Raw genomic sequence first — 57,671 nt, forward strand, 5'->3', positions numbered from 1 at the left:
AACTGTATTATAAAGATTTTGATGACAATGGCTCAGTAGACCCCATCCTGACATTCTACATACAGGGCAAAAGCTATCCCTACGTAACACGGGATGAACTGCAGGAGCAGGTAAGTATGATGCGCACACGGTTCACAGACTATAAGAGCTATGCAGACGCAACGCTCCAGGATATTTTTACACCCGCGGAGCTTTCCGGGGCAGGCCGCCTAACTGCCAATTACCTGCAGACAGCGTACTTTGAAAGTAGTGCAAACGGCAGGTTCGTAGAAAGGAAGCTGCCAATGGAGGTGCAGTATTCCCCGGTGTATGCCATTGCCTCTTTAGACTATAACAAAGATGGCCACAAGGACGTACTGCTGGGCGGCAACATCAGCCAGGCCCGGCTTCGCTTTGGCAAGTACGACGCCAACTACGGCATGCTGTTACAAGGCAACGGTAAAGGCGGGTTTACCTATATTCCGCAGGTAAAATCTGGTTTCAAGGTAAATGGAGACGTGCGGAGCATTCTGCAGGTAAATAACACCGTGCTGTTTGGCCTTAACCAGCAGAAAATAAAGGCTTACAAGACCAAATAGCCACGGGAATAATACCAAATTTCATAAAGCTTATTCCAAAAGATGATAACACTTCACTTGTATAATCAGCAGCCAATACCAGTGACAGGTTATTTGGGTCTTCAGAATCATGGAAATCAGGACACCGTCTATTTCAGGGAAATCAACTTTATGCCTCTTAAAAAATGAAGTTTGACGTAGCAGTGGTGGCGGATCTATGCCTGGATATCGTTTTCGCGGGAGATGTAACGCCAATTTATGGCCAGGTAGAACAGTTTGTGGAGGACTACCAGGTGGAGTTAGGCGGATCGGCGGCTATTTTTGCCTCACAACTCACCAAACTTGGAGGCCGGGTGGGAATGCTCGGAACAGTTGGGACTGACCCTTTCGGAAATCTTTTACTGCAACGTCTTCAAGAGCTCGGGATTTCTACTGAATACATTCAGCCATCCCCCCTTTTCAAGACTTCTGTGGGGCTGGGATTAGCTAGAGGCAAAGACAGGGCCATGCTGACGTATAAAGGCAGTTTAAACGATGTCACGGCAGAGCGCCTTCGGGATTCAGGTCTTCTGGAAAAATCCGGTCACCTTCACATAGCGAGCTATTTCCTGCTGGAGCAGTTACAGTCATACTGGCTGGAAGAACTAAAGTTAATGAAGCAAACCGGAATAACCGTTTCTCTGGACACGAACTGGGCTCCAAAAGAGAATTGGGGAGCAGTACACGGGGTGCTGGAATTTGTTGATGTGTTTATTCCTAACGAAGAGGAAGCGCTTCGGATATCCGGCAAAACGAACGTAGAAGAAGCAGGAGCCTGGCTCAGTCGCTTTGGCTGCTTAGTAGTCATAAAGCGGGGCGAAAGCGGGGCCATGGTGTTTAAGGGAGATGCTGTACTGGAATACCAGGTACCCGGCTCCCTGCTTAAGGGGCTGACAATTGCGGACACCACTGGTGCCGGTGACAATTTTGATGCTGGATTTATCTACGCCTGGTTACAGCACGCCTCGCTGGACGAATGTGTGGAGTTGGCCATGCGCTGTGGGACGGGTAGCTTATCCGCCATGGGAGGAATTGCGGCGCAGTTGACCCAGACAAAGAAGCAACTATGGAATAGGTTATCAGTTGAAGCTTGGGAGGTGCTGTGGAAACGGATTTTGATGCTATTGTAATCGGTTCAGGAATATCGCAAGGGTGGGCTGCCGAGGAAATGTGCGAAGCAGGACTAAAGACACTGGTACTGGAGCGGGGCTCGGGGCCGGGATATAAAGCACATCAAAGATTAACCTACGGCAACGGTGCATCCCTGGGAGTTCAGGCACAGGGGCAGGATGACCAAGACTTCATTGAGGAAAATCCCATTGTCTCGAAAGCAGCCGGTTTTGGTGAGGACACTGATCCATGTTGCACGCTTGTATGAAAAGTCACTTCAGCATTGCATGATTCAGTCATTGCACAGCAAGCCGCTTATGGTTTAACACTGGGAGTGCGGGACATTATGAGTTACAGAAAATCATTCTGCTGATTTCGGGAGACAAAAAGGAGAGGGTTAGGGAAGAGCTGCTTTTGGCAAAATAACAACCGCATTGCCTGCTTCCCTGCTTTGGCTGCATAGGAATGTGGAATGCTTAACCGATGCAACAGAGTTCACATAACACTCTCTAAAGACTTGCGCGGAATGCCTGGTTTGAAAATAGTAACAGGTGAGCCTTCCTGTTCTATCATATAATAGAAGATATGGATGGTATCATCCGCAGGCAAGTCATGATGGCTTTGCGCTGGTTGGCATCTACAGGCTATACCCAAATAAAACAGGGTTGACAAAGCTTAAAATAAGTATTTACTCACTTTGTTTGTGTCTATTAGACACATTATTTGGGATATTATCTACCCTTTTAGTAACTTTTTAGATAAGTAAGTGATTGATTCGTCATTTTTTTTGCTAATTATTTTTTTTTCTTTCAGAGAAGACTTACATTTAATCAACCAACTGAATTACCAGCGAAAGCTGCGTTTAAAGATTATCTTCAGGAAGAAGGGTAATAAAAGATCAGTTATACTCAAAGTCAAATAAGTGTAATGGCTTAGTTTGATTTAACTAACTCTAAGATAATCCATATTTTATCTACTGCATGTATATAAACTACTTATATATAACACCAGGTGTATGGCATCTGCAATAGATGGTACTAAAGACTTTTCATTTCATATAGAATGCCCATATCCCTAAACCTTTGGAGGGAAGGCATCCTGACGGACTTTTTGAAATTTGCATCAAAACAATGAGTTGCTGTACTCATCTGTGAGGTAGCACTTTATATTTATGTATATAATTTTCTTTAAAATCAGCTAACTGGTTTGAAACACAGTTGATTAGTCGGCGCTGCAAAACAAATTGATGGCGAGGCGCTAACAGAGGCGAACATTCTTATTAGTAGTATATTCTTTCACTTAATAAATAGAATCTTATGCAACACTATGTACTCAGAGAGGTCAGATACTTGCTCGTATTTCCTCTCTTCTTTCTCTCTGTTGTTGTAGCGTATGCACAGGGTGCTACGGTACAGGGAAAGGTGACCGACGATAGCGGTGTAGCCCTTCCTGGCGTAACGGTACTGTTAAAAGGCAGTACAACAGCTGCACCAACCGGTGCAGATGGTACTTATACTATAAACGTACCGGATGGCAACGGAACGCTAATCTTCTCTTTCATAGGCTTCGCTCCCCAGGAAGTGCCGATTAATAACCGCTCCACTGTGAACGTACAATTAAAAACGGATGCTAAAGCACTCGAAGAAGTAGTGGTTGTAGGCTACGGTACACAGAAAAAAGCTACTTTAACCGGTTCCGTAACAGCAGTTCAGGGGGAGGAAGTAACTAAAAGCCCTGCTCTGAATGTAACTAATAACCTGGCCGGACGCCTGCCGGGCTTAACTGCTGTAGGTTCAAGCGGTGAGCCAGGGTATGATGGCTCAAGGCTCCGAATCAGGGGTTTGAACTCATTTGGAAGTACAGAGCCTTTGATTGTGGTAGATGGCGTTCCGGGTCGTAACCTGGACAGGCTTGATCCCAATACAATTCAAAGTATCTCGGTGCTAAAAGATGCTTCTGCGGCCATATATGGTGCACAGGCAGCAAACGGCGTTATACTTGTTACTACTAAAAGAGGAACTGTTGGCAAGCCTACTGTTACTGCTTCCTTTAACCAGGGCTATGGCCGCCCAACCAGGCTGCCAGACATGGCAGACGCAGCGGAGTATGCTACGCTACTGAATGAAATTGATGCCTATGCCGGCAATCCTGCGCGTTTCACGCCGGAGGATATTCAGATGTTCGGAGATGGTTCAGATCCATGGGGCCACCCGAACACCAACTGGTTTGAGGAAGTTCTGAAGCCATGGTCCGGGCAAAGCCAGGGAAACGTGTCTGTGTCCGGTGGTAGCGACAACATGCGCTACTATGTGGCACTTACCACCAGAACACAGGACGGTTTTTACTATGACAGTGGCACCAAGTATAACCAGTATGATTTCCGCTCTAACCTGGACGGTAACATCTCCAAGAACATCAGCATCGGAGTAGATCTTTCAGGCCGCCTGGAAGACCGTAACTTCCCGACCCGCGGTGCCGGCAGCATTTTCAGAATGGTGATGCGCGGTAAGCCGAACATGACAGCCTACTGGCCTGATGGTACTCCCGGGCCGGATATAGAGTATGGTGATAACCCAGTGGTGGTTAGCACGCAGGCAACAGGTTACAACAGGGACAAGCGCTACGTGGTTAACTCCAACTTCAGGCTGAATGTGGAAATTCCATGGATAGAGGGATTGTCTGTTACCGGTAATGCCGCCATAGACAAAGGCTTTTACTTCAATAAGGTGTGGCAGACGCCGTGGTACCTGTATTCATGGGATGGTGTTACACGGGATGCAGACGGCCAGCCTGTACTCGTGCAAGGTAAAAAAGGATTTGACAGCCCTGCCCTAAGCCAGTCGACGGAGGAAAACCAGCGGATATTGCTGAATGGTCTCTTAAAGTACGAAAGAACTTTCCTGAATGACCATTCTGTCAATTTCCTTGCGGGGGTAGAAAGAATCACAGGCGGTTTTGACCGGTTTAGTGCCTACCGCCGTAATTTCACCTCTTCTACCCTCGACCAGATGTTTGCCGGCGCAACAGACCAGTTTCTTACGAACAATGGTTCTGGCAGTGTTAATGCCCGTTTAAATTATTTTGGAAGGGTAAACTATGGCTTCAAGAACAAGTACCTGGCTGAGTTTGTATGGCGCTATCAAGGTTCTTATATCTTTGAGAAGTCAGAGCGCTTTGGTTTCTTCCCGGGTGTTTCTTTAGGGTATGTCGTATCAGAGGAGAACTTCTGGAAAGACAATATCGGAGCTATCGATTTCTTCAAGCTAAGGGCCTCATGGGGTCAGACTGGATGGGATGAGGTGTTTCTTCCGGGCAGAGGGTTAGCAGAATATGCTTATCTAACAACGTATGGTTTAGGAGGTGCAGGTTCAGCATTCGTAACAAATGGCGGCGCTACCTTGAATCCAACCATATATGAAACAGGGGTTCCAAATAGAAATACAACCTGGGAAAAAGCCATACAGCGAAACATAGGTTTTGATATGGAGTTGCTGAACAACCACCTGTCTGTTACATTCGATTACTTCGACAACCTGCGATCTGATATTCTGTGGCAAAGAAATGCTTCTATTCCTGCATCAACTGGTATGTCTCTGCCTCCGGAAAACATCGGAGAATCCGGAAACAGGGGGTTTGATTTTGGAGTGACTTACAACAACACAGTAGGCAATGATTTTACCTATGAAGTAGGGTTTAACGGAGGTTATGCCAAAAACAGAATTATTTTCTGGGACGAAACCCCTGGCAGACCTGAATACCAGGTTACAACCGGCCGGCCTATCCCTACAAACCCGAATAACGCAGACAACGACCTGTTTTACCAAGCAATAGGCATCTTTGCCGACCAGGCAGCTATAGACGCTTATCCGCATTGGTCAGGTGCACGTCCGGGCGATATCATCTTTGAAGATGTAAATGGAGACGGTATAATTGATGCCAATGACCGTGTAAGGAACGACAAGAGCAATATCCCTAGGCTGACAGGCGGTATCACCACACGCCTGGGATACAAGGGCTTTGATCTCTCTATGCTGATTCAGGGTGCCGCGGGTGCAGTAAACTATATCAGCACAGAATCCGGTGAAATCGGAAACTTCCTGCAGAGCTTCTATGATAACCGCTGGACAGAGCAAAACCCAAATGCCTCTGGTCCGCGCGCGTTTAACCGAAGCAACGAGTATTGGGTGGGCCAGCGAAACACCTACTGGCTGCGCAAGACAGACTATGTTCGCCTAAAGAACATCGAAATAGGCTACAGCTTGCCGGAGTTCACTCAGCGTTGGGGCATACAGAAAATGAGAGTGTATGTAAATGCCTTTAACTTTCTGACATACAGCCCAGACTATAAAGACTTCGACCCGGAACTGGGTTCAGGATCCGGTCAGGGCTATCCTTTGCAAAAAATTGTGAATGGTGGTTTATCAGTTACCTTTTAAGCAGTAATCATGAAAAAAAGAATATATCCCATCCTTATAGCTTTAGCGTTGGCAGGAACAACCTCCTGCGACAAAGACATGCTGGAACTGACGCCATTGGATAAGTACTCTGATGCGGCTGTTTGGCAGGACCCGGCGCTGGTGGAGACCTTTGTAAACAACATCTACTTAGGTATTCCAAGTCCTTTCCATACCATTATGCTGGCCAACCTCGTAGATGAGGCCCATTTTAATGCTGACTGGGAAACAGGTAACATGACCAAGAGCCAGATTACACCAAGTTACCTGGGTGTATTCGATGATGGCTTCTGGGTTTCGCACCAGCGGTACATGACTTGGAACGGTACTTACAAGAATATCCGGGCATGTAATCTGTTCCTGGAGAAGATAGAAACTGTTCCCTTTAATAGCCAGGCGGAAAAAGACAGGCTGATTGGTGAAGTCACGTTTTTGAGGGCTTACTTTTACCACCGGTTAGCTTCTCTGTATGGCGGGGTGCCTATCATCACCAATACGTATACCCTCACCGATGACTTTACTGCTCCCCGCAACACGTATGAGGAGCTTATCACATTCATCTCACAGGAGTTGGATAAGGCAGCCGAACTGTTGCCTGCCTCAGGTGATAAAGCACGGGCCACAAAGGGAGCTGCTCTTGCTCTGAAGTCGAGGGTATTGTTGTATGCTGCCAGCGACCTGCATAACAGCAACGCATCCTGGGCCGGAGGTTATGCACACCCCGAGTTAGTAGGCTACACAAGTGGAGACCAGCAGGCCCAGTGGCAGGCAGCCAAAGCCGCTGCCAAGGCTGTGATGGACCTGAACATGTACAGCCTGTTTGGGGAAGCAAACCCAACAAGTGCAGACGCTGCAACGGCGAATTATGCTAATATCTTCCTCAACAACGGTAATTCGGAGGATATCTTCCTTCAGTTTAACGACAACCTGCGCAATTCTAACTGGGATGCTCCAAACCCTGGCTTGTTCACTGGTCCTAACGGATGGCACAACTGGGGGGAGAGTGCTCCCATAGGCCAGCTCGTGGATAGCTACGAGATGAGTGACGGAACAAAGTTTGACTGGAGCAACCCGGCACATAAAGCGAACCCTTATGAAAACCGCGATCCTCGTTTTTATGCCAGCATACTTTATGAAGGAGCACTATGGCGCCCAAGACCGGCAGATGTTATAGGTTCTGACCCACTTGGAATTGTGCAGGTTGGTTCCTACACAAGACCGGATGGCACTGTTATACCAGGACTTGACACAAGGAAAGGCCCTATTGAAGATTGGAACGGCTCTTATACCGGTTATTACCTCCGTAAATTTATTGACCCGAAGGTTGATCACCAGTATATCAAGCAAACGCTGCCGTTCCGCCGGTTCAGGTATGCAGAGATCCTGCTAAATTACGCAGAGGCCTGTATCAACCTTGGCGAGTATGAGGAAGCCCTTACTTATATCAATCAGATACGAGCAAGGTCTGGAATGCCTCCTGTAACTGAAACCGGAGAGGCCCTGATGGAGCGCTACAGAAATGAACGTTACATTGAATTGGCATATGAAGAGCATCGATTCTTTGATGTTCGCCGTTGGATGATTGCTCCTCAGGCTTATGAAGATGCCGAAGGAGTAAACGTGACAGGTAAACTGAATGCAGAAGGTTCAATTATTAGCCGCACGTTCGCCCCAATTGTGATACAGGACAGAGAGTGGAACCCTAGATTTTACTTCCTGCCAATTGAACTGGATGAGATGAACAGAAATGATAAGCTGGTTCAGAACCCGCTGTATTGATTCTAATCTAAATAAGACAAGAGGGCTGCCGGTGAAGGCGGTTCTCTTGCCCGTTTTATGTCAGAATTATTCAAGAGAAGAACGGCAAAATTGCTTTAGGAGTAGCCGCAGCGCTTTTCTGTTTTTAGTTCTGTTTTCTCTTGTGTATTAGTGCATAATTAACAATATTTAATGTATATAAAACACAAAAAGGCTACATCATTCAGGGATGGTATGGGTAGCAATGTGCTGTAGAATAGCATGGTCACAAAATATAGGCAGTATTTTCTGTTGCCCTTTGCCTGAACAGATGAGCTGTAAAAGCCACCGGCAGGCACAGCAAAACCTTGAATCATAAACTTTACCGATGAAAAGAAATATTTTTCCAGTAGCCTTACTGATGAGTGTGCTGGCAACATCGTCCTGCAACAACCCGCAGCAGGTTCCTACTGCCCAGCAGGCGCAAACCAAAACAGATCAGCCTGAAACCACCCGTGAGCAGCGGGATGAGTTATATAGCAAATTAACAGAAGAGGAGAGAAGACTCCCTGAAAATGCAGTGTTAGGATTGGAAGCTGCGGAAGGACTGGAAGTAACCCTGTTTGCCTCTGAGCCCATGATGGGCAACCCCACTAATATTGATGTTGATGCGAAAGGACGGGTGTGGGTAGCTGAGGCTTACAATTACCGTCCGGAGCTTAACCCAACCAACCCACAGCGGGGAGAAGGAGACCGCATCCTGATTCTGGAAGACCTCAACAACGATGGCCGCGCCGATACTGCCAAGGTATTCTACCAGGGCAAAGACATTGACGCCGCTCTTGGTGTAGCCGTGTTGGGCAATAAGGTAATCGTGTCCAGCAGCCCGAACGTGTTTATGTTTACAGACACTAACGGGGATGATGTGGCTGACAAGAAAGAGGTGCTTTACTCAGGCTTAGGCGGAGTGCAGCACGACCACGCCATCCACTCATTTACTTTTGGCCCGGACGGTAAACTATACTTCAATTTCGGTAATGAAGGCGGGCAGATAATGGACGCCAATGGCAAGCCTATCACAGACAAAGACGGTAAAGTAGTAAACAACACCGGTAAGCCGTACCGCCAGGGAATGATTTTCCGGGTGAACCCGGACGGAACAGAGTTTGAGGTGCTGGCTCACAACTTCCGGAACAACTACGAGGCAGCTGTGGACTCCTACGGTACGCTGTGGCAGTCAGACAACGATGATGACGGAAATCAGGGCGTACGCATCAACTATGTGATGGAGTTCGGTAACTATGGCTATACCGACGAGATGACGGGTGCCGGTTGGCGGGCTCACCGCACAAACAAAGAAAAGGAAATACCGCTACAGCACTGGCACCAGAACGACCCTGGTTCTATTCCGAACCTGCTGCAGACAGGTGCCGGATCTCCTACAGGCATGGTGGTGTACGAGGGTAATTTACTCCCGGAAGTATACCGTAACCAGATGATTCATACAGACGCTGGCCCGAACACGGTCAGATCATATCCGGTAACAAATGACGGAGCTGGATATAAAGCTGAGATTGTGCCGCTGGTAGATGGCGTACGGGATCAGTGGTTCCGGCCGTCTGATCTGAGTGTGGCGCCCGATGGCTCTATCTATGTGTCTGACTGGTATGATCCAGGTGTGGGCGGCCACCAGATGGCGGATATGAACAGAGGCCGTATTTACAGGATTGCCCCTCCTGGAGCACCTTACAGAACGCCCAAACTGGACCTGAGTTCACCAAAGGGAGCCGTAGAGGCGCTGCAAAACCCTAACCTCGCCACGCGTTACCTGGCCTGGGACAAGCTCCATAACTGGGGAACAAAAGCAGAGCCTGCGCTGCAGAAGCTGTGGAAGTCAGAAGACGAGCGCATGAGGGCAAGAGCCCTGTGGCTGCTGGCGAAGATTGATGGCAGGAGCGATAAGTACATTCAGGAGGCGCTTCAGGATAAGAACCCAGACATCCGTATTACCGGTCTCCGCATTGCCCGTCAGGAAGCAGATAACATTATCCCTTACGTGAAGCAGCTTGTAAAAGACCCGAGCCCGCAGGTGCGCCGGGAAGCTGCCATTGCGCTTCGGCACAACAAGTCGGCGGAGGCGCCTGCCCTTTGGGTGGAACTGGCACAGCAGTATGATGGCCAGGACCGCTGGTACCTGGAAGCGCTGGGCATTGGGGCTGACGAGCAGTGGGACAAGTTCTTCCCGGCTTACCAGGCGAAAGTAGGTAACCAGATGACTGGCAAAGCCACCCAGGATATTGTCTGGCGTTCCAGAACCGGTCTTGCGCTGCCGTACCTTTCCCGGTACATCACAGATGCTGGCACCTCATCAGCAGACAGGGCAAGATATTTCAGGGCTTTCGATTTTATCGATGATCCCTCAAAAGAGCAAACATTGTTAGCTTTGCTCGATGATCAGGGGCAGCATAAAGCTGAAGTATCAAAGCTGGCGCTGAATCACCTGAGCCCATCCAGTATAGAAAAATCACCGAAAGCAAAGGCCGTATTAGACCGGACTTTGGCGGAGCTAAAAGGAACGCAGGAGTATGTGGACCTTGTCCGCCGCTATAAACTGAAAAACCAGAATGAGGCACTCCTGCAGATGGCACTGGCAAACCCGGATAACAACCTTGGGGTGGAGTCTGCCAGGTTGCTTCTTAACTCAGAGGGAAGCAGCCTGTTAAAGAAGACTATCAACAGTAAAAACCAGGCTGATGCCTCGGCTGTGCTAAGGGCATTGAGCCGCGTGGGCAACAAGGAGTCTATGGACCTGATTCAGTCTGTTGTAATGGACAAGTCAGCAGATATGGCCATTCGCAAAGTAGCTGTGAAATCGCTTGGTACAGGCTGGAGCGGGGAAGAGCGACTGATGAATGTGGTCCGTGACGGTAAGCTTCCGAAGGAACTGGAGCCGGCAGCGTCGATAGCTTTGGCCGGCGCCATGCGCACAGGTATACGCGATGAAGCGCTGAAGTACCTGAAAGTAGCCAGTGCAACCGGGGGTAAGCCGCTGCCACCTATCAGTGAGCTGGCCATGCGGCCGGGTTCTGCCGTTAAAGGCAAGCAGGTGTTCCTGCAAACCTGTGGGGTATGCCACCAGGTGGGGGATGAAGGCGCTAATTTTGGCCCTGCCCTGACCCAGATTGGAAGCAAACTCACCAAAGACGCATTGTACGTCTCCATTCTTCATCCAGATGCGGGTATCAGTTTTGGCTTTGAGGGATTCGTTTTCAAAATGAAAGATGGAAGCGAAGTGGCCGGCATCATCGCCAGCGAAACAGAGGATGAAGTAGAGTTAGCTTTCCCCGGCGGCATGAAGAGCAGCCTGGATAAAACAAAGATCGCTTCGAGAAAGCAGATGGAGAACTCCATCATGCCTTCTAACCTGCAGCAGGCTATGTCGGAGCAGGAGCTTGTGGACCTGGTAGAATATTTGTACTCCCTTAAAAAGCCAACGGCAAAACTATAAGAGTAGGGAATGCCCAATACCTGAAACAGGAATAAAGAATTTAAAAATCAAGGAAACCATCGAAATGAAAAACCAATATACACGGCGCAATGTGCTGAAGAACATGGCAGGAGGAGCTGCAGTGCTTACCTCTGCTATGTTGCTGCCGGAACCACTACGGGCTGCCGAATTGAAAGAAATAAAACTGAAGGGCAAGATAAAGCACTCCGTTTGCAAATGGACCTTTAACGACATGCCGCTGGAGGAGCTGTGCAAAGCCGCCAAGGGATTAGGCTTGTCCTCTATAGAACTGCTGGGGCCCGATGACTGGCCCACGCTAAAGAAACACGGCTTGACCTGCGCGATGGCCTGGGGGGCGGAGAAAGGACTGACAGATGGTTTTAATGAACCAAAGTACCATGACGAACTGGTGGCCCGTTACGAGGCGATGATCCCAAAAGTGGCTGCGGCTGGTCTTGACAATCTTATCTGTTTTTCTGGAAACCGCAACGGTATGAGTGATGAGCAGGGGATGCAAAACTGTGCCAAAGGACTTAAGCGCCTGATGCCTACGGCAGAAAAGCATAAGGTCACGCTGTCGATGGAGTTGCTCAACAGCAAGATAGACCACAAAGACTACATGTGCGATCATACTAAATGGGGTGTTGAACTGGCTAAAATGATAGATTCGGATCGCTTTAAGCTGCTCTACGATATCTACCACATGCAGATTATGGAAGGAGACGTAATCCGTACGATCAAGGAATACCATCCTTACATATCGCACTACCATACAGCGGGTGTACCCGGCCGCCACGAGATAGACAACACGCAGGAGCTGTATTATCCGGCTATTATGCGGGCAATTGCGGATACAGGCTTCAAGGGCTATGTGGGGCAGGAGTTTATTCCGGTGTCTAAGAACCCACTTGCTTCACTGAGGGAAAGTATTGTTATCTGTGATGTGTAAGCTTTCAAGGGCGATACATCTGTGTGAGTTTTTCTGAATCTAAAAGCGATATATCCTGCAGTAGCATCAAATCGGTTTGCTTGCTGCTGCATCACTAACACAAGTCATATGAGAAAAAGAGATTTTTTGAAAAGCAGTCTTCTGGGTGCCGTAGCCCTTACAAGTGGAACATCAGCCTTCGCCGGAAGCTCTTTTTCTGAGAAGCAAGCAGGCAAAACTTTCAACCTGAAATATGCGCCCCACTTTGGCATGTTCAAAGAAGTAGCTGGCGAGGACCTGATAAAGCAGCTCAGGTTCATGCGGGAGCAGGGTTTCATGGCACTTGAAGATAATGGGATGATGGGCCGCCCGGTAAATGTTCAGGAGCAAATAGGAAAGGAGCTTACCCGTCTGGGTATGACTATGGGCGTGTTTGTGGTTGACAAAGGCGGTAACTCCCAGAATACGCTGGCGGCAGGAAAGCAGGAGCACGTGGATATATTTCTGAACGGTTGTAAGCGGGCCGTTGATGTAGCCAAACGAGTAAATGCGAAATGGGTAACAGTAGTGCCCGGTGACTTTGAGCGGAACCTGCCCATCGGGGTACAAACTGCCAATGTAATTGAGGCCCTGCGAAAAGGAGCAGAGATTTTTGAGCCACATGGCATTGTGATGGTGCTGGAGCCACTCAGCGATTCGCCAAACCTCTTCCTGCGCCACTCAGATCAGACCTACATGATCTGTAAAGCAGTAAACAGCCCTTCCTGTAAGCTTTTGTTTGATATCTACCATATGCAGAAGAACGAGGGGCACATTATCCACAACATGAACCAAACCTGGGATGAGATAGCCTATATTCAGATAGGAGATAACCCAGGAAGAAAAGAACCTACAACTGGGGAAATTAACTATAAAAATGTGTTCAAGCACATTTATGAAAAAGGCTATAGAGGTGTTATGGGTATGGAGCACGGCAACGCAGGAAAGGGCAAAGAAGGTGAATTAGCCGTGATAAAAGCCTACAGAGAGGTGGATAACTTTCTGCCGGCATAGCCTCGCCCAAGGTTTTTTAAGCAGGTTTAGCTTTATATTCGGAACGGATAAGAAGATTTTGTAGAGAATCTCTTATCCGTTTATTTTTTATGTAATAGGAGAAGTTAACTCTCTGGTTTCTTCAGGTGAACATGACTGAGCTGACCTTGTAGCGGCTTATCCAGCGACTCATTGTCTACCTTTGACGTTTATGGTACGTACGCTTCACTCCCGCGGGTAGGCGTTTTCCCGTTCAGTACTGTGTAAGGACGATGCTTCTCGGCCCAGAGAGCACAGTGTAGAACAATGAAACTAAAGGCTTGATGTCGCTAGATAAGCAGCAGCTACGCCAGCTTAGACAAAACAATCTGCGCCAGTTTCCAAATTAACTCACCTCATCAACTTATAAAACCCTGCTGTTGCGGTATCAGCTACTGTGTTGTCTGCCTTCCGGAATATAAAGTAAGCCTCCAGCCCTTTCTTACGGTTAGCAAAGTGCAGCCCCTTCTCCAGCCCCATTCCCATCAGCGCATTGTCGAAAGCATCGGCTGTCATGGCGTCTTCAGCCCATACCGTTACACTTATCAGTTCATTATCTAGGGGGTAGCCAGTTTTGGGATTTATCAGGTGAGAAAACTTCTTGGAGCCGCTTTGGTAGAACTTCCTGTAGTTGCCGGAGGAGGTGACAGCTCCTTTTTCCAGAGTAATAACTTTTTGGATGGGATAGGCATCATCGGGGTTACCTTCAACTGGTCCCTCAATTCCTATAGCCATGGGCCTACCACCTGGTTTTCGGCCCTTCACCCGTATCTCACCGCCCAACTCTACCAGATAGTTACTGATGCCTTTCTTGTCCAGGAAGCCTGCCAGCACATCTACGCTGTAGCCCTGCGCTATACCGTTCACATCTATTCGTGCACAGGGAATTTGCTTCTTTAAGTGGTCTTTGCGAAGTTTAATTTTACCTGCTCCCACACATTTCAGCAAAGCCTGAACGGAGGCTGAATCAGGGAGAGCCGAAACAGGTTCTGCCCCGAAACCCCAGGCCTGCACCAGGGGCTGAACAGTTATGTCAAAAGCGCCATCAGTTTTACGTGAAACTTTCAGTGCCTCTTTTACAACCTTTTGCAAGTGCTTATCCACTCTTAATCCGGTTGTGGAATTGTTGAACTGGCTGATGAGGGAGTAAGGTTTGTAAATAGAAAGGGAGGAATCGAGCTGCGCCAGGAGGGATGTTACCTGTGCCTTCGTAATAGTGCTGTCTTCGGCGTAATAGGTTATCTGGTAACTTGTTCCCTGGGCAAAGCCCCTGATATTGAATTGTTTTAACTCTGATGGCCTGGAAATGAAAAAAAGAGAAGAGAGCAGGCACAGTAACAATAATCGCATAAGTCAAAGTAAGTAATAGCGCAAATGTATTTGAAACCTGCTACAGTACCTTGCGCACCATAAAAACAAAAGAGATTGTCCCATTAACCCGACCGAAATGCCTGCGTCAGCAGCGGTGGTCTCTGGAACAATCTCTTTAATTCTGAATCAGTATTTTACTAAATCACTTTAGTCACGCCTGGCATTGGAACAGGGTAGAAACCGTTTGCGTCCGGCAGAACCTTTGGCTTAGCGTCCCATGCATAGGTATCCGGCATCAGGTTTACGTTAGAATTTAAAGCTTCATCCCACTTAATCTCCTGTCCGGAGTAGGTGGCGTAACGGCCTAAGAGCGAAGTCATGGTACTCAAGGCGGAACGCTCTGCATCTGCAAACTTGTACTGACCGGCGTCTATAGCGGCAAATAGCTCATCATGCTCGACCTGGTATGGGTTAGGGTCGTTTTTACCGGCATGGTCGTATATCACGTTTCCTTTATAATCCCACAGCTTTCCATCGTTGTTGGCAGAAAGGTATACTTTGCCTTTTGTGCCCTGGAAGCTTTCATCTACCCGGTTTTTGGTGCCTTCGTAGTGGCGGCACTGGCTCTGAATTACGGAGCCATCGGCATATATGAACTCTACCGTATGGTTGTCGAAGATTTCACCGTACTCCTTGCCTGTTCGCTGGTAGCGGCTACCTGTTCCCTGTGCTGATACCGGGTAGCTGTTCTTTACCCAGTTGGCCACATCTATGTTGTGCACATGCTGCTCAGTAATATGGTCGCCGCAAAGCCAGTTGAAGTAGTACCAGTTACGCATCTGGTATTCCATTTCGGTCTGGTTGGCCTCACGTGGGCGTACCCACACACCGCCACTGTTCCAGTATACCTGTCCGGACACAACATCACCTATGGCGCCATCCTCAATGCGCTTGATTGTTTCGCGATAGTTCGTCTGGTAACGGCGCTGTAAGCCTACTACCACATTCAGTTTCTTTTTCTTAGCTTCCTCAGCAGCAGCCAGCACTTTGCGTATACCCGGAGAGTCTGTGGCGACAGGCTTTTCCATGAACACATGCTTGTTCTGTTTTACAGCCTCTTCGAAATGAATCGGTCTGAAACCTGGAGGGGTTGCCAGCAGCACCACATCAGCTTCGGCTATAGCCTTTTTGTACCCGTCAAACCCTACAAAGCGCTTATTTTCAGGCACGTTTACTTTCGCTTTTCCATATTTGCCAAATAGGCTTTTATAGCTATTGTCCAAGCGGTCCTGGAAGGCATCGGCCATAGCTACTAGTTTTACATCATGCTTCGTTTCCAAAGCCTGGAAGGCTGCTCCTGTTCCTCTGCCGCCGCAGCCAACCAGCGCAATTTTGATAGTGCCTTTTCCTGCTGCATAGGCGCCTGCTAAAGGAAGGCTGCTCAATACTGCTCCGCCAGCAAGTATGGCAGAGGCCTTCAGGAAGTCTCTTCGCTTGTTTGCATCGAATTCGTTCATGCTGTTTTTAATTTATGGATTAGCGTATATATATATTAATAGTCAGGGGTAGGTTCCTGGTTGTAGTAAGCCTCTATTTCCGCTTTTGAGGGCGGATTTACCGGCCGCACGAGCCGTAGGCCGACAAAGGGCGCTTCCGGAAACCACCAGTTGCTTTTAGGTATCTGTGGGTCAATTCTTTTCCAGTTCGGGTCTGAACCCTCCCTGTTGGCGGAGCGTAATGCTACGGGTTCATCTTCAAAGGACCCTCCTCTTACCACATGAGGGTATAAATTAACTGGAGTAGCAACAGGGTTTGCTGTGGCCTTGCTCTTAAACTTTTTATAATAGTCCGGTATATACTGGTCCATGGTCCATTCGGCCACATTGCCGTGCATGTCATACAGGCCCCAGGCATTAGGCTTTTTGCTTCCGACAGGGTGTGTTTCTTTGTTGCTGTTTTCCTGGTGCCATGCGTATTCTCCTGCAGCAGCTGCATCATCGCCGAAAGAATAGGCAGTTTTTGAACCTGCCCTGCTGGCGTATTCCCATTCTGCTTCAGTCGGCAGCCGGTAGAAAACACCTGTTCTGGCATACAGCCACTTACAGAACTGGATGGCGGAATACTGCGTCATGCCAACGGCCGGATGATTTTCCTTGCCCATACCAAAGGTCATATCTAGGTAAGGCTTTGTAGGGCGTGCCACAGCATCTACCTCTGCACTTACAGTACCATTGCTTTGTGTAACTTCATAGTCTTTGTAAACGAATGGCTCGAAGATATCCCAGGTTACCTCATACTTGCCCATCCAGAACGGGTCGACCTTCACCGGATGCTGCGGGCCTTCGTCTTCTTCTCTTCCTTTTTCACTGGCCGGGCTCCCCATCAGGAATTCGCCCCCGGGGATAGCCACCATGTCAAACTTTAATTTAGTACCGGGGATTTCCTGGGTGTAGGGCTCGCCGCTACGCTGCTGGGAGTGTGCGAGGTTGGGTGTAAGAGTGAAATATGTGACTCCGGCTAAGAGGAGGGAAAAAGATAGTTTCGGGAAATTCATGCAAGTGTTATGGTTTCTATTACACTGTTTTGATGGTCCTGCAAACCTCGCCGCGCTGCTGCGGCATCTGCTTTTCTCCGTTTGTAACGCGCTCACCTTCCAGAAAAGTTTCGTCAGTTGTGAAGTTGTTACTGCCTGTATTACTGTTGTTTAAGAGAATATTTCTCTGGAATGGCTCCAGAAACCCTCTCTGGCAACAGATTCGCAGGATTCATCAAAAATGATAATTCATATAATTTTATTATAAATGATTAAATAAGCAAGTAAGTACTCAATATTATTTGTGAATGTGACAGTTATAGTCCTGATATTGGCAGTGATATACCTTGAGAAGAAACAGAAATGGGAAAAGCACTTAACCTTATTCTAATGTAATCATTACACAGCTTTGGCAAACTCTTCTCCATAAACAAAGCCACCTGAAACAGCGGACTATATAACACTATATAAATAGAGGAGGTGCCTCATCTGTAACAGATTCGAAGCACCTCCTCTTTCAATTCATTCAATCAGCCTAAATAACTATAAGCCGTTCATTACCATCAGCTATCTTCCTCTAAAGTAGAAAGGAAGCTCACCAAATCCCTTATCTCCCTCTTCGTTAGGAGATACTGCATGTTCGGCATACTGGAAGCAGCGTTGGTTCTCTTCGCAATGTCACTTTTCTTGATAACGGTTTCAGGCTGCCCGCCTACCTTAACTGATACGCTGCTCTCATTTTCCCCCTGGAGTATACCACTTACTGTCTGTCCATTCTTCAGCTCTAAGGTCACTACACCAAAGCCAGGAGCCAGGCGTGCGCTTGGGTTGATCAGGGCCTCGAGTAACTGAGGGCGGGTAAGCTTTTTCGAGATACCATTCAAACGAGGACCAGCGTTGCCGCCTAAGTCGTCGTAAGAGTGGCACCTGATACACTGCGCCGTCTGATGGCTGAAGAATATTCTTCTGCCCCGGTTTGGATCCCCTCCATGCAGACTGCCTTCAAAAGAGGCCGCTGAGGCATTGGGAGATTGCTTCGAACTGATGTCTTTATGCCTCGTGATCAATTTTGGTGAACGGGTACTGGCAACAGCCTCTGCTAATTCCAGATGAATTTCTGCAGGAAGTTTTCCATTGGCATACTGCGTCAGGAGCTTATCGAAAACAGGTTGTGTATGTTCCACTGGTAATTCTCCGAGCGTCATAAGAGCAGCCTGCTTTTCTTCAGGGGTTCTTTTTTCTATTACATCAGAGAGTAACTTCACCATGAGTTCTTTTGAAATGTCCATGTCCGTTAACATATCAAGACCTGCTACACGCACGTTTTTCTCCGGATCTGAGATGGCCTGCTCAATAGCTTTACCTATCTGCGCATCTTTAACAGAGGCCAGTGCACGCAACGCTTCTATGCGAACTTCCGCTTCTTTATCATCTTTCAGGCGGGCAAACAACTGCGGAGACGCCTGTGCAATGTTGAGCTTGCCAATGGCTTTAACAGCACTCAGACGTACCGGTGCTTCAGCATTTCCAGATGCCTTGATGAGGGCATCGGCAGCTTTGCCTCTCACCATGGCAGGGTCTCTTTCGATAACGCCTCTGTAGCGCCCGTCCACGCGGTCAAGCACAGAAGGCTTTGCCCAGGTGCTCAAAGCCGCGATGGCTTCTGCTCTCATTTCTGCCGGAGCACCTTCTTTTTGAGAATAGTCTATCAGGTTTTGCATGGCCTGCTCGCTGCCTACCCGCAGGTTCGCATTGATAGCGCGTCTTAGCAGTGCCTCATTTGTAAAGCGAGCGTCCTGCAATACATTACCCAAAGCAGGAAGTGCTGCTTCTATAGACAAATCATCGTTGATAGCGCGTGCTGCTTCTGTTACAATGTACTCATCCTGGTCCTTCAGGAAAGTAGCGATGCCTGGGTTCTTCATGCGCCGAAGGGCTACTACAGCGGCAATCCGTGCACCACGTGAAGGGTCTTTTGCTAATGCCAGAACCGGCTCTGCCTTTCCTATGCGGGCTAAAGCTAAACTTCCAGCATGGCGTAAATAGGCATCCTCATCGTTATTTGCTTTCAGCATGGCAATGATAGGGTTAACAGCCGGTTCATAGGCTATTCTACCCAACGCTTCTGCCGCGAAGAAACGGGCACGGCTGTTCTCATCCTTCAGCAGTGGCATGAGCGCTTTACCTGCTTCATTATAGCGGATATCACCCAGCCATTTGGCAGCCTGTGCTCTTATCTCCGGATCCTTGTCCTTCAGGAGAGGAACAAGCACTTTAGCATATTTTTTGTCCTGGCGGGCCAGCTGGCTGATGCCCCAGATGCCGTGCACGCGTGCCAACTGATTGTCCCTTTGCTTGATGCTTTTCTGGAAAACACTGGCGCCTTTTGAGCCTCGCTTCGCTAATTCAAACTGCGCTTTTTGTCTTACACGCATGTCTGGGTTCTTCAGTAGTTCACCTAGTTCTCTGTCCTGGCGGTTGCTGAAATCCTCGGCTAAAAGCTTTTTGGTTAACTGTCGCTCAGGCGATGCCGCTCCCTCTTTGTCGTCCAGTTTCCAGATGCGGCCTGTGTTTTTGGTGTTCCAGCCATCAATCCAGTCTGCCGCATACAAGGCGCCATCCGGACCAAAATCGATACCGGTAGCCAGAACGCCACTCATGATTTTTTCGCTTTTCCCGAGTTCGAAGGAAGCTCCTTTAGGATTTAATTTAAAGGCATGAATGCCGGAGCGGGCGGGGTTGCCCACAAACTCAGCAATAAAGAAGGTGTTCTTGTACTTCGGGCTCAGGGCTGTGCCCGGGTTATACAGCATACCGGTAGGGCCGCTCACAAAGTTGGCAATGGCCGGTGTGATATAGGCCGCTTGGCCTTCAAATCGTGGCTTATACATGTTCTCGTCCATCCACACTTTATAAGTGTTGTTGTCCGGGTCACGGTACTTGCCAAACTGCCAGTTGGTGCGCCAGCCGGTGTCAGAGCCATTCACGATGTACACCAAACGCTCTTTTTCACCAGGGTGGTCACCGTCGTTGTCTTCGCTGATGAGGTTGCCATATTCATCGAAAACAAACTCATGTGTGTTGCGGAGGCCATGGGCAAATACTTCAAAATCACTGCCATCCGGGTTAGCCCTTACAATGACGCCATCGTTAGGGTGTTCCCACTTTTTGCCGTCAGGGCCTGTTCCGTTAAATCCGATATCACCAATGCCCCAGTAAATTTTGCCGTCAGGTCCCATCTCCAGGCCAGACATGCCGTGGCCGCCAAACCCGATGTGTATACCGTAGCCATGGGAGATTGAAGTTTTCTCATCCGCTACGCCGTCTCCGTTTTTGTCTTTTATTCGCCATAGATCAGGCGCCACACCTACAAATAAGTCGTCGCCATGAGATAAAATGGCCCCGGCTACATCGGTTACCTCATCATGGAAATCCTCTACCACCAGTTGCGACCTGTCTGCCACGCCGTCACCGGAAATATCCTCGAGGCGGTAAACATGCTCTTTCTCCACCGTCATGTCTCTCCAGTCATGAGAGCCATCTTTGTTCAGGTCTGCCAGCCACTCGTTTGTCTTGCTGTTTTCCGGAGCCAATACCTTGTGCAGGAAGGCGCGTTTTTCTTCTACCGTTTTGAGTTGGATGGAGCCAATCTCCCAGTCCTGGTGGCCCCGGATATCGAACTCAGAGTTCTTCTGCCTGTTGGTTCTGGTGTAGTATAGCCGCCCCTGGTCATCAATGTCGATGGAAATAGGATCGGCAACCAGGGAATCCACACCCCATAAGTTGAGGGTAAGGCCATCGGCCAGTTCAGGGGTGACAAGTGCCTCGATGGATTTGGCTAACTGAGCAGCCGCCTCCGGATCCATTTCCTTGATTCTTCTGTCGATGGGGTCTTGTGCCTTGTATCCTGAAAGAAGCAAGGCAGGCACCAGGGCTGATAGCCAGATTGCCTTTTTATTTTTCTTCAGGTTTGCTAAAACAGCCTTTCTCATGTTAAATGCTATTCAGTAAAAATTGATTTAAAAGTAATTGTGGTAAAGGGCAGCAACTTGTTTTTCTTCTAAGTCTTTTTTCTGGTATTCTTCCAGAAAGAAATCGAAAATCAGAATCTGAAGTTAAGAAATAATAATCTATTAAATAACACAATCTGTTTTAATGTGACCACTTACTTAGTTTGATGTTTATCTCGCTGTTAGCTCATTAACAGATGATCCTATACTGAAAGCAAAAAGAGGAGCGCAGTTGTAGGACTACGCTCCCTCTCCATTTGAGAATCTATACTTTAGATCTAAAGAATCATTCCTTTAGCAAAAGACTATTTCTTTCCTTCATCCATTCCTTTGCCACTGTTTGTAGGCATAATCTGGCTACAGGCTACAGGCATGTCAAGTGCAGATTGTGGTGGTTGATAGCAGCCATGTTGTGGAGAAAGGTATGTTCTGTTTTGTGTGGAAAAGCCAGTGTTTGTAATTAAGTGCACGCTGTTTGAACATCTGTAGGGCAAGTTAAATAACGGATGGGTCTGAGAAAAGAGTGGTTTCTTGTAATAAAATGTTGTGGAATTGGGTGTGTTGCTGTGCAGGGAATATGTTGCCTTGATTTTGGCTCGCACCGGGGATGAGTGCTTTGATAACCTGGCAAGCGTTCTTTCGTTTTCGAAGAGGAGAGAGGAACATCTTGCGAAACAGTAACTATCAGGTATTACAAAATTTGCTTTGTGCGCCTGCTGTCCACTTTTTCCGCTTCCAGGAATTAGTAGTGCTCTTAACTGAAGTTTAGCTTATGCCGGACCTAAGGAAATATTCGATGGAAGGCGCTACGGAGGTGGCAGATAAAGCAGCCGCTGACATAGAAGCGCTGCTGCGAAGGCAGCCAGATACAGTAGCTGTTATAAATGTAGAAAGCGACCCCACCTACAGAGAAAAAGACATTGACTTGTTGTGGAGAAGAAAGCTGCCCGACGGGAGTGTCAAAACCATTACAATAGAAGTCAAAGGAGACAGGTGGTACAAAACAGGCAACTACTTTTTTGAAACCTGCAGCAACGAAGGAAAAAGCACCCCAGGTTGTTTTCTATACACAGAAGCGGACTATGTATACTATTATTTCGTGGAGGAGAGAGAGCTGCACATATTACCCATGCCTGCCACACGGGAGTGGTTTAAGCAGCGTATGTCAGACTTCAAAGAAAAGAAAACCTCAACTCCTGTCGGTAGCGGGAAACACTATGTTACCGTGGGTCGTTTAGTGCCAAGGCATCTTGTTGCAGCGGAAGTAACAGGAGTCAAAATTTTGAAATTAAGAAGTGCGTAAAGCTTCCTTTTGAGCGGCTTCGGCACCTTCTAAAACACTGTCGTTGGATATGAGCAATTCAAATATTTCACCACGGCCACTGCCTTTAGAATTAATGGCTCTCTTCGCTTTCACCTTTTCTATAGTATACTCCTGATACAGTTCCTGGAAATAATTATTTGTTACATCGTTGTTTGTTGTGTCAGAGTTGCTCTGCACGAAATACGCCTGCCCTTCATGCACAGCATCACAAAAGGCCTTTAACCTGACCTGGTCTTCATCTGCAAAACCCTCTTTCGCATAGGAGTTGAAAGAGGCTGTGGTGCTGATGGGCTTGTAAGGCGGGTCTATATAAAAGAAAGCATCCTTGTAGATATACTTCTCTGTTTGGGTAAAGTCCGTATTCAAAATCTCTACTTTCTGTAAGGCCTCACTGTTCGCACGTATAACCGGTGCGTTGCAGATAGTAGGGTTGGCATATCTGCCAAACGGAACATTAAAGTAGCCTTTCGAATTAACCCGGTACAAACCATTGAAGCAGGTCTTGTTGAGGAAAATCATCAGCGCGCTTTTCCGGGTTGGGTTTTTACCGAGTTGATTAAACGCCTCCCTTTTTTCCAGGAACAGCTTTTTCCTGTCTTCTTCTGATGTATAGGAATAATACTGCTCTTCAAGCCCAGTTAATTCATTGATAAGGGCCTCCGGCGATTGCTTGATGGTAAGGTAGCAATCGGTAAGGGTGGTGTTGATATCATTGATGACAGCGTGCTTTACATACTTCCCGTACTCCCGGAGCATGAAAAACAATACGGCCCCGCTACCGGCAAATGGTTCGATAAAGTCTATGGTTTTTCTGTTCTGTAACCGCTGCAGCAGCTTCGCCTCTATAGCTGGAAGTAGTTGTGTTTTGCCGCCCGCCCATTTTAAAAATGGCTTTATGTCCGCCCCTCTTGTTGTATCCGATGACATCTGTATTCCTAGGTTAGGGTGCAAAAATACCTTAATTATCGCGCGGAGCAATTCAAAGCAGGTGATAAAAGTAGAGGGGCAGTATCTAATTTGCCTACCTAACGTTTGTTAGTTGAAAATATTTGTGTATCTTGGGTTACTTCCCTTACTCCGCTGTTTGCTGTCAGGAAGTAACCAGAAGCGGAGTAGCTCGAGACTCAAAGAACAGAACATACATGGGTAAATTTCACAAGGTAAAAATTAAACGCATCAACCGCGAAACACACGACTGCGTCACCGTATCATTGGATGTGCCGGAGGAACTGAAAGATACCTTCCGTTATACCCAAGGTCAGTACCTCACGTTCAGGCGGCAGTTTAACGGTGAAGAACTCAGGCGTTCTTATTCTATCTGCTCCAGTCCGTTGGAAAACGAATGGAAGGTGGCGATAAAGAAAGTGCCGGAAGGTGTCTTTTCCAGCTATGCCAATGAGGCCCTGCACGAAGGGGAGGAACTGGAGGTAATGCCACCGATGGGACGATTTTATACCGAGCTGAACCCGGAGAACGAGAAGCTGTATGTGATGTTTGCAGCGGGCAGTGGTATTACACCGGTGCTTTCCATCATCAAAACCATACTGATGACGGAACCAAAGAGCCAGGTGTACCTGATTTACGGAAACAGGGGCCGCAACTCCATCATCTTTAAAGAAGAAATAGAAGGGCTGAAGAACAAGTATATGGACCGGCTGAGCGTGTACCACATCCTGAGCAGGGAGCACGGCGACACGGAACTGTTCTTTGGCCGTATAGATAAAGAGAAGACCAAAGTTTTCCTGGACAATATCATTGAGCCCGGGCAGATTGACGAGTGCTTTATCTGCGGACCGGAGGAAATGATTTTTGGTGTAAAAGATGCCTTATTGGAAGCGGGTGTAGACAGTCAAAAGATACATTATGAGTTGTTCACCACCGGCGACAGTGGGAAAAAGGATAGCCGCAAAGAACGACCTGCCGGAGAGGCAGACAAGCAAAGCAAGGTAACCGTGAAAACGGATGGTGTCGTGATGAACATGGACATGTCGTACTACGGAAATACCATTCTGGACGCTGCCATTGAGATGGGAGCCGACCTGCCTTACTCCTGCAAAGGCGGCGTCTGCAGCACCTGCCGCGCCAGGGTGATAGAAGGAGAAGTGGAGATGGACGTTAACTACTCGCTTGAACTCGAAGAAGTGCAGGCTGGTTATATATTAACATGCCAGGCTCGTCCGCTGACAGAGAAGGTAATCGTTGATTTTGATCAGTAATATTTAATTATCAAACCTGACGAAGGTTTTAAAAGATAAAGAAGCTATGCAAGAGGTAGAAGTAAACCTGGAAGAACAATTTGAAGCAAAGGTCGCAAAAGACATCAGAATAGAGCCGAAAGACTGGATGCCGGATGCTTACCGTAAAACACTTATCCGGCAGATATCGCAGCACGCCCACTCCGAGATTGTAGGCATGCTGCCGGAAGGCAACTGGATTACACGCGCGCCTTCGCTGAAGCGTAAGGCCATCCTCCTGGCCAAAGTACAGGATGAGGCAGGTCACGGCTTATACCTCTACAGCGCAGCAGAAACGCTGGGGGCCTCCCGCGACCAGATGACTGCCGACCTGCATTCCGGTAAGGCTAAATATTCGAGCATCTTCAATTATCCTACCCTTTCATGGGCTGATATCGGGGCCATTGGCTGGCTTGTGGATGGTGCTGCCATCATGAACCAGGTGCCGCTATGCCGTACGTCCTACGGCCCTTATGCACGGGCCATGGTGCGGGTATGTAAAGAAGAAAGCTTCCACCAGCGCCAAGGTTTTGAGATTATGATGACGTTATGCAACGGTGCCCCGGAGCAGAAAAAAATGGCGCAGGAAGCCTTTAACCGCTGGTGGTGGCCTACGCTGATGATGTTCGGCCCTAAAGACGATGAGTCTCCGAACACGGCCCAATCCATGCGCTGGAGAATCAAGCGCTTCACCAACGACGAGTTGCGCCAGCGCTTCGTAGACATGATGGTGCCACAGGCGGAGTTTCTGGGCCTGACCGTGCCGGACAAAGACCTGAAGTGGAACGAGGCCAAAAACGGCTACGACTATGGAGAAGTGGATTGGAACGAGTTTTGGAATGTTGTAAAAGGCAACGGCCCCTGCAACAAACAGCGCATCCAGACCCGCGTGAAAGCCTACGAAGAAGGCGCCTGGGTACGTGAAGCCGCCCTCGCACACGCTGAGAAAAGAGCACAGCGGGAAAGCGCTAAGGCAGAGCAGGCAGCGTAGGTTTTTGCCCAAGCAGTTCGCTTGTAACCCACTCCTAACCTCTCCCAAGAGGGGAATCAATAGTGGAGAAAATTCCCCTCCTCGGAGGAGCAGGGGTGGGTCAATCATACATAAGACATCACAAGATAAAACATATGAACACAAAAGAATGGCCGCTTTGGGAAGTCTTCATCAGAAGCAAACAAGGTCTTGACCATAAACACGTAGGCAGTCTGCATGCTGCGGATGCTGAAATGGCGATACAGAATGCCCGCGATGTGTACACCCGCCGTATGGAAGGTATCAGCATTTGGGTAGTGGAGTCGAAGCATATACATGCTTCTAACCCTGATGATGCCACTGCTTTTTATGAGCCAGCCAACGATAAAGTGTACCGCCACCCGACGTTCTATGAAGTGCCGGCGGAAATTAAAAACATGTAACCCCTATGATGCACAACCACGAAAACGCGCCACACCTGCATGAGCAGCACTTCAATACGCCTGTACAGGATTATGCCCCCGAAGTAAAGCAACTGGTGCTGGAGTTTACCTTGCAGTTGGCAGACACTTCCTTCATTCTCGGTCATCGCTTATCAGAGTGGTGCGGACACGGTCCGGTGCTGGAGCAGGATATGGCGTTGTCGAACATCGCGCTGGATTTGATTGGAGAGACACGCAGCCTGTACCAGTATGCCGCTGAGCTCGAAGGCAAAGGACGCACAGAAGACGACATGGCTTACCTACGTGATACGGTAGAGTATAAAAACCCGCTGCTGGTAGAGCAGCCAAACGGCGATTTCGGAGATACTATCATGCGCCAGTTTGTTTTCGATTCTTTCCATTTCTTTTTTCTGAAGGCGCTCCAGAACAGTACCGACCATCGCCTGGCTGCTATTGCTGAAAAGTCTTTGAAGGAATCCAGCTATCATATCAAGTGGAGCTCAGAATGGGTTATTCGGTTAGGTGATGGCACAGCAGAAAGCAGGCAGCGAATTGAAAAAGCCATCGATAACCTCTGGCCTTTTTCCGGTGAGTTTTTCATGATGACAGCCACTGAGAAAGCCCTGCTGGAACAAGGATTCATTCCGGATTATAACCAGATAAAACAAAGCTCGGATGCGCATATAGCCAAGGTATTTGAAGAAGCTACACTGGAAGTTCCGCAGAATGTTTGGATGCAGTCAGGAGGCAAGGAAGGAAGACACACCGAACACCTCGGCTTCATCCTGACAGAGCTGCAGTACCTCCAGAGAGCGTATCCTAGGCTGGAGTGGTAGGTTAAATCCTTCATCCAAATCAGCCTCTATGCTCTTTCAGATTTGCAAACCGAAAGTACAAGAGAAGCGGATTACAAATCCGAAACAGCGCGTATCAGCGAATGACGGCCTGAACAAAAAATCTATTATCTATTATCTCAATAGTATCTATCATCTAATTTGAACACAGAAGAAAAAATCTGGCAATACTTAGAGGATGTCTCTGACCCTGAAGTTCCGGTACTAAGCGTAGTGGACCTAGGTGTGGTGCGCGATGTGCAGGTGCAGGAGGAAGAAGTGCAGGTGACAATCACACCTACCTATTCCGGCTGCCCCGCCATGAACACCATTGCCACGGATATTCGACTGAAGTTGCTGGCAGAAGGATTTAAATCTGTTCGAATCAACATGCAGTTGAGCCCTGCTTGGACTACTGACTGGCTTTCAGAAGAAGGGAAGGTAAAGTTAGAGGAATATGGTATTGCCCCACCTGTAGATGATGGTGGAGACATACATGCCCTGTTTGGTAGAGACACCACCGTGCGCTGCCCACTTTGCAAATCAGAGAACACAAAGCTTGTCAGCCAGTTTGGCTCCACAGCCTGTAAAGCGCTTTACCAGTGCAACGAGTGCCTGGAGCCTTTCGACTACTTTAAATGCCTGAAATAAAACATGGAAGAAAATAACTTTATCAAGTACACTTTTGAGGCTGGCGTTGCCACCATCACCCTGAACAGGCCAGACGTTTTTAACAGCTTTAACCGCGGAATGGCTTTATCGCTGCAGGAACGGCTACGCGAAATCCAGCAGAATGAGGAGGTGCGGGCTGTGCTGCTTACAGGCGAAGGCAAAGCCTTCTGCGCCGGCCAGGATTTGGCGGAGGCAACTGCGGAAGATGCTATGGGAATTTCAGAGATTGTAGACCAGCATTATAACCCGATTGTGCTGCTGCTCCGCCAGCTGGAGAAGCCTGTAGTGGCCGCTGTAAACGGGGTAGCGGCCGGTGCCGGTGCTAATCTTGCCTTGGCCTGCGACATTGTGGTAGCCAAAGAGTCAGCAAGTTTTATACAGGCATTCAGCAAAATTGGCTTGATACCAGACAGTGGCGGCACCTTCTTTTTGCCCCGCCTGGTAGGGCTGCAAAGGGCCAGTGCCTTGATGATGACAGGCGACAAAGTGAGTGCGAAAGAGGCGCAGGAAATGGGTATGATTTACAAAGTGTTTCAGGACGATGCGTTTGAAAGCGAAGTAAAGAGCCTTGTGCAACGAATGGCACAGATGCCTACAAAAGGTCTCGCCTATACAAAAGCCCTTCTGAACTGCACCTTCGACCTGAACCTGGATGCACAGCTGCGCCACGAGTCTACTTACCAGCACCGCGCAGGCGCTACTGCTGATTTCAAGGAAGGCGTGCAGGCATTCATCGAGAAGAGAAAGCCGAACTTCAAAGGCCAGTAACGCATGTCAGATAAGAGTGCTATAAGTCAGGCCGAAGGAGTGATGCAGCGCATGCTGGCAAGAGATGCCTTCAGCAAACTGCTTGGGCTGCAGGTTGATGAAATGGGAGAAGGATATTGCCGCCTGCACTTTCAGGTGCGGGAGGATATGTTGAACGGCTTCGGTATCCTGCACGGTGGCGTAACTTATTCTGCCGCCGACAGTGCTTTTGCTTTTGCCTGCAACAGCCACGGCTGCCTGAGTGTAGCGCTTAGCACCAACATGGACTACCTCGAAGCCGGTAAATTAGGCGATACACTGACCATAGAAGCCAAAGAAGAAAGTCTGAAAAACAAAGTAGGGGTGTACCAGATTCGGATAATGAATCAGGAGAATGTGTTAGTGGCGCTGTTCAAGGGCACCTCTTACCGCACCAGCAAAAACATATAAGTTAGCGTAAAACAGATTCCCTCTTGGGAGGGGTTAGGGGTGGGTTCAATAGCCTCTATCAAACAGGATAAAATAATGAAACAAGCATACCTCATAGACGGCATCCGCACACCAATTGGCAACTTTGGCGGTACACTGGCCACAGTAAGACCCGATGACATGGCCGCCCTCGTGATAAATGAACTGATGAAGCGAAACCCCTCTATAGACGGAGCGGAAATTGCCGATGTCATTTTGGGCTGCGCCAACCAGGCAGGAGAAGATAACCGTAATGTGGCGCGCATGTCATTGCTTCTGGCAGGCCTTCCCTTTTCTGTGCCCGGAGAAACCATAAATCGCCTGTGTGCCTCCGGGCTGTCAGCAGCTATTGCGGCCAGCAGAGCTATACAGTGCGGCGACGGCGACTTTTTTATTTCTGGTGGCGTGGAGAACATGACGCGCGGCCCCTGGGTCATTTCCAAAGCAAGTACGCCATTCGGAAGAGATGCGGAAATGCATGACTCCAGCTTCGGTTGGCGCTTTGTGAACCCGAAGATGAAGAAGCTTTTCGGCACAGATGGCATGGGAGAAACAGCCGAGAACTTGGCAGAACGCGAGAACATCAGCCGAGGTGACCAAGATAAATTTGCACTTCGTTCTCAGCAAAAAGCAGCCGAGGCGCAAAAGAGCGGCCGTTTTGATGAAGAGATTGTACCGGTAGAAATTCCGCAACGCAAAGGTGGCCCGAAAATCTTCGATAAGGACGAGTTTATCAAGCCGGATACGACCCTGGAAGTGTTGGGCAAGCTTCGACCTGCTTTCCGGAAAGACGGTACGGTAACCGCTGGCAATGCCTCCGGCCTGAATGATGGTGCTGCGGCACTTTTGCTCGCGTCAGAAGAAGGCATCAAAAAGCATGACCTCACACCAAAGGCGCGTATTGTATCCATGGGTGTGGCAGGTGTGGAGCCGCGCGTGATGGGTATCGGGCCAGTGCCAGCGAGCCAGATTGCTATGAAAAAGGCTGGCCTTACCTTGGACGACATGGACCTGATAGAGCTGAACGAGGCATTTGCCGCGCAGAGCCTGGCCTGTATCAGGGGCTTCGGCATGGAAGACAACGACCCGCGCATTAACCCGAACGGTGGTGCCATAGCCTTAGGTCACCCGCTGGGCATGAGCGGCGCGCGGATTCTGAACTCTGCTGCCATTGAACTGCACAGGCAGAACAAGCGCTATGCTTTGGTCACCATGTGTGTGGGCGTAGGACAGGGATATGCGGCAATCATAGAGAAAGTATAGTGTATGATTTACGAGTTCAACGGATACATACCTGTCGTACACGAGAGTGCTTTTGTACACCCACAGGCTGCTGTTACGGGCAATGTCATCATCGGCAAGAATGTCTACATCGGTCCGGGTGCTGCTATCCGCGGCGACTGGGGCGAAATTGTGATTGAGGATAATTGCAATGTGCAGGAGAACTGTACTATCCATGTGTTTCCGGGTGTAACAGTGCTGCTGAAAGAGATGGCTCATATTGGGCATGGCGCCATTATTCACGGCGCCACCATCGGCCGAAACGTGTTGATCGGCATTAACGCCGTGGTGATGGACCGGGTGGAGGTAGGAGACGAAAGCATCGTGGGTGCTTTAAGTTTTGTTAAGGCAGACGAGAAGATTCCACCGCGCAGCTTAGTTGTAGGCAATCCGCACAAAATTATCAAACAGGTAAGTGACGAAATGATTGGCTGGAAGACCAAAGGCACACACGTTTACATGCAACTTCCCGCCGATTGCCACGCCACCCTAAAACCCTGCGAGCCCCTGAGAGAAGTCCCCGCCGACAGGAAAATGCAGGAAAGTAACTATAAGACCTGGAATGAGAGTAAGGGGTGAGGTTTTAGCCCATTATTCAGCTTGAGTAAAGAGTGACTTTCTTAGCCGTTACAGAAGCATAGCTTTTGCTATCGAAATACTTCCAGTTCTCAGGTTGAGCGCCTTGTAAATGTTGCGGTGCCGAACGTGGTGAGGCAGCTTCAGTTACACAGCGCGATGCCTGAGGACGAGGCCCCGCGGCCGTGAGCGCACCAAAGCAAGAGCTGAAACAAAGGGTTTGTAAGACTAAGGAGTACAGGGGACTATAGAATAAAAAGCCTGCCTGCTTGAGTAGAGGCTTTCGCTTCAGGCTTAAAGCAGATTTCTCTCTATCGTTCGAAATGACAATTTTGAAAAAAACTAAAAAACTATGAGCGCAACATTGCAAAACTACGCTATGGGAGAATGGACTCCCGGTTCCGGGCAAGAGAGCCAGATACTGGATGCCGTGACCGGCGAGCATATTTATACCGCCTACAGCGGCGGGCTGGATTTTGAAGGAATGATGCAGTATGCCCGCAGCAAAGGCAACAAAGCGCTTCGGAAGATGACATTCCAAGAACGTGGCCTGATGCTAAAAGCGCTTGCCCTGCACCTTATAGAAAAAAAGGAAGACTACTATAAACTTAGCTACCGTACAGGTGCCACCCGCGCCGACAGCTGGGTAGACATTGAAGGTGGTATCGGTAATCTGTTTGCCTATGCTTCCCTGCGCCGCAAGTTCCCGGACAAACCGTTCTTTGTAGAAGATGAGCCCATTGGGTTGTCGAAGGGCGGGACGTTCATGGGGCATCATATCTTGGTGCCAAAGGAGGGAGTGGCCATCCATATTAATGCCTATAACTTTCCTGTTTGGGGCATGCTGGAAAAGATAGCCGTGAACCTGCTGGCGGGTATGCCCGCCATTGTAAAACCTGCTCCCATTACGGCTTTCCTGACAGAAGCCGTAGTAAGAGAAATTATCGCTTCTAAGATATTACCGGAGGGCGCTTTGCAATTGGTAACGGGTACCGGAGAAGGCATTTTGGACCATGTGACGTACCAAGACGTGGTGACTTTCACAGGTTCGGCCAGCACAGGTCGTAAACTGAAAGCGCACCCTAGGCTTATAGAGGAAGCAGTTCCTTTCACCATGGAAGCAGATTCGCTGAATAGTGCGGTACTGGGCGAAGATGCCGTGCCTGGCACGCCTGAATTTGATTTGTTCATCAAGGAAATACGCAAGGAGATTACGTCCAAAGCAGGCCAGAAATGTACGGCCATTCGGCGGGCCATTGTGCCCGAGAAACTGGTGGAAGATGTGCAGATAGCCCTCGGAAAGGAGCTTTCCAAAACCGGCATAGGCGATCCGCAGGCAGAAGGCGTGCGGATGGGCGCTATCGTGGGTAGAGAGCAGCTGCAGCGACTACGCAACAATGTAAAGGAATTGGCAAAACAGACGCCAATTGTGTATGGCGATCTGGAGAAGGTAGACGTGATTGGAGCAGACCCAGAAAAAGGCGCTTTTATCTCGCCAATTGTGATGTTGAACGAGCAACCTTTCCGCTACACCGATACCCATGAAGTGGAAGCCTTTGGGCCGGTAGCGACCATCATGCCTTATAAAACGTTAGAAGAGGCTGTTGAAATATCTAAAATGGGCAAAGGCTCCCTAGTGTCTTCCATTGCAACTGCCGACCCTGCTATTGCACAGGAATACGCTATTGGCGCCGCCACACACCACGGTCGTATCCTTGTGCTCAACCAGGAGTGTGCAAAGGAAAGCACCGGCCATGGCTCTCCAATGCCGATGCTGATTCATGGCGGGCCCGGCAGAGCAGGTGGCGGTGAGGAAATGGGCGGTATACGTGGCGTGAAGCATTTCATGCAGCGTGTGGCCATTCAGGGTTCTCCTACTATGGTAACGGCTATTACAGGCGTATATCAGAAAGGAGCAAAACAAGTAGAGTACGACAAGCATCCTTTCCAGCGGTACTTCGAAGAGCTGGAAATAGGAGAAACTTATGTCACCCATAACCATACCGTAACAGAGGCAGATATTGCGAACTTCGCAAACGTATCAGGCGACCACTTTTATGCGCACGTGGATGCTACCTCCCTAGAAGGAACCCTGTTTGAAGGTAAGGTAGCACACGGCTACTATATCCTTTCGAAGGCAGCGGGCATGTTTGTGCATCCTAAAAAAGGGCCAGTGTTGCTTAACTACGGATTGGAGGAGTGCCGCTTCACCAAACCTGTTTACCCGGGCATGACCATCGGCGTAAAGCTTACGTGCAAAGAGAAAGTGGGGCAGGAGAAACGCAGCGAGGAAGATGTGGCAAAAGGCATTGTGAAGTGGCTGGTAGATGTAACGGATGAAACTGGTGAAACAGTAGCCATCGCTACAATTTTGACGATGGTGAAAAAGTTAAATCAAGAGTAGAATGACACAAGACGCTAGTATCAAGACACAAGACTTTTGTTCTTTCCCAAGTTTGGATGGAGTTTGTCATCGGGAAAAGAAGTCTTAGGGCCTGATGATTTATAAACAGGTGTCTTATATCCTGTGTCTTGCTACTTGTATCTAAAAAGAAATACTATGAGCAAAACAGATACAAAAGCGGCAGGTACCGTAGAGGTAACCACCGATGAGCAGGGCATCGCGACCATTGTATTTTTCCACCCATCGCATAACTCCTTACCGGGAACTCTGCTTGATAAACTTGCTGAGACGATCACAAAAGCCGGCCAGGAAGAGCAGACGAAAGTAATCATTTTGAAAAGTGGGGGAGAGCGCACCTTCTGCGCCGGTGCCAGTTTTGATGAGTTAATCGCCATCGAGAACAAGGAGCAGGGCCTGGCATTTTTTTCAGGTTTCGCGAAAGTTATCAATGCCTGCCGCACCTCCGGCAAAATCATCATTGGCAGGGTACAGGGAAAAGCGATTGGGGGAGGAGTAGGTGTGGCTGCCTCCACAGACTATTGCTTTGCAACTCAACATGCAGCTGTGAAGCTGAGCGAATTGGCTATTGGTATTGGCCCCTTCGTGGTGGGGCCTGCAGTAGAACGTAAGATAGGGCTAGCTGCTTTTTCTCAGTTATCTTTAGATGCTTCGGAATTCCGTTCGGCAGCGTGGGCCAAAGAGAAGGGACTGTATGCGGACGTGTATGAAACAACCGAAGAAATGGATGCCGCTGTACAGGCTTTTGCTACAAAATTGGCAACCTATAGTCCGGATGCGCTGAAGGCCATGAAGGAAATATTCTGGCAGGAAACTGAGCACTGGGATACATTGCTTTTAGAACGCGCAGGCATCAGCGGCACCCTTGTACTATCTGAATTTACCCGCAATTTCATTCAGTCTTTCAAGGCGAAAAAGTAAGAGTTGCTTTTCAAACGCTGCTCCTTAACCAGAGGAGACAATTAGAATCTACATTATCCATAACATAAAGCGCTGTGACTTACGTAAGGTCACCGCGCTTTATGTTTCTTATCAGGTGACGGCCTAAACCTCATGCCAAATTTGGCCATAAAAGAGAGCCTGTGAAGGCTTTGTTTACATCATACCTCATTTAGTACCGCCAAAGCACTCTTCTTCTACCTTAAAACCATCAAAAGCAACTACTTTTCAGTTACTCATATTTACTTCTTTGTTGATGTTAAATATCTTATAATTAGCTAATTATGGTTTGTGATATCCTGTTTTATTCTACATTCTATATCGGATAATTGCCGTTGCTTATAAAGACCTGCTTCTTTGTAAGTGAGTACTTATCTTTTGTAATAGGTTAGGCGTGGCTTTTGCTATTAACGTTTAGCAGCAGCGTTACCCTTAGGCAGCTTCATGCTAAATCATTCTTCTGGTACAGGCCAGCAGCTGCTAACCTACACATGAGAATAAGTCCAAAGAAGCTAGAAAAGAAGAGAGAACATATAAATTCAGATCACAAATGAGTATAGAGAGAGCAGCAAATTTAAGTAACCCCTATCGTCATCTTACGCGTGGGTTCTTCATACTACTGTTTAGCTTGGCATGTATCATACAACTGCATGCACAGGCTATCACTTCCCCGGATAAAAACCTGACCTTAACTTTTGAACTGAAGGAGAACGGGGTGCCCTATTATCAGTTAACTTACAAAAATAAGCCTGTCTTAAAGCCGAGCAGGCTCGGTATCGAAACAAAAGATATTCCCCCGTTCATGGAGGGCTTTACTGTAGTAAATACAGAGCAGGTCTCTGTAGATAACACCTGGAACCCGGTATGGGGAGAGCAGAAGGTAATCCGCAACCACTTTAATGAGCTACTGGTAACCCTGGCACAGAAAGACCAGGAGAATCGCCAGCTGCGCCTCCGTTTCCGCCTGTTTAACGACGGACTGGGCTTCCGCTACGAATTTCCGGAGCAGAAAAACCTGAATTACTTTATTGTGAGCAATGAGCACACGGAGTTTAACCTGACAGGTAACCATAAAACGTTCTGGATTCCGGGGGATTATGACACCAACGAGTATGCCTATACTACCTCCAAAATATCAGAGATTCCACAGCTGATGGAGAAGGCTACTATTGATGTGCATGCTCAGTCTCCTATTAAGACGCTGGCGGTACAGACCCCTTTGATGATGAAGTCGGATGATGGTTTGTACATCAACATTCATGAGGCGGCGCTGGTGAATTACTCAGCCATGCACTTGAATGTAGACCCGAAGACGTATGCCATGAGTTCTCACCTTACCCCCGATGCGGTAGGTAACAAAGCATATATGCAGGCGGACACGAAAACACCCTGGCGTACGGTTGTCGTAAGCGACAAGGCAGCCAAAATCCTGGCATCCAAGCTTATCCTGAACCTGAATGAGCCTATAGCCTATGAAGATGTGTCGTGGATAAAGCCTATCAAGTACATTGGGGTGTGGTGGGAGTATTTCGTGGCGGGCAAGAGTAACTGGGCCTATGGTACAGAAACTAATGTGAAGCTGACAGACGACTTCACGAAACTGACACCGAGCGGGCGCCATGGTGCCACCACTGAGAACGTGAAGAAGCACATTGACTTTGCCGCTGCACACGGTATCGACGCCGTGCTGGTAGAGGGCTGGAATATTGGCTGGGAAGACTGGTTCGGCAACTGGAAAGAGGATGTGTTCGACTTTGTTACGCCGTACCCGGACTTTGATGTAAGAGAGCTATACAAGTATGCCCTGACCAAGGGTGTGAAGATAATGATGCACCACGAAACCTCCGGTGCCGCTACCAACTATGAGCGCCGCCTGCACCAGGCTTTCCAGTTTATGAAGGACTACGGGTATAATTCTGTGAAGACAGGCTATGTAGGCAAAATAATTCCGCGCGGTGAACACCACGATGGGCAGTGGATGGTGAACCACTACATTTATGTGGCTAAAACGGCTGCAGATTATAAGATAATGGTCAACAGCCATGAGGCAGTGCGGCCAACCGGTTTGCACCGCACGTACCCTAACTGGCTGGCCCAGGAGTCTGCCCGCGGTACTGAGTTTGAGGCCATGGGTGGTTTGGATCCCGAGCATACTACTATTCTGCCTTTCACCCGCCTAATGGGTGGCCCTATGGATTACACACCTGGAATTTTGCAGACAGACCTGTCTTATTACGGAACCGGTAACCAGCGGGTAAATACCACCTTAGTGAAGCAGCTGGCCTATTACGTAACCATGTACAGCCCGCTTCAGATGGCAGCAGACTTACCGGAGAATTATAACCGCTTCCCGGATGCCTTCCAGTTCATAAAAGATGTGGCCGTAGATTGGGATGATACCTATATACAGGAAGCAGAGCCAGGCGACTATATCACCATTGCCCGTAAGGCCAAGAACGAAGACGAGTGGTTTGTGGGAGGTATCACAGATGAGAATCCACGCACAACAGTTATTCCATTCGACTACCTTCCGAAAGGCAAGACTTACGTGGCCACCATTTATGCCGATGGCAAGGATGCCAGCTGGAACAAGAATGCGCAAAGTTACACTGTTCGCAAAGCGCTTATAACTCCCAAGAGCATGCTGAAGCAGCACTTAGCTGCCGGTGGTGGTGTTGCCATCAGCATCAGAGAGGCAACAAGTGATGACAGAAAGAGCCTGAAGAAGCTATAACTTTACAGAATGTTTTATCAAAATGGGTGAGAGATGTAAGTCCCTCACCCATTTTTATTTAGAAGTGGTTTGGAGGTGTTCTTTTGTACAGCCGGCACACATTATTCCTGCTACTCAGCCTGTTTTTTCTTAATTTAAGGGGATGTTACAATACGCTTTAAAAACCACCCTTTTTATATTATGTGCTCTTGTGCACACGCTGGCGCTGTCACAGTCTGTGTCTAGTAAGCTGGCTTCTGCTTTTAAAGCCTTCCAGGATGACCCGCAGCTACGCAACGGCATAGCATCTTTATATGTGATGGATGCTAAAACCGGTAAAGTGGTTTATGAGCACAACGGCCTGCTTGGTTTAGCACCTGCCTCCACCATGAAAGTAATTACCAGTGCCAGCGCATATGAGCTTTTGGGTGAAGATTTTCAATATAGAACCAAATTTGCCCTTCATAAAACCGGCAATGAGGCTTCTCTCCTGATCATTCCGGATGGAGACCCGACTTTCGGAAGCTGGCGGTGGGCAGCAACCAAAGAGGAGGTGGTATTGAAAGAGCTAACACAGGCCATTCAGAAGCAAGGGGTAAAGACCATCAGTTCTGTAGTGATTGATACTGAGGCATGGAATGAGGAAACCGTTCCGGATGGCTGGATGTGGCAGGACATAGGCAACTACTATGGCGCCGGACCAGCCAAGCTGAACTGGCGGGAAAACCAATATGATGTTTTCCTGAAGTCTGGGAAGAGAATAGGAGATCAGGTTACCATTGTGGCCATGACACCGGAGATAAAAGGATACAGCCTGCGGTCGGAGCTTACTTCTGCGGCGGCTGGCACGGGTGATAACGCTTATATCTATTTTCCTCTCAATGCTCCTGCCGGTACCATCAGGGGAACGATACCCGTAAACGAGAACAGGTTCAAGATTTCGGGTGCCATGCCGGATGCCTCAGAACAATTTGTAAACACGTTACGGGAAACGCTGGCAGGAGCGGGTATAAGGGGCCCGGGAAAGAGCCTGGCAAATGGCAGCATTGTTCCGGAGGCCAAATACACTACCATTTACACCGTAACCTCCCCTTCGCTGGATAGCATCATCTACTGGTTTAACAGGAAAAGCGTGAACCTATATGGGGAGGCACTGGTAAAAACAATTGCCGCCAAGAGCAACGGGGCTGCCTCCACCGATAAGGGAGTAGAACTCATCAGGAAGTTCTGGAGACAACAAGGCATACCCGAACCAGAGTTGAACATTGTGGATGGATCAGGACTCTCGCCGCAAAACCGCGTGACTACGCATGCACAGGTCCGTATTCTGCAACACGCCCGAAAGCAGCCTTGGTTTGACGGTTTTTATGCTTCCCTGCCGGTGTACAATGGCATGAGGATGAAAAGCGGTACCATTCGCGATGTGAAAGGATTTACGGGCTATCACAAAGCCAAAGACGGAAATGAGTATGTGTTTTCCTTTCTTGTGAACAATTATAATGGGGCATCAGGGGCAATGGTACAGAAGATGTACCGGGTGCTGGATGTGCTGAAATAGCTAGCGCTATTGAGCTCAGACTAACTTCTTTGTTGCCTGTTCCGAGCATCATCTCCTAATTTCTAAAATATTTTCAGAGTAATAATAGCTGATAATGAAACGAAATTGCGATAGTGTGTTGTTTAGACACATTATTTGTTTTATCTATGAAACAATAGACATTATTGATTTGGTGGAGTGGCTAACTTATCGTATGTTTGTACATTAAGTTTGTTTTCATAGCTTGGAAAGGCACTCTATCTTATAGGGTGCTTTTTTGTTTTCCCTAAGCCTTAACAGGGTTCTTATCAGGCACATTTACCCTTGGTTGAACAAGATGATAGGCAGCGGGATCAAACTTCCTCATTTGTCTTTTGAAGGCTGTCACTAACCGGGGATACAACGTTGTGTTCTTCCCTTCTTTGTTCACGTACCAGCTTCTGCAGCCGGAGGCCCAGACAGTGCCCTTAAACTTCTCCAGCAGCCTCTCATTATAAGCCAGCTGTTCCTGCTCTTTTACATCCAGGTAAAGCCCTTTCCCGTTTTTTTCCAGGTAATGGATGTACTGCATGATGTAGTTCATCTGCACCTCCATCATGAGCACCACTGAATTGTGACCCAGGCCTGTGTTTGGTCCTAATATGAGAGCCAGATTAGGAAAGCCGGACACAGTGGTACCCAGAAAGGCCTCGGCTCCTTTTTCCTTCCATTCAGCCACCAGGTTGCGTCCATTTCTGCCAAGTATCTTTGTGTAAAAGTCTATGTCGGCGGCAATAAATCCTGTTCCGAACACAACCGCATCCAGTTGGTGCTCCGTGCCATCTGCGGTCAGAATGCCTTCGGGTGTAAACCGTTCTATTCTATCTGTTACCAGTTTTACATTCTGCCGGTTGAAAGTAGGATAATAATTGTCAGAGCGGAGAATTCGCTTGCAGCCGATAATATAGTTTGGTGTCAGCTTTTCACGTAAGGCAGGGTCCTTTACTTCTTTTCTTAGTTTCCGAAGGGACAGATACGCAAAGAGTCTGTTTATGATTTTATGGCCTATAAAGCCAAGCCCGATGAGCTCATTTGCCCGGTAAATAACCTCCCGCTGTAGCCTTTGCAGGAAGGGTGCTTTCTTCAACAACCACCTGCTAAACCTGCTGAATTTTCTATCATACCGGGGCGCGACCCAGGCTGGTGTTCGCTGCAGCACGGTGAGGTGCGCTACCTCGGGGGCAATGGTGGGAATGATTTGAATAGCGCTTGCACCTGTGCCAATTACGGCTACCTTTTTTCCTCCAACATCATAACTGGTGTCCCATGCCGATGAGTGAAAGTAGTTACCTTTGAATTCCTCCAGGCCTGGAAAAGCCGGAATGTAGGGTCGGTTTAATGGGCCCATTCCCAGTAATAACATCCTTACGGTGGTGTTGTTCCCCTGCCTGTCCCTTACCAGCCAACATCCTTCCTCTTCCAGAAACCTTGCCTCCACAACATCTGATTGGAAGCGAATGTGCGGGTACAGTTTGTTTCTGGAGACAACACCTTTCAGGTAATCCAGAATTTCAGGCTGCTCAGAATAGAGTTGGCTCCATTCCGGGTTTTGCTCGTCGGCAAAAGAATAAAGAGGAGAGGCGATGTCGCAGGCGCAGCCAGGGTAGATGTTGTCGCGCCAGGTGCCGCCTACTTCTGAAGCTCTTTCAAAGATGACAAAAGAATCTCTGCCACTCTTTTTCAGGCGTAAAGCTGCGACGAGCCCTGCAAAGCCAGCACCTACTATTCCAACCTGAAAGTCTGCTTCCATCTTCTGACTTAGTTTCACAATTAAACTGCCTTCGGATGCCTCTGTGATCCATACTTATTCCCGTGTCAGGAGTCCTTGCGATTCATTTGCTTACTCCTGTTTTTATATGGGTCGGCGAATGCCTGCTCAACTTGTTTCTTCAGCATTCTGGTATAAGAAACAGGGAAAAGCCGCGTCATCAGGTCAATGTCCTTTCCGTCGCTGCCAATAACCAGCCGTTGCTTCTTCTTTTCCACGGCATTCAGGATCAGCCTTGCAGCCTCTCCGGGGGTTGTCTTTGCCGTCTGCTCAAAGTTCCTGACTGACTTCCGGTGCATTGCGGCAGTTGCTACTGGCCCTTTTGGAAGGGCAGCCCTCACAATATTTGTTTTAGTGCCTCCAGGGTGTACAACGGTTGTAAAGATGTTAGTGTCCAGCAGTTCCATCCGGAGGGTTTCTGTAAAGCCTTTCACAGCAAACTTAGAGGTGCAGTAAGCAGCCTGGTTAGCTACGCCCCCTAACCCGAAAACGCTGGAAATATTGACAATATGGCCTTCATTCTGTTCCTGCAGGTAAGGGTAAAAGGCCTTTGTCATGTAAATAGTGCCCCAGAGGTTAACCTGAAGCAGATCCTCAAAGTCATGAAGGTCTGTGTGGTGGAATTTGCCGGAAAACAAGGCGATACCGGCATTGTTGATGAGTACCAGCCTGTGTCCCATCAGGCGTGGAATGACTGCCTCCGCAAATTGAAACACGGCCTCTCTGTCTGCCACATTCAACTCATGAATCACCATGGCCGCCCCCTGTTGCCAAGCTGTTTCCCGCAGTTCTACAAGGCCTTTATAGTTGATGTCTGTGGCTACTACAACTGCACCACGTGCGGCAGCCTGTAAGGCAAGCTCACGTCCGATACCGGATGCTGCACCAGTCACTACTGCTACTGTATTAGAAAAGCTGATCGACGCCATTTTTGTCAGTTTTATGATTAGAGGGTAAACCAATAGCTTGTTCAGAGTTGTACGTAGTTAAAATGCAGATTCAAAGAAACTATTTGGTATACTGCTTTACCCTATGAGTAAAGCAACGCAACGGTTAAGTTTGCCGGGGCTGTTGCTGTGCTACAGCAGAAGCTTTATCTTCGTTTGCTTCAGAGAAGAGCAGGAGCCGGATACCAGCTAACCATACATATAAAGAAAGGAAGCCATGTCGAAGAAGTTTGGAATACTGACCATACACGGAATGGGCAATCAGAAGCCGGATTATGCCAGTGCTTTGCAGCAGCATCTTTACAAAAAGCTGAAGGACGAGACCATTGCAGACATCAGCTTTAAATCCATCTGGTATCACGGCGATTTTCAGGTGCACCAGGATAAGGTATGGGAGCATATGGTGCAAAGCGGAAATCCTTTGGACCAGCAAAGGCTGCGGAAATTCTTTCTTAACTTCCTTAGCGATGCCGCCACTTCAGAATTCAGGCCGGGTGAAGAAGACAGCTCCTACAGGAGAATACAACGCACCATTCTGCGGCAGTTAAACGCCCTGCATGCAGAGTTGGAAGACCAGGATCGGCCTGTCGTTATCATCGCCCATTCTTTAGGGTGCCAGATTATCTCAAATTACATATGGGATGCGCAGCGGAACAAAGGCATCTGGGAAAATCAGGAGCCAACAGAATTCCAGAAGCTGGGAACTGCCAGGCTGCTGATCACGTCGGGTTGTAATATTCCCCTTTTTGTGTCAGGCCTGGAAAAGGTAATAGCCATCAATAAACCAAACGACCTGTTTGAGTGGTACAACTTCTATGACCGGGATGATATCTTGGGCTGGCCTCTGAAGCCGCTGAGCAAAGGCTTTCCAAATTCCTATGACAACATCGTCACACAGGACAGGGAGATAAACACCGGCTGGACTCCCCTGAGCCATTCTGATTACTGGGAGGATAGGGACTTCATAAACCCGGTAGCGAAGCTTATTCAAGCCGTACATGAGAGTTTGCCTGCCGACACCAGCACTTCGTAACACGTATGACGTGTTACGTATGTAGTCAAAAGTACATCCTCGGGTGTAAAGCCATTGTAGTGCCTGTACAAAAATGAATATAGCTGAATTATACCTAAGCACCTGACGCCGGAATCTATCCGGTGACACAGGGAGGGTATGAGTCTCCTGCCTTTTTTTCTAGTGTGGAGAACTGCCGCAACTCCCTGTCATTCTGTAAGGATCTTGGAGTTACCTGCTTTCAACTCACAAGATCCTTACAGAATGACAGAAAAAGAAAGCCTTTGAACTCTGAATTCACCTCTTTAGTTGAGGTTAAGGCGCAATAAACCCGTCTCCTTCAGCTATAGACTCCTCACAACTCAACTTCAGCTAAACGACAGGTTGCCTTCTGTCAGCAGGGCTTCGTACCGGGCCTTGTTAAACTGGTACAGGTAAGGGGCTTTATGGGCACCACCCTTTCTTCGGGCCTCCAGCCGATCTACTATGCCCAGGGCCAGTATTTTCCTTTGAAAGTTACGCGGGTCCAGCGTACGGCCAAGTATCATTTCGTAAAGGCGCTGTAACTCAGGCATCGTAAACTGATCCGGAAGCAGGTTATAACCGATAGGCTGCCAGCTTAACTGCATGCGGAGCGCCCGCAGGGCCGCATCTATCATGTGGTTGTGGTCAAAGAGCAGTGGGGGAATCTCCTGTATGTCCCACCATTGGCATTCCTCTGTAAAAGCATCCGGCATTGGGGTTACCTTAGAGTAATCCACCAGGGCATAATATCCAATAGACACTGCCCGCTCGTACCATTTCTCCGGGTCCACCACGTGCTTTAGTTTTTCCCTTATCTCCTCCCGTTCATAGCGCTTTACATCACCGAAAACATGGAACTGCTGCAGGAATATCTGGTCAAGGCCTGTTCTCTCTTTGAGTATACGATGGGCTGCCGCATCCACAGATTCATCTTTCCGAACCGGCCCTCCCGGTAAGCTCCATTCTTGGGTGCCCTTCCAGCGTAGCAGTAGCACCCGCAACTGGTCCTCATGGAAACCCAGGATAATGCAGTCCAGCGTGAGCAGGGGCAACAGGGACAACTGGCTCTCAGCAGGTGTCCCAACGTGCTTTACTGTGTCAGGCATAGTGAAAAAGGTTAATGTGTTATTTTGACATAATAAGATAATTGCCTATCATTATGTCAAAATAACATAAAGTCATAACATTTCCCAAATTTAAAAAAACATGATGCGTCACCTCCGGATATTTATCATAGCAGTGCTGCTGGGCGTTCAGCTGATGCCAGCGGCATCAGCCCAGGCAAAAAAAGCGGCTGCAAACCAGAGCAAACAAGCTGCGCCCCAGGCAAAAACTGTAAATGGCCTGGTAGAAGGAGTTACAGAGAAAAGCGGTATACGTGCTTTTAAAGGCGTGCCCTTTGCTGCGCCCCCTGTCGGGGAACTGCGGTGGCGGGAACCACAGCCTGTACAGAACTGGAAAGGCGTTCGCAGCGCCAAACAATTCGGGCCACGGGCTATGCAACAGGCTGTTTTTGGCGACATGGGCTTCCGCTCCAACGGTATGAGCGAAGATGCCCTTTACCTGAACGTCTGGACACCGTCTAAATCAGACAAAGAACGCCTGCCGGTGCTGGTATACTTTTATGGCGGCGGCTTTGTGGCCGGCGATGGCTCTGAGGCCCGATACGATGGTGAGAGCATGGCGCAGAAAGGCATTGTGGCAGTTACCGTGAACTACAGGCTTGGCGTGTTTGGCTTCCTGGCGCACCCGGAACTCACGAAAGAATCTCCGCACAATTCATCCGGCAACTACGGTTATATGGATCAAAATGCTGCCCTGCGTTGGGTGCAGCAGAACATAGCAGCTTTTGGCGGCGATCCCTCTAAAGTGACTATAGCTGGTGAGTCGGCTGGCTCTATTTCTGTCAGTGCCCAGATGGCATCTCCTTTGTCTAAGAACCTGATTGCACGCGCTATCGGTGAGAGCGGGGCATTAGTGAACTCCAGTCTGGACCCGGTTCCGCTTTCTGAAGCAGAGGAGAAAGGAGTGAAGTTTGCCAGCAGCATCGGAGCCAATTCATTGGCTGAGCTTCGTGCCATGCCGGCAGAGCAGCTTCTGGAGGCTGCAGGAAAGGTTGGAATGGGGCGTTTTGTCCCTACCATAGACGGTTACTTTTTTCCGAAATCCCCGGTGGCCATTTATGCAGCCGGTGAGCAGGCGAAGGTGCCGCTGCTGGCCGGTTGGAACTCCGAGGAAATGACGTATATGTTTTTGATGGGACAGGAGAAGCCTACCGTTGAAAACTACAAGAAGACCGTTCAGAAACTATATGGCGAAAAAGCGGACGATGTGCTGAAAGTGTACCCTGCCTCTACAGACGAAGAGGCGCTTCAGGCAGCCACCGACCTGGCTGGTGACCGCTTTATTGCCTACAGCACCTGGAAATGGATGGACCTGCACAGCCAAACGTCCGGGGAGCCGGTGTACCGTTACCTGTTTTCCCGCCCACGGCCACCAATGATTGCTAAAATGGGAAATGCCTCTGCAGGACTGGCCGGAGGTGTTGTGAAGGAGGAGGACCCAAATGCAGTTAAAAGGCCGCCTGCCCGTGGGGCCGTGCACTCCGCTGAAATTGAGTATGCCATGGGCAACCTGGCCCATAATAAAGTATATGCCTGGACACCGGAAGACTACAAAGTATCGGAGGTAATGCAGAACTACTTCGCCAACTTTATCAAGACCGGCAACCCGAACGGGAAGGGCCTGCCTCAATGGCCAACCACTAACAGCGGCGACAAGGTACAGGTGATACACATCAACGTGAAGACAGAGGCCAAGCCGGAGCAGAACCGGGATCGCTACCTGTTACTGGACGAGCTTCAGAAAAAGTAGACTGCAACGCCAGGAATTCTAAAACATGTATATGAAATTACTTCGCTTCTACCTGTTCGTCTGCCTTTCGGGCCTGAGCTATCTGACCTATGGTGCCAAAGTGGACACTCTGGATGTCCCAAGTGCGGCCATGCAGAAGACGTATAAGGCAGCCGTAGTGCTACCTGACACTTATTCAAAAAGTAAAGCGGCTTATCCTGTGCTGTACCTGTTGCACGGGGGAGGAGGGCAGTTCAGCGATTGGCTGAAGCAGACTCCTGATAAGAGACTGCTCCACAAAATGGCTGACCAGTACAACATTATCATCGTAACACCGGAGGGCGAAAGATTGGGCGGCTACCTGGATAGCCCTGTTCAGAAGGACAACAAGTTTGAGACCTATATCACAAAAGAGGTGGTGGAGAGAATAGACAACACCTACCGCACCATCCGCAACCGTAACGGACGTGTGATCACAGGGTTGAGTATGGGTGGGCACGGCGCTTTTTACTTAGCCACCCGCCACCCCGACCTCTATTCTGCCGCCGGTAGTATGAGCGGTGCGCTGGACCTGGATGCCGGAACCTGGCAGATATCGCCGGAATTCGCAAAGCAAATAACCCCGGGCTTTGAGCGCATATTGGGTCCGTCGGGAGCCACTCCAAACCATTATGCTGCCAATTCAGTCGTGAACATGGCCGATCAGATGAAAGCGAATGACGTAAAGCTTATTTTTGATTGTGGTGTGGACGACTTTCTGATAGAGCCGAACCGGGAACTGCACCGGCGGTTAGTGTATAAGAAAGTACCGCACGACTACACCGAACGACCTGGCGGCCACACCTGGGACTACTGGGAAAACTCGTTAGGATACCACCTCCTGTTTTTTGATAAAGTTCTTAAAGCAAACGGAGTCGCTGTAATGAGCAGAAAATAGAAATACCTACCATGCATAAAAAAAGACTGCCAGCTTTGGCAGTCTTTTTTTATGCCATTATACTCCGTTCAAGCCTAAATGACGTAAGGAAGCTTTGATTTGAACAGACGCCTCACAAAGGTTGATGCACAGTGAATGGAGTTTCGCCTGGTCTTTAAGCTTTAGCAGCAGCGGAACCAGGGTAAAAGCAAAGAGAGTTGAAGAATTGGCTGGACTAAAGAGAGCTGTTACAGGTATCGTTTCAGGGGATTTATCTTTAGTCGAAGCAACAGCTAAAAAACTCAAAATAGCATTACTGCCTCATTTTTAACATCGAAAATTAAACAAATCTGGTGGTAGATATTGCCCTGCTCCTGAACTACTGTTAAATTTACATGGGGTATTGTTTGGTTAGAAATCTGTGCCGGAATACCCTATTTTATATAATCATATTAAAAAATCGATGTTTATAGCATTAAGTGTATTTGAGGTTGCCAATGGCATGGAGGAGGAGGTGAAGCAGGCTTTTGTGAAAAGACCTCACCTTGTGGACGATGCAGCTGGCTTTCTGGAGATGAAAGTGCTGTCGCCACAGGACAATGGCAGCGAAATATGGGTGATGACTTATTGGGAGGATGATAACAGCTATAACGTCTGGTACAAAGACCATATGAAAGAGGCACACCAGGATATCCCGAAAGGGCTGAAGCTTGTCCCCGGGAAATCTAAAGTTCGGTTTTTTGACCAGGTGACCAAATAAAATAAAACGGCGGCTGTTAAAACAAATAGTGCGTCAGGTAATTATTAACACACAAAAAGAAGGCTTCAAAGCCACCGTGGGTCTCGCCCACTCTGACTGCATGGAAAAGAAAGCGGCACCAATCAATGTAACCATCGACAAGAACTACGACTCAGAGTTCTGCGGAAGTATTCCGCTACACCTTGTTAACCTGATACAGCCGCACGGCATGCTGCTGGTTGTAAATAAAACAGAGCTGCGTGTTGTGCAGGCCAGTACGAATGTAGAAACCTATCTGGGCATACCCGTGGATGATCTGCTGGAGCAACCGCTGTCTGATTATCTTTCTGCCGTACAGTATGCTGATATCCAGTCAAAAATAGCAAGTCAGAACAGCCAGGCCAAAATTCCCTTAACGCTTACGTTCACGGTGCAGGACACACAGCGGACTTTCACAGCCCTGGTGCACCCCAGGGAGGAGTATGTGCTTATTGAGTTGGAGGAGAGTGCACCAACATCAGGAGAGGAATCTTTCCTGGGCTTGTATCAGCAGATTAAGTACATCACCTCTTTGTTGAAACAGGTGCAGTCTACTGCGGAGGCAGCGCAGTTGTCGGCTGATGAGATGAAAAAGCTGACCGGTTTCGACCGTGTACTGGTATACCAGTTCGACCCGCAGTGGAACGGCATTGTGATCGGGCAAGCCAGAGAGGCCGATATGACAGACTACCTGGGCCTGCGGTTTCCTGCCTCTGATGTGCCTAAGCAAGCCAGGGATTTGTACTTCAGCAACCCGTACAGGCTTATCCCTACCCGCGATTACGTACCTGTGCGCCTTATTCCGGTTATCAACCCGCTCACACAGCGCTTTACCGACCTATCGGACAGCAACCTGCGCAGCGTGGCCAGTGTGCACCTCGAGTACCTGGTAAACCTGAACATTAAGGCGTCAATGTCGCTGCCGCTTATCATCGACAACAAGCTTTGGGGGTTAATTTCCTGCCACCATAAATCGCCCATCAAACCAAGTTATGAGTTGCGATCTGCCCTGGAGTTGCTTTCAGGTATTGTGTCTGTTCAGATAGCTTCCAAAGAAAGAGAGAAAGCCATTTTGCTCCACGCGCAGCTTCGTGGCGTGCATGCCCGGCTGCTGGAGCAGTTGTATACCAGTCCCACTTTTACCGATGGCCTGTTGTACGGCAACACCAACCTGCAGGAACTGCTTAACCTTTCAGGTGCGGCTGTTGTGTTTGAAGGCAGTATCCGGACGAGCGGAAGTACACCAACCAACCAGGAGATAAAAGAGCTGGTGGCGTGGCTCCGGCGCAATAAAAAAGACAAATTGTTCACGACAGACACGTTGCCCAAAGATTACGGGCAGAGCAAAAACTACAAGGACCTGGCCAGTGGACTAATAGCATTGCCAATCAATGCCGAGCAGGGAGAGTACATTTTAGGTTTCCGCCCTGAAGTGTTGCAGACTGTGAACTGGGGCGGTAACCCGAACAACGCCATACAAATGGAGCCGGACGGGAAGACATACCATCCGCGAAACTCCTTTGCCACGTATCAGGAGACAGTGAAGCACACGTCGCTGCCCTGGCTAGCTGAGGAAACAGAAGCTGCGGAGGCGCTAAGAAGTGCTGTTCTAGAGAAGATTATTAAAGAAAGACATTAAGAGCCTGTCTGTATTTTGTTTTGAAAGCCGCCACTGTGCGCTTGCAAGATGAAATACAGACAGGCTCTGACAACCCATGCATATTTCAGCCTTATCACGGCTAGTGCTTTATGATTGATATGAATAAACAAGCGCCTACCCGAAAGACACCAGCCAGCCCGGCAGATCATTATCTGGTGGGCATTGGTGCTTCTGCGGGTGGTTTACAGGCCATTCATCAGTTGTTTGACCATTTCCCAAGTAACTCGAGTTTCTCTTTTGTAATCATACAGCACCTGTCGCCTGACCACAAGAGCCTGATGGCGGAACTTCTTTCGAAGCATACTCAGATGCAGGTGCAGGAGGCGGAGGATAACATGCTCACCAGGCCGAACTGTGTTTATGTGCTGCCTAGCGGAAAGCAGCTGACCCTGGAAAAGGGCCGGCTTCGCCTGACAAATAAGGCCCGTGACCGCGAGCCGAATTTTGCCATTGATGTTTTCTTCGAATCCATGGCGAAAGACCTGGGCCGGTATGCCATTGGTGTAATATTATCGGGCACTGGCTCTGACGGAACCAAGGGTGGCCGGGCCATCAAAGACGCAGGAGGCATGGTGGTGGTGCAGGACCCGATATCAGCCAAATTCGACGGTATGCCTAAAAGCGCCATCGACGCCGGGTTTGCAGATTATGTGCTGTCGCCGGATCGTATGCCAAACGAGATCATCGGCTACACCCGCAAAGTGCCGCTGGCAAAGCAGCAGGAGAGTGCTGTGGAGGAAGGAGGAAACGATAGCGTTTTACAGGAAATACTGGACCTGATATACACGCACACGCACACCGATTTTACGGATTACAAGCAGGCAACCATAAACCGGAGGCTCCGGAAGCGTATGGATATCCTGTTGTTGAATTCACTGCCTGATTACCTGAACTACCTGCATGAAAATCCGATGGAGATAAATCTGATCTGCCAGGATTTCTTTATTGGCGTTACCAGGTTTTTTCGCGATCCGGAGGCATTTACCTTGCTGCAGCAGGAGGTTATCCCTAAAATAGTAGAGCGCAAAGCAGAGAACGAGGCTATCAAAGTATGGGTAACGGCCTGCAGCACGGGCGAAGAGGTATATTCCTTGGCCATTCTTTTCCAGGAATGTTTTGAGGAAATGGGCAGAGAACCACGCATTAAGCTCTTTGCTACCGACATCGATAAACGGGCAATTACGCAGGCATCAAAGGGGGCATACCCGGCCTCTATTGCGAATGACGTTTCTGCTGAAAGGCTGCAGCGTTTCTTCCACCAGCGCGGGGAACGGTATATTGTGAGCGAGGAGATCAGGAAACTGGTGGTATTCGCCCAGCACGACCTGCAGAAAGATCCGCCTTTTGGTCGCATCGACCTGATTAGCTGCCGCAACATGCTTATTTACCTCAACCCGGACCTTCAGAAGAGAGTACTTTCCCTGTTCCCTTATGCCCTGAACCAGCATGGCTACCTGCTGCTGGGGCCCAGTGAGAACATCGGGGAACTGAAATCCTTCTTCTCTGAGGAAAACCGAAAGTGGAAGTTATACAGGAAGATAAAGGAAAGCCGCAGCATTCAGCAAAACTACGGCGTTACAGAGTTTTCCCCTGCTCCGTCTTCTGAAAGCCAGTCTACTTTTAAAGTGGCACAGCAAAACCGCTACAGCGACTCGTTTATGGATGCCGTTGCGGAAGATTTTAAAGTAACAGGGCTTTATGTGGATGAGAACTACCAATTGCTGCACGGCATCGGGGACATCAGCCGGTTTTTGAAATTCCCGAGCAGGCGGCTGAACTTTAATCTCCTGAAGATGGTGCCCGAGGAGCTGGCAGTAGCGATAAGCGTGGGAGTCCGGAAGGCGTTAAAGCAAAACAGGAAAGTGCTGGCCCGGCAAGTGACTGTAAAGAACGGAAAGAAGAACTGGTTTGTCAACATATCTGTCAAGCCCATCGCCGCAGATAAGAACCAGCCAAAGGTGATTCTAATCCTGCTGCAGGAGATAGAGCAGGCAGCTTTGTTGCCCAAAGCAGAATTATCCATGGTGTCGGACTCAGACTATTACCAGCAGCTTGCTGCCCTGGAAATGGAGCTGAAGGAGGCCCGCGAAGGCTTACATTTAACGGTGCAGGATTTAAGTACCTCTAACGAGGAGCTGCAGTCTACAAACGAGGAACTGATGTCTTCGAATGAAGAGCTGCAAAGCTCTAACGAGGAAATGCAGTCGCTGAACGAGGAGTTGCATACCGTAAACACGGAGCACCAGCTAAAGATAAAAGAGCTGCAGGAACTGAACGAGGACCTGGACAACTACATCCGGAGCTCTAACATTGGGCAGCTATTTCTCGATCACCACCTCGTTATTCGGAAATTTACACCCTCGGTAAGAGAGCTGATCAACATCATCGACAGTGACCTGGGTCGTCCTATCCATCACCTGTCCCACAACCTGAAGTCCTCCGATCTGCTCGAGAACGTTCAGAAAGTGAACAAAACGTCTGCAGAGGTAGAGCAGGAGATAGAAACGAATGAAGGCAAATGCTACCTCATGCGCATCATCCCTTACCTGAAACATGATGGGCACAGAGATGGTGTGGTGCTAAGTTTTGTGGATGTTACGATGCTGAAGGAGCTCAACAATGTGGTACAGGGGGTGCTGAACAGCTCCCTGAACAATATCATGGCTTTCCGGGCTGTGCGTGACGAAAATCATATTATAATTGACTTTACCTGGAGCTTACTGAACAGGAAGGCGGAGGAACTGGTAGGCAAGTCAAACGCCCGGCTCGTAAACAGCAATGTGCTGACTGAGTTTCCTTTTATGAAGAAAAGCGGCCTGTTTAAAAAGTATGTGAGCGTGGTGGAAACTGGTCAGCCGCTTTACATGGAGCAGCAGCTGGAGGTAAACAACAAGAAGGCCTGGTACGAGATTGTTGCGGTGAAGATGGGAGACGGTGTGACCATAACCATGGCCGATATCACGGAGAAAAAAGTTATAGAAGAAAAGGTCTCCCTTGCTTACGAAGAAATAAAAAAGGCCGAGGAAGACTTAATCAGGTTAAATAACGAACTGGAGAAAAGGGTAGCGGATCGTACGCAGGCACTGGCCGAAAGTGAGGAACGCTTCCGACTGGTTTCGATGGCGACAAACGACGTGGTGTGGGACTGGAACCTGGTGACGAATGAAATATGGTGGAGCGAGAGTCTTCAGCACGTACTTGGGTTCGAGACACAGGAGATGGATCCGGGGGTGCAGGGATGGTTCGATTTAGTACATCCCGAAGACAGGGAGCATGTTGTGAAGCAGTTAAACCATGCCGTGAACCACGGGAAAGACCAGTGGTCTGGGGAGTACCGCATTACCAGAAAAGACGGCTCTTATGCTTATGTAGCGAACCGTGCCTACATCCTGCATAATGAGTATGGTATCCCGTATCGTGTGCTGGGATCATTTATTGACCTGTCTGACCTGAAAGCCACCCAGGAAAGCCTGCAGAACACCAACGAGCACCTGCTGAAGGTAAATGCAGACTTGGATACCTTTGTTTATACTGCCTCGCATGACCTGAAGGCACCGGTAGCCAACATAGAAGGCCTGCTACTGCTGCTGGAAGAGCAAATAGAGTCTTCTGACCCGTTGCCAGGAGAGCCAACAAAGCCCCTGTTCGACATGACCAAAGACTCTATCCGCCGTTTTAAAGACGTTGTGAAAGACCTGACAGACATTGCCAAAGTGCAGCGGGACATAGACGGTGAAGCTGAACTGATAGGGCTGCAGGAGGTATTTGAAAACGTAGAGGCAAACACCAACGACCTTATTTTACAGGCAAAGGCCCGGCTGCATGTTGACTTTAAAGAGGCTCCTCACGTTAACTTCTCCAGGAAAAACCTTTACAGCATTCTGTATAACCTAGTAAACAATGCCATCAAGTACAGTTCACCAGACCGTCAGCCAGAAGTGCGCATTCAGTCGGAGCAGGTAGAGGACCACGTGCTGCTAACTGTGGCAGATAACGGACTTGGCATTAGTGAGGAAAACGTAGGAAAGATGTTCACCCTCTTCAAGCGTTTTCACTCTCATGTTGATGGCACGGGTATGGGGCTTTACATCGTGAAGCGTATGATGGATAATGCCGGTGGAAAAGTTGAGGTGGAGAGTGAGGAAGGGAAAGGAACGACGTTTAGGTTGTATTTTAGAAATGATAAGGGGTAAAAGCGCTTTTCTTTTGGGTAAGAAAGGTATAGACTATGGATTTATTTCTTTTCAGCTGTTTTGTCTAAGCTGGCGTAGTAGCTTATCCAGCGACTCATAAATAGCCTTTTCCATAGCTGATTACGTGCGCTTCACTCCCGCGGGGGCGCGTTTTCCCGTTCTTCGCTGTGTAAATAAAGCTGCCATCGCTCCGCTGCAGGCTGCCTCACTATCGCTCGGCACCGCATTATTTACAAGGCGCCTTCCGGAAAAACTGGAATCGTTTTTCCTTCGAGCTGACAAAAGATATCTTTACAGTGTACGATAACTTGAATTAAACCTTGCGAACTTTTGATTCCGAAATCCTGATGTTTGCGCACTGTAATAGCATTTCAGAGGGTAAATTCCCCTCCTCGGAGGGGCAGGGGTGGGTAAAAGGTAGCATTCGATAGTTGACAAATGGCTTCCCGCAATACTCTTCAAATAAGGGTAGTATTGTTTAGATAGCGGTGCAACTGGATTTAGCAGCTAACAGTAAAGGCAGGGACAAATCCCTGCCTTTACTGTTGTATTTCTTTTAAACTTCCTAATTGTCGGAGAAGTCTTTGAAAGTTTTAGCTACGTTTTCATTTGTAGGTTTGGCTTTGTTTTGCCAGCCGGCGTCCAGTTCTAAGGCCACCATACCTTTCAGATTCATGATGGCTACGAAATTATCGACATCTTTCATGAATTCGGGATCGCGGCGCGAAGATTTGAGGGCATACTTCCGGGCAAAGATATCGCCCTTTGTCTGTAGCTCATTCCGCTTCTCCATGATGTAATTAAGCCGTTCTATCAGGTCTTTGGTTGAGCGGCCGATTACTTCTGTTGCTTCCAGGGTACCAATCGTCATCACCATGGTGCCTCCAACGGCAGTTATCTTTTTAGAGGTAGCAGGCTCCTCTACCACCACAGGCGATATGCCCGTTACGGCTCCCAGGGAGGCATTAGTAAGCGACCTGCCTTTTTTTCCTCTTTTGGCGCGGTTGTACTTCTTTTTAAGGTCTTTCTCTGCCTCTTTTAGTTGCTCCATCAGGTCCCAGGCCTTTACCAACGGCGCCCTGTACTCGTTATACAGCTTCTGGTCCCTTTCTTCCTCGTTCACGGCGTTCTTGATAGAGAAAGTCACTGTGCGTGTATCCCGCTGGTTCGACTTGTCCATCACGAAGAACGTAACATTGAACACTAAGGAATCATGCGGGTCTTTCACGAAGTCATAGCCTGGCCGCCAGATAAACTCATACTGGGAGGGAGTGTTCTTCACCAGCGCTTTGGCAGGAACATTGGTGTTTTCAGAAATAAAATTGAACGCAGCAATATCGTTTTCGCCGTTCTCATCCGTCAGCTGAAACATGATGTTAATGGTGGCGTTCTCATCATAGGCAAACCGCTTCTGCGACGGAATCATCTGGATACTTGGCGGGAGGTCCTGCTGCGTTGCTGCAATTTTAAAAGTGCCTTTTGTGCGGGCTTTTCCCGGCTGGTCTTCTACATAAAACTCCAATATCAGCGGGTCCTTTTGCAGCTGGCGAAACTGGCTGGTAGATGGCTTCCAGGTAAACTCCCCCTGTGCTGAAAGTTTAGCTCCCTGCGGCATTGCGTTGGTAACAGGCACAAACACAACCGGGTCATTGTCTTCGTCCTTTACTGCGGATGACTCGATGGTATAGGTGTTCTGCGCACCGTATCGGACGTAAAACGGCTTTAGCTCCCCAATAACCGGAGGACGGTTAACATGCTCTACTTTTAACTCTGCCACCTGGCTCACACTTTCTCCCTTTTTGTTTCTCGCCTCAAAAAGAAGCTGTACGTTACGCCCATTGCTCAGGCGGTCCACAAAATCATAGCTGGGTGTCCAGGAGAAGCGGCCAAGGGAGTCGAACACCATTCCTTCTTCCCGGCCTTGGGTGAGGGCATAGGTAAAGCTGCTATCGGTGCCACCGGTGGCTTTTGCCTCGAACTGGAGTTTTTCTCCTTCCTTCAACACGTTCCAGTTTGGTCTGTCCGGAAAGCTAAGTTTTAGTGGAGAGGCTATAACTGTAGGTGCCGGTACTTCTACCGCATCGTCCTGGGCAGATACTTTTGTGATGAATAAAAATAAGGCAGAAAAAAACAAAATACTTTTTTTCATAAAAGGGATTCAGGCAAATTATTCAGGCTACGAAAAGATTCTAAAGTTAGTAAAGGATGATGTACTGCAAAAGTACCGCTTGATTAATAAGTGCTAAAGCAGCAATAAATTATTGTCAACAATGTGAATTTGATGCGCGTTGCATCGCAATAGATACAAAATACAAATCAATATTTTTTTCATTCTTTTCATGAAAACCGAACAGGGGGAGTAACTCCGAAACAACTTGAAATATCAGGTCACAGGCGTCTTGTTACCAACGAAAGCAGGTGCCTGCAGATTACTCATATAGAAGATGGAGGACGCCTGTAGAAAAGACACCACAACATTTCAGAAGAAGGTAACCAAACTCTGCCTGCCGTTTTTATTGGGAATCTGGCAAAAGTCTGTACCTTAAACATAGAACATCTAAGGCTACTATGATAGAGATACCCCGGCGCAGCAAACAATGGCTGCCACTGTTTTCGTGCTTGCTCTTAATACTTATATGTTTCTTCCTGTTTCAAAACGCTGCCTCAGCACAGAAGATGTCATCAAAAAAACTGATTCAGAAAATACTGAAAAGACATCCGGACAAGTTTCAGGAGATACTGAAGAATCCTGAAAAGTACCGTCTACAGATCCTCTACACGCAGATAGATCGGGATGCTCAAAACCAGCCTCACTTTACTTCTTATACCTACCGGCTAAACCCGCAGGAGTACTTTTACCCGGCCAGTACTGTAAAGCTGCCTGCGGCATTGGTGGCAATGGAGAAGCTGAACGAACTGAATATAGCAGGTTTAAATAAATACACGCCTTTGCAGATAGATAGTGCGTACTCCGGGCAGAGTGCCGTGAAAACTGACAGCAGCTCGGAGAACCAGCTGCCTTCTGTTGCGCATTACATCAAAAAGATACTGCTGGTAAGCGATAACGATGCCTATAACCGGCTGTATGAGTTTGTAGGGCAACAGGAGCTAAACCAGACGCTGCACCAGAAGGGCTTTGAGGATGTTCGGCTGGTGCATCGCCTATCTATCTTTCTGAGCCCCGACGAAAATGCCCATACAAACCCTTTTACCTTTTATGAAGGAGAGAAAGTGCTTTACCAACAGCCCCTCCAAAAGAACCCAACACCTGTGCCCAGCCAATTAGGCACAGTTTTACTGGGAAAAGGCTATTACATGGATGACGAACTGGTACATACACCAATGGACTTTTCAGCCAAGAATTATATTTCAGTAGACAACCTGCAGGGCATCCTGAAGACTGCGCTCTTCCCGGAGGCGGTTCCGGAAAAGCAGCGGTTCAACCTGACGCCGGATGATTACGCTTTCCTTTACAAGTACATGTCGATGCTGCCCCGCGAAAGTGGTTACCCGGCCTATGACCCCCAGGAGTACCCTGACAGCTACGTGAAGTTTCTGATGTTCGGAAATTCAAAGGAGCGAATGCCGGACAACATCCGGATATTCAACAAGGTGGGCGATGCCTATGGCTTTCTGATTGATAATGCTTACGTAGTCGATTTTGAAAATAAGGTAGAGTTCCTGCTAACAGCTGTAATGCTGGTGAATGAAGACGAGATCTTTAACGACGGAAAGTATGAGTACGAAGAAGTCGGCTTTCCTTTTATGCAGGACTTAGGTCAGGCGATTTATCAACATGAATTGAAGCGGAAAAAGAAGCATCTCCCTGATCTGGAGAAGTTCAGGATAGATTATAGTAAGTAAGAAAACTGCACAAGCTTGATCAAGTGACAGGCTATAAAACAGAAAGACCGCTGTACTTACAGCGGCCTTTCTGTTTTAACTGTTTAATTTAAGTAGGAAGCCAATCTTACATGTCCCACCAAAGCTCTTCTGACAGTTCAGGAGACTCAGGCGTATTTGGGTTTTTTGATGCCTCTCCCTGCGGATAAGCCACCCTGCGAATAAAGGTTGGTAATGCTGCGCCGACTGGTAGCTCAAAGCCGGCATAGGCATAGTCGTACCGCCTGGCGTCGTTCCAGGCTTCCGGGTTCAGGTAGGTTACCACGTACTTCTCTTTAAAGATCAGGTCGAGTATGAGGTTAGAAGCACCTACTGCTACAGCCGGGTCAGACAGATAATCGGCAGCATCTTCCGGGTCTACCTCGAGCAGTTGCATACTGGCCCTGATAGCTTCCAAGTAAGCAGCATAGGCTCTGTCCATTTGTCCGGCACGCAAGGCTGCCTCTGCTTCAATCAGTTTCACTTCCGGGTAGGAGATAAGTATCAAGGGGGATTCATCTCCTGTCAGGGGAGAATTGCGGGAAATATAGGTCTCATCTTTGACGGTGTTGCTCGCTGAACCTACGTTACCTGCTCCATTTGGAGTACCCACATATGTTCCATTAATAGTGGGGTCAGTGATCTGTGCAATGCGGGGATCTAAAACACCGGTAGTTGTTCCTTTCAGGTGCTCTACCAACTGCTCAGACAGCCAGCCGCCTAATACCAGTTGCTCGTTGGCCAGCGCAACAGCTGCCCAAGGATTTCGTGTTTCGAACACACCCATATCAGCATTATCAGCATTAGATGTGTAGGAATTCTCCACGGCGCTCAATACAGCTGCAGGGTCATAGGCAGAGGTTCCGGTAATCTTGTTCAACAACCTTGCTCTAAGGGCATAGGCTGTTTTGATCCAGTTCTCTTTGTCGCCACCATGAATCAGGTCACTTTCAGGCGCCAAAACTACTTTTGAATCTGCTTTGGATAACTCCGCTATGGCTTCATCCAGAAGTTCTAAAGAAACGTTATAAAGCTCCTGCTGCGAATCGAACTCCGGCGTAAGGGTGGTGTTGACAAAAGCATTGGAAAAAGGAGCGTCTCCCCACAGGTCCGATACCAGGTTCAGGTGGTAGGCCATTAATATATTTGCTACTCCCACGTATTCAGAAGCACCCTCTTCTA

39 protein-coding genes and 1 pseudogene (1 of these 40 running past the window's edge) are annotated in these 57,671 nt (G+C 48.6%); 30 read left to right on the forward strand and 10 right to left on the reverse strand.

The features are described 5' to 3' along the window. From ACFS7Z_RS09565 to ACFS7Z_RS09600, 8 genes and pseudogenes are all read left to right on the forward strand, one after another. Nucleotides 1-578, forward strand: a pseudogene (locus ACFS7Z_RS09565) (RNA-binding protein); the annotation flags it as partial. A 164-nt stretch (nt 579-742) separates the two neighbouring features. Further along, nucleotides 743-1,726, forward strand: coding sequence for a carbohydrate kinase family protein (locus ACFS7Z_RS09570; RefSeq protein ID WP_377483792.1), 984 nt, complete (start codon nt 743-745; stop codon nt 1,724-1,726). Beyond that, nucleotides 1,699-1,974, forward strand: coding sequence for a hypothetical protein (locus tag ACFS7Z_RS09575; RefSeq protein WP_377483795.1), 276 nt, complete (start codon nt 1,699-1,701; stop codon nt 1,972-1,974). The genes ACFS7Z_RS09570 and ACFS7Z_RS09575 overlap by 28 nt, the downstream gene beginning before the upstream one ends. A 1,048-nt stretch (nt 1,975-3,022) precedes the next feature. Next, nucleotides 3,023-6,142: a SusC/RagA family TonB-linked outer membrane protein gene (locus ACFS7Z_RS09580; RefSeq protein WP_377483797.1), complete on the forward strand. Its 3,120-nt coding sequence runs from the start codon at nt 3,023-3,025 to the stop codon at nt 6,140-6,142. Between the two features lie 9 nt (nt 6,143-6,151). Beyond that, entirely contained in the window at nt 6,152-7,939 is a 1,788-nt protein-coding gene (locus ACFS7Z_RS09585) for a RagB/SusD family nutrient uptake outer membrane protein (RefSeq protein WP_377483799.1), read from the forward strand. 346 nt (nt 7,940-8,285) lie between these two features. Further along, nucleotides 8,286-11,405 (forward strand): PVC-type heme-binding CxxCH protein, encoded by a 3,120-nt coding sequence (locus ACFS7Z_RS09590; RefSeq protein ID WP_377483801.1) that lies wholly within the window; start codon nt 8,286-8,288, stop codon nt 11,403-11,405. Nucleotides 11,406-11,469: 64 nt separating this feature from the next. Beyond that, entirely contained in the window at nt 11,470-12,354 is an 885-nt protein-coding gene (locus ACFS7Z_RS09595; protein ID WP_377483803.1) for a hydroxypyruvate isomerase family protein, read from the forward strand. A 108-nt stretch (nt 12,355-12,462) separates the two neighbouring features. Next, nucleotides 12,463-13,386, forward strand: a complete 924-nt coding sequence (locus ACFS7Z_RS09600; RefSeq protein ID WP_377483805.1) for a hydroxypyruvate isomerase family protein — start codon at nt 12,463-12,465, stop codon at nt 13,384-13,386. A 369-nt stretch (nt 13,387-13,755) separates the two neighbouring features. Here ACFS7Z_RS09600 and ACFS7Z_RS09605 read toward each other — a convergent pair whose 3' ends face one another. The 4 genes from ACFS7Z_RS09605 to ACFS7Z_RS09620 all read right to left on the reverse strand — a co-directional run bounded on the left by ACFS7Z_RS09605 (nt 13,756) and on the right by ACFS7Z_RS09620 (nt 21,240). Continuing rightward, complete coding sequence (locus ACFS7Z_RS09605; RefSeq protein ID WP_377483807.1) at nt 13,756-14,754, reverse strand: FAD:protein FMN transferase; 999 nt, start codon at nt 14,752-14,754, stop codon at nt 13,756-13,758. A 158-nt stretch (nt 14,755-14,912) separates the two neighbouring features. Next, nucleotides 14,913-16,232: a Gfo/Idh/MocA family oxidoreductase gene (locus ACFS7Z_RS09610; RefSeq protein ID WP_377483809.1), complete on the reverse strand. Its 1,320-nt coding sequence runs from the start codon at nt 16,230-16,232 to the stop codon at nt 14,913-14,915. Between the two features lie 35 nt (nt 16,233-16,267). Then, nucleotides 16,268-17,269 carry a formylglycine-generating enzyme family protein gene (locus tag ACFS7Z_RS09615; RefSeq protein ID WP_377483812.1) on the reverse strand — a complete coding sequence of 334 codons (1,002 nt, stop codon included), beginning with the start codon at nt 17,267-17,269 and terminating at the stop codon, nt 16,268-16,270. A gap of 542 nt (nt 17,270-17,811) precedes the next feature. Then, the gene (locus ACFS7Z_RS09620; RefSeq protein ID WP_377483814.1) at nt 17,812-21,240 is read right to left on the reverse strand and encodes a HEAT repeat domain-containing protein; all 3,429 of its coding nucleotides are present in this window, start codon (nt 21,238-21,240) and stop codon (nt 17,812-17,814) included. 790 nt (nt 21,241-22,030) lie between these two features. On the opposite strand from ACFS7Z_RS09620, the gene ACFS7Z_RS09625 reads away from it, so the two are divergent. Continuing rightward, on the forward strand, nt 22,031-22,561 hold the full coding sequence (locus ACFS7Z_RS09625) for a hypothetical protein (RefSeq protein ID WP_377483816.1): 531 nt from the start codon (nt 22,031-22,033) through the stop codon (nt 22,559-22,561). Here ACFS7Z_RS09625 and ACFS7Z_RS09630 read toward each other — a convergent pair. Then, complete coding sequence (locus tag ACFS7Z_RS09630; RefSeq protein WP_377483818.1) at nt 22,547-23,509, reverse strand: DNA adenine methylase; 963 nt, start codon at nt 23,507-23,509, stop codon at nt 22,547-22,549. The genes ACFS7Z_RS09625 and ACFS7Z_RS09630 overlap by 15 nt on opposite strands. A 215-nt stretch (nt 23,510-23,724) precedes the next feature. Here ACFS7Z_RS09630 and paaE point away from each other — a divergent pair, with 215 nt between their 5' ends. From paaE to dacB, 13 genes are all read left to right on the forward strand, one after another. Further along, nucleotides 23,725-24,798: a 1,2-phenylacetyl-CoA epoxidase subunit PaaE gene (gene paaE / locus ACFS7Z_RS09635; RefSeq protein ID WP_377483820.1), complete on the forward strand. Its 1,074-nt coding sequence runs from the start codon at nt 23,725-23,727 to the stop codon at nt 24,796-24,798. 46 nt (nt 24,799-24,844) lie between these two features. Continuing rightward, on the forward strand, nt 24,845-25,807 hold the full coding sequence (paaA, locus tag ACFS7Z_RS09640) for a 1,2-phenylacetyl-CoA epoxidase subunit PaaA (RefSeq protein WP_377483822.1): 963 nt from the start codon (nt 24,845-24,847) through the stop codon (nt 25,805-25,807). Nucleotides 25,808-25,941: 134 nt separating this feature from the next. Beyond that, nucleotides 25,942-26,229: a 1,2-phenylacetyl-CoA epoxidase subunit PaaB gene (gene paaB / locus ACFS7Z_RS09645; RefSeq protein WP_377483824.1), complete on the forward strand. Its 288-nt coding sequence runs from the start codon at nt 25,942-25,944 to the stop codon at nt 26,227-26,229. A 5-nt stretch (nt 26,230-26,234) separates the two neighbouring features. Next, entirely contained in the window at nt 26,235-27,065 is an 831-nt protein-coding gene (gene paaC / locus ACFS7Z_RS09650; protein WP_377483826.1) for a 1,2-phenylacetyl-CoA epoxidase subunit PaaC, read from the forward strand. 159 nt (nt 27,066-27,224) lie between these two features. Continuing rightward, entirely contained in the window at nt 27,225-27,713 is a 489-nt protein-coding gene (paaD, locus tag ACFS7Z_RS09655; protein WP_377483828.1) for a 1,2-phenylacetyl-CoA epoxidase subunit PaaD, read from the forward strand. A 3-nt stretch (nt 27,714-27,716) separates the two neighbouring features. Then, nucleotides 27,717-28,502, forward strand: coding sequence for an enoyl-CoA hydratase-related protein (locus ACFS7Z_RS09660; protein WP_377483830.1), 786 nt, complete (start codon nt 27,717-27,719; stop codon nt 28,500-28,502). Between the two features lie 3 nt (nt 28,503-28,505). Continuing rightward, on the forward strand, nt 28,506-28,931 hold the full coding sequence (gene paaI / locus ACFS7Z_RS09665; RefSeq protein ID WP_377483833.1) for a hydroxyphenylacetyl-CoA thioesterase PaaI: 426 nt from the start codon (nt 28,506-28,508) through the stop codon (nt 28,929-28,931). Nucleotides 28,932-29,006: 75 nt separating this feature from the next. Then, the gene (gene pcaF, locus ACFS7Z_RS09670; RefSeq protein WP_377483836.1) at nt 29,007-30,212 is read left to right on the forward strand and encodes a 3-oxoadipyl-CoA thiolase; all 1,206 of its coding nucleotides are present in this window, start codon (nt 29,007-29,009) and stop codon (nt 30,210-30,212) included. A gap of 3 nt (nt 30,213-30,215) precedes the next feature. Further along, complete coding sequence (locus ACFS7Z_RS09675) at nt 30,216-30,809, forward strand: acyltransferase (RefSeq protein WP_377483839.1); 594 nt, start codon at nt 30,216-30,218, stop codon at nt 30,807-30,809. Between the two features lie 349 nt (nt 30,810-31,158). After that, nucleotides 31,159-33,210 carry a phenylacetic acid degradation bifunctional protein PaaZ gene (paaZ, locus tag ACFS7Z_RS09680; RefSeq protein WP_377483841.1) on the forward strand — a complete coding sequence of 684 codons (2,052 nt, stop codon included), beginning with the start codon at nt 31,159-31,161 and terminating at the stop codon, nt 33,208-33,210. Between the two features lie 156 nt (nt 33,211-33,366). Beyond that, the gene (locus tag ACFS7Z_RS09685; protein WP_377483843.1) at nt 33,367-34,149 is read left to right on the forward strand and encodes an enoyl-CoA hydratase/isomerase family protein; all 783 of its coding nucleotides are present in this window, start codon (nt 33,367-33,369) and stop codon (nt 34,147-34,149) included. Nucleotides 34,150-34,717: 568 nt separating this feature from the next. Next, a complete protein-coding gene (locus ACFS7Z_RS09690) occupies nt 34,718-36,901 on the forward strand; it encodes a glycoside hydrolase family 97 protein (protein WP_377483846.1) in 2,184 nt (727 codons plus the stop codon). A gap of 142 nt (nt 36,902-37,043) precedes the next feature. Continuing rightward, nucleotides 37,044-38,438: a D-alanyl-D-alanine carboxypeptidase/D-alanyl-D-alanine endopeptidase gene (gene dacB / locus ACFS7Z_RS09695; protein ID WP_377483848.1), complete on the forward strand. Its 1,395-nt coding sequence runs from the start codon at nt 37,044-37,046 to the stop codon at nt 38,436-38,438. A gap of 265 nt (nt 38,439-38,703) precedes the next feature. On the opposite strand, the gene ACFS7Z_RS09700 is transcribed toward dacB, so the two are convergent. Both ACFS7Z_RS09700 and ACFS7Z_RS09705 read right to left on the reverse strand, forming a co-directional pair. Beyond that, nucleotides 38,704-40,206: a flavin-containing monooxygenase gene (locus tag ACFS7Z_RS09700; protein WP_377483850.1), complete on the reverse strand. Its 1,503-nt coding sequence runs from the start codon at nt 40,204-40,206 to the stop codon at nt 38,704-38,706. A 65-nt stretch (nt 40,207-40,271) separates the two neighbouring features. Next, nucleotides 40,272-41,153: an SDR family NAD(P)-dependent oxidoreductase gene (locus ACFS7Z_RS09705; protein ID WP_377483852.1), complete on the reverse strand. Its 882-nt coding sequence runs from the start codon at nt 41,151-41,153 to the stop codon at nt 40,272-40,274. Nucleotides 41,154-41,388: 235 nt separating this feature from the next. On the opposite strand from ACFS7Z_RS09705, the gene ACFS7Z_RS09710 reads away from it, so the two are divergent. Further along, nucleotides 41,389-42,204 (forward strand): alpha/beta hydrolase, encoded by an 816-nt coding sequence (locus ACFS7Z_RS09710; RefSeq protein WP_377483855.1) that lies wholly within the window; start codon nt 41,389-41,391, stop codon nt 42,202-42,204. Between the two features lie 347 nt (nt 42,205-42,551). Here ACFS7Z_RS09710 and ACFS7Z_RS09715 read toward each other — a convergent pair whose 3' ends face one another. Then, nucleotides 42,552-43,313, reverse strand: coding sequence for an NUDIX hydrolase (locus ACFS7Z_RS09715; protein ID WP_377483858.1), 762 nt, complete (start codon nt 43,311-43,313; stop codon nt 42,552-42,554). A gap of 103 nt (nt 43,314-43,416) precedes the next feature. On the opposite strand from ACFS7Z_RS09715, the gene ACFS7Z_RS09720 reads away from it, so the two are divergent. From ACFS7Z_RS09720 to ACFS7Z_RS09745, 6 genes are all read left to right on the forward strand, one after another. After that, nucleotides 43,417-45,081 (forward strand): carboxylesterase/lipase family protein, encoded by a 1,665-nt coding sequence (locus ACFS7Z_RS09720; RefSeq protein WP_449301450.1) that lies wholly within the window; start codon nt 43,417-43,419, stop codon nt 45,079-45,081. A 31-nt stretch (nt 45,082-45,112) separates the two neighbouring features. Continuing rightward, nucleotides 45,113-45,997: an alpha/beta hydrolase gene (locus tag ACFS7Z_RS09725; RefSeq protein WP_377483862.1), complete on the forward strand. Its 885-nt coding sequence runs from the start codon at nt 45,113-45,115 to the stop codon at nt 45,995-45,997. A 124-nt stretch (nt 45,998-46,121) separates the two neighbouring features. Continuing rightward, nucleotides 46,122-46,307 carry a hypothetical protein gene (locus tag ACFS7Z_RS09730; protein WP_377483864.1) on the forward strand — a complete coding sequence of 62 codons (186 nt, stop codon included), beginning with the start codon at nt 46,122-46,124 and terminating at the stop codon, nt 46,305-46,307. 132 nt (nt 46,308-46,439) lie between these two features. Further along, the gene (locus ACFS7Z_RS09735) at nt 46,440-46,736 is read left to right on the forward strand and encodes an antibiotic biosynthesis monooxygenase family protein (RefSeq protein WP_377483867.1); all 297 of its coding nucleotides are present in this window, start codon (nt 46,440-46,442) and stop codon (nt 46,734-46,736) included. 28 nt (nt 46,737-46,764) lie between these two features. Next, nucleotides 46,765-48,393 carry a GAF domain-containing protein gene (locus ACFS7Z_RS09740; RefSeq protein WP_377483869.1) on the forward strand — a complete coding sequence of 543 codons (1,629 nt, stop codon included), beginning with the start codon at nt 46,765-46,767 and terminating at the stop codon, nt 48,391-48,393. Between the two features lie 119 nt (nt 48,394-48,512). Beyond that, entirely contained in the window at nt 48,513-52,607 is a 4,095-nt protein-coding gene (locus tag ACFS7Z_RS09745) for a chemotaxis protein CheB (protein WP_377483870.1), read from the forward strand. Between the two features lie 565 nt (nt 52,608-53,172). On the opposite strand, the gene ACFS7Z_RS09750 is transcribed toward ACFS7Z_RS09745, so the two are convergent. After that, nucleotides 53,173-54,756: a hypothetical protein gene (locus ACFS7Z_RS09750; RefSeq protein ID WP_377483871.1), complete on the reverse strand. Its 1,584-nt coding sequence runs from the start codon at nt 54,754-54,756 to the stop codon at nt 53,173-53,175. 527 nt (nt 54,757-55,283) lie between these two features. Here ACFS7Z_RS09750 and ACFS7Z_RS09755 point away from each other — a divergent pair. Next, a complete protein-coding gene (locus tag ACFS7Z_RS09755; protein ID WP_377483873.1) occupies nt 55,284-56,471 on the forward strand; it encodes a serine hydrolase in 1,188 nt (395 codons plus the stop codon). Nucleotides 56,472-56,577: 106 nt separating this feature from the next. On the opposite strand, the gene ACFS7Z_RS09760 is transcribed toward ACFS7Z_RS09755, so the two are convergent. Beyond that, nucleotides 56,578-57,671, reverse strand: partial view of a SusD/RagB family nutrient-binding outer membrane lipoprotein gene (locus ACFS7Z_RS09760; RefSeq protein WP_377483875.1) — the 3' portion only. 325 nt of this gene lie beyond the right edge of the window; only the last 1,094 of its 1,419 coding nucleotides appear in the window; its start codon lies beyond the right edge, outside the window; it ends in the stop codon at nt 56,578-56,580.

The sequence above is a fragment of the Pontibacter toksunensis genome, assembly GCF_042686245.1.
In the GTDB taxonomy this organism is placed as follows: domain Bacteria; phylum Bacteroidota; class Bacteroidia; order Cytophagales; family Hymenobacteraceae; genus Pontibacter; species Pontibacter toksunensis.

Coding starts and splice junctions, on each gene's coding strand:
- ACFS7Z_RS09755 (WP_377483873.1), top strand. CDS start 55,284: ATGTCATCAAAAAAACTGATTCAGAAAATACTGAAAAGACATCCGGAC.
- ACFS7Z_RS09675 (WP_377483839.1), top strand. CDS start 30,216: ATGATTTACGAGTTCAACGGATACATACCTGTCGTACACGAGAGTGCT.
- pcaF (WP_377483836.1), top strand. CDS start 29,007: ATGAAACAAGCATACCTCATAGACGGCATCCGCACACCAATTGGCAAC.
- ACFS7Z_RS09620 (WP_377483814.1), bottom strand. CDS start 21,240: ATGAGAAAGGCTGTTTTAGCAAACCTGAAGAAAAATAAAAAGGCAATC.
- ACFS7Z_RS09685 (WP_377483843.1), top strand. CDS start 33,367: ATGAGCAAAACAGATACAAAAGCGGCAGGTACCGTAGAGGTAACCACC.
- paaA (WP_377483822.1), top strand. CDS start 24,845: ATGCAAGAGGTAGAAGTAAACCTGGAAGAACAATTTGAAGCAAAGGTC.
- ACFS7Z_RS09690 (WP_377483846.1), top strand. CDS start 34,718: ATGAGTATAGAGAGAGCAGCAAATTTAAGTAACCCCTATCGTCATCTT.
- ACFS7Z_RS09600 (WP_377483805.1), top strand. CDS start 12,463: ATGAGAAAAAGAGATTTTTTGAAAAGCAGTCTTCTGGGTGCCGTAGCC.
- ACFS7Z_RS09580 (WP_377483797.1), top strand. CDS start 3,023: ATGCAACACTATGTACTCAGAGAGGTCAGATACTTGCTCGTATTTCCT.
- ACFS7Z_RS09710 (WP_377483855.1), top strand. CDS start 41,389: ATGTCGAAGAAGTTTGGAATACTGACCATACACGGAATGGGCAATCAG.
- ACFS7Z_RS09745 (WP_377483870.1), top strand. CDS start 48,513: ATGAATAAACAAGCGCCTACCCGAAAGACACCAGCCAGCCCGGCAGAT.
- ACFS7Z_RS09590 (WP_377483801.1), top strand. CDS start 8,286: ATGAAAAGAAATATTTTTCCAGTAGCCTTACTGATGAGTGTGCTGGCA.
- ACFS7Z_RS09595 (WP_377483803.1), top strand. CDS start 11,470: ATGAAAAACCAATATACACGGCGCAATGTGCTGAAGAACATGGCAGGA.
- paaI (WP_377483833.1), top strand. CDS start 28,506: ATGTCAGATAAGAGTGCTATAAGTCAGGCCGAAGGAGTGATGCAGCGC.
- paaE (WP_377483820.1), top strand. CDS start 23,725: ATGGGTAAATTTCACAAGGTAAAAATTAAACGCATCAACCGCGAAACA.
- ACFS7Z_RS09625 (WP_377483816.1), top strand. CDS start 22,031: ATGCCGGACCTAAGGAAATATTCGATGGAAGGCGCTACGGAGGTGGCA.
- paaZ (WP_377483841.1), top strand. CDS start 31,159: ATGAGCGCAACATTGCAAAACTACGCTATGGGAGAATGGACTCCCGGT.
- ACFS7Z_RS09715 (WP_377483858.1), bottom strand. CDS start 43,313: ATGCCTGACACAGTAAAGCACGTTGGGACACCTGCTGAGAGCCAGTTG.
- ACFS7Z_RS09570 (WP_377483792.1), top strand. CDS start 743: ATGAAGTTTGACGTAGCAGTGGTGGCGGATCTATGCCTGGATATCGTT.
- ACFS7Z_RS09700 (WP_377483850.1), bottom strand. CDS start 40,206: ATGGAAGCAGACTTTCAGGTTGGAATAGTAGGTGCTGGCTTTGCAGGG.
- ACFS7Z_RS09585 (WP_377483799.1), top strand. CDS start 6,152: ATGAAAAAAAGAATATATCCCATCCTTATAGCTTTAGCGTTGGCAGGA.
- ACFS7Z_RS09705 (WP_377483852.1), bottom strand. CDS start 41,153: ATGGCGTCGATCAGCTTTTCTAATACAGTAGCAGTAGTGACTGGTGCA.
- paaB (WP_377483824.1), top strand. CDS start 25,942: ATGAACACAAAAGAATGGCCGCTTTGGGAAGTCTTCATCAGAAGCAAA.
- dacB (WP_377483848.1), top strand. CDS start 37,044: ATGTTACAATACGCTTTAAAAACCACCCTTTTTATATTATGTGCTCTT.
- ACFS7Z_RS09720 (WP_449301450.1), top strand. CDS start 43,417: ATGCGTCACCTCCGGATATTTATCATAGCAGTGCTGCTGGGCGTTCAG.
- ACFS7Z_RS09605 (WP_377483807.1), bottom strand. CDS start 14,754: ATGCGATTATTGTTACTGTGCCTGCTCTCTTCTCTTTTTTTCATTTCC.
- ACFS7Z_RS09615 (WP_377483812.1), bottom strand. CDS start 17,269: ATGAATTTCCCGAAACTATCTTTTTCCCTCCTCTTAGCCGGAGTCACA.
- ACFS7Z_RS09730 (WP_377483864.1), top strand. CDS start 46,122: ATGCACAGTGAATGGAGTTTCGCCTGGTCTTTAAGCTTTAGCAGCAGC.
- ACFS7Z_RS09660 (WP_377483830.1), top strand. CDS start 27,717: ATGGAAGAAAATAACTTTATCAAGTACACTTTTGAGGCTGGCGTTGCC.
- ACFS7Z_RS09610 (WP_377483809.1), bottom strand. CDS start 16,232: ATGAACGAATTCGATGCAAACAAGCGAAGAGACTTCCTGAAGGCCTCT.
- ACFS7Z_RS09735 (WP_377483867.1), top strand. CDS start 46,440: ATGTTTATAGCATTAAGTGTATTTGAGGTTGCCAATGGCATGGAGGAG.
- ACFS7Z_RS09630 (WP_377483818.1), bottom strand. CDS start 23,509: ATGTCATCGGATACAACAAGAGGGGCGGACATAAAGCCATTTTTAAAA.
- paaC (WP_377483826.1), top strand. CDS start 26,235: ATGATGCACAACCACGAAAACGCGCCACACCTGCATGAGCAGCACTTC.
- ACFS7Z_RS09750 (WP_377483871.1), bottom strand. CDS start 54,756: ATGAAAAAAAGTATTTTGTTTTTTTCTGCCTTATTTTTATTCATCACA.
- ACFS7Z_RS09725 (WP_377483862.1), top strand. CDS start 45,113: ATGAAATTACTTCGCTTCTACCTGTTCGTCTGCCTTTCGGGCCTGAGC.